The sequence below is a fragment of the Chelativorans alearensis genome (assembly GCF_010993735.1).
In the GTDB taxonomy this organism is placed as follows: Bacteria; Pseudomonadota; Alphaproteobacteria; order Rhizobiales; family Rhizobiaceae; genus Chelativorans; species Chelativorans alearense.
Window position 1 is genome coordinate 1 of the sequence record NZ_WQNI01000024.1, and the last position, 47553, is coordinate 47553.

Annotated in this window: 43 protein-coding genes; 28 read left to right on the top strand and 15 right to left on the bottom strand. The window is 64.8% G+C overall.

Translation table 11 applies throughout. From position 1 onward, the window contains the following. The first annotated feature begins 63 nt into the window (after positions 1–63). Positions 64–786: a hypothetical protein gene (locus tag GPJ75_RS27495; protein ID WP_246249288.1), complete on the top strand. Its 723-nt coding sequence runs from the start codon at positions 64–66 to the stop codon at positions 784–786. Continuing rightward, positions 702–3842 (top strand): TonB-dependent receptor, encoded by a 3141-nt coding sequence (locus tag GPJ75_RS25910; protein ID WP_246249290.1) that lies wholly within the window; start codon positions 702–704, stop codon positions 3840–3842. Before GPJ75_RS27495 ends, GPJ75_RS25910 begins: the two co-directional genes overlap by 85 nt. Before the next feature lie 176 nt (positions 3843–4018). On the opposite strand, the gene GPJ75_RS25915 is transcribed toward GPJ75_RS25910, so the two are convergent. Both GPJ75_RS25915 and GPJ75_RS25920 read right to left on the bottom strand, forming a co-directional pair. Beyond that, positions 4019–5296 carry a GNAT family N-acetyltransferase gene (locus GPJ75_RS25915; RefSeq protein ID WP_163272867.1) on the bottom strand — a complete coding sequence of 426 codons (1278 nt, stop codon included), beginning with the start codon at positions 5294–5296 and terminating at the stop codon, positions 4019–4021. Then, positions 5296–6705: a lipopolysaccharide biosynthesis protein gene (locus tag GPJ75_RS25920; protein WP_163272868.1), complete on the bottom strand. Its 1410-nt coding sequence runs from the start codon at positions 6703–6705 to the stop codon at positions 5296–5298. The genes GPJ75_RS25915 and GPJ75_RS25920 overlap by 1 nt, the downstream gene beginning before the upstream one ends. 88 nt (positions 6706–6793) lie before the next feature. On the opposite strand from GPJ75_RS25920, the gene GPJ75_RS25925 reads away from it, so the two are divergent. Beyond that, positions 6794–7039: a hypothetical protein gene (locus GPJ75_RS25925; RefSeq protein ID WP_163272869.1), complete on the top strand. Its 246-nt coding sequence runs from the start codon at positions 6794–6796 to the stop codon at positions 7037–7039. A 153-nt stretch (positions 7040–7192) separates the two neighbouring features. Here GPJ75_RS25925 and GPJ75_RS25930 read toward each other — a convergent pair whose 3' ends face one another. Continuing rightward, on the bottom strand, positions 7193–7927 hold the full coding sequence (locus GPJ75_RS25930; RefSeq protein WP_163272870.1) for a hypothetical protein: 735 nt from the start codon (positions 7925–7927) through the stop codon (positions 7193–7195). A gap of 334 nt (positions 7928–8261) precedes the next feature. Here GPJ75_RS25930 and GPJ75_RS25935 point away from each other — a divergent pair, with 334 nt between their 5' ends. Continuing rightward, the gene (locus tag GPJ75_RS25935; RefSeq protein WP_163272871.1) at positions 8262–9092 is read left to right on the top strand and encodes a DUF6782 family putative metallopeptidase; all 831 of its coding nucleotides are present in this window, start codon (positions 8262–8264) and stop codon (positions 9090–9092) included. Between the two features lie 269 nt (positions 9093–9361). Here GPJ75_RS25935 and GPJ75_RS25940 read toward each other — a convergent pair whose 3' ends face one another. After that, positions 9362–9718, bottom strand: a complete 357-nt coding sequence (locus GPJ75_RS25940) for a winged helix-turn-helix transcriptional regulator (RefSeq protein WP_163272872.1) — start codon at positions 9716–9718, stop codon at positions 9362–9364. Positions 9719–9828: 110 nt separating this feature from the next. Here GPJ75_RS25940 and GPJ75_RS25945 point away from each other — a divergent pair, with 110 nt between their 5' ends. After that, the gene (locus GPJ75_RS25945; protein WP_163272874.1) at positions 9829–10533 is read left to right on the top strand and encodes a glutathione S-transferase family protein; all 705 of its coding nucleotides are present in this window, start codon (positions 9829–9831) and stop codon (positions 10531–10533) included. A 33-nt stretch (positions 10534–10566) separates the two neighbouring features. On the opposite strand, the gene secA is transcribed toward GPJ75_RS25945, so the two are convergent. Next, positions 10567–13293 (bottom strand): preprotein translocase subunit SecA, encoded by a 2727-nt coding sequence (gene secA / locus GPJ75_RS25950; protein WP_163272936.1) that lies wholly within the window; start codon positions 13291–13293, stop codon positions 10567–10569. A gap of 268 nt (positions 13294–13561) precedes the next feature. Here secA and GPJ75_RS25955 point away from each other — a divergent pair, with 268 nt between their 5' ends. Beyond that, on the top strand, positions 13562–14458 hold the full coding sequence (locus GPJ75_RS25955) for a peptidylprolyl isomerase (RefSeq protein ID WP_163272876.1): 897 nt from the start codon (positions 13562–13564) through the stop codon (positions 14456–14458). Positions 14459–14541: 83 nt separating this feature from the next. Here the strand turns inward: GPJ75_RS25955 and GPJ75_RS25960 are convergent, their stop codons facing one another. Next, positions 14542–15147: a TetR/AcrR family transcriptional regulator gene (locus GPJ75_RS25960; RefSeq protein WP_163272878.1), complete on the bottom strand. Its 606-nt coding sequence runs from the start codon at positions 15145–15147 to the stop codon at positions 14542–14544. 103 nt (positions 15148–15250) lie between these two features. Here GPJ75_RS25960 and GPJ75_RS25965 point away from each other — a divergent pair, with 103 nt between their 5' ends. The 6 genes from GPJ75_RS25965 (at position 15251) to GPJ75_RS25990 (ending at position 18869) form a co-directional block, all read left to right on the top strand. Beyond that, positions 15251–15511 carry a putative antibiotic biosynthesis monooxygenase gene (locus GPJ75_RS25965; protein WP_163272880.1) on the top strand — a complete coding sequence of 87 codons (261 nt, stop codon included), beginning with the start codon at positions 15251–15253 and terminating at the stop codon, positions 15509–15511. A gap of 167 nt (positions 15512–15678) precedes the next feature. Beyond that, complete coding sequence (gene argJ, locus GPJ75_RS25970; protein ID WP_163272882.1) at positions 15679–16920, top strand: bifunctional glutamate N-acetyltransferase/amino-acid acetyltransferase ArgJ; 1242 nt, start codon at positions 15679–15681, stop codon at positions 16918–16920. Positions 16921–16928: 8 nt separating this feature from the next. Further along, complete coding sequence (locus GPJ75_RS25975; RefSeq protein ID WP_163272884.1) at positions 16929–17702, top strand: GNAT family N-acetyltransferase; 774 nt, start codon at positions 16929–16931, stop codon at positions 17700–17702. A gap of 4 nt (positions 17703–17706) precedes the next feature. After that, the gene (locus tag GPJ75_RS25980; RefSeq protein WP_163272886.1) at positions 17707–18117 is read left to right on the top strand and encodes a (deoxy)nucleoside triphosphate pyrophosphohydrolase; all 411 of its coding nucleotides are present in this window, start codon (positions 17707–17709) and stop codon (positions 18115–18117) included. Between the two features lie 188 nt (positions 18118–18305). Next, complete coding sequence (locus tag GPJ75_RS25985; protein WP_163272888.1) at positions 18306–18608, top strand: hypothetical protein; 303 nt, start codon at positions 18306–18308, stop codon at positions 18606–18608. A gap of 93 nt (positions 18609–18701) precedes the next feature. Next, positions 18702–18869, top strand: a complete 168-nt coding sequence (locus GPJ75_RS25990) for a Flp family type IVb pilin (RefSeq protein ID WP_163272890.1) — start codon at positions 18702–18704, stop codon at positions 18867–18869. Between the two features lie 12 nt (positions 18870–18881). Here the strand turns inward: GPJ75_RS25990 and GPJ75_RS25995 are convergent, their stop codons facing one another. Beyond that, positions 18882–19766, bottom strand: a complete 885-nt coding sequence (locus GPJ75_RS25995) for a methyltransferase domain-containing protein (protein ID WP_163272892.1) — start codon at positions 19764–19766, stop codon at positions 18882–18884. Positions 19767–19850: 84 nt separating this feature from the next. On the opposite strand from GPJ75_RS25995, the gene GPJ75_RS26000 reads away from it, so the two are divergent. From GPJ75_RS26000 to GPJ75_RS26020, 5 genes are all read left to right on the top strand, one after another. After that, a complete protein-coding gene (locus tag GPJ75_RS26000; protein ID WP_246249292.1) occupies positions 19851–20639 on the top strand; it encodes a ComF family protein in 789 nt (262 codons plus the stop codon). Positions 20640–20650: 11 nt separating this feature from the next. After that, a complete protein-coding gene (grxC, locus tag GPJ75_RS26005; RefSeq protein ID WP_163272938.1) occupies positions 20651–20932 on the top strand; it encodes a glutaredoxin 3 in 282 nt (93 codons plus the stop codon). After that, entirely contained in the window at positions 20929–21786 is an 858-nt protein-coding gene (locus GPJ75_RS26010; RefSeq protein WP_163272896.1) for a carbon-nitrogen hydrolase family protein, read from the top strand. The genes grxC and GPJ75_RS26010 overlap by 4 nt, the downstream gene beginning before the upstream one ends. Continuing rightward, the gene (locus GPJ75_RS26015) at positions 21783–22208 is read left to right on the top strand and encodes a DUF1178 family protein (RefSeq protein WP_163272898.1); all 426 of its coding nucleotides are present in this window, start codon (positions 21783–21785) and stop codon (positions 22206–22208) included. Before GPJ75_RS26010 ends, GPJ75_RS26015 begins: the two co-directional genes overlap by 4 nt. An 80-nt stretch (positions 22209–22288) precedes the next feature. Next, positions 22289–22750, top strand: a complete 462-nt coding sequence (locus tag GPJ75_RS26020) for a GNAT family N-acetyltransferase (protein WP_163272900.1) — start codon at positions 22289–22291, stop codon at positions 22748–22750. A 23-nt stretch (positions 22751–22773) separates the two neighbouring features. Here GPJ75_RS26020 and GPJ75_RS26025 read toward each other — a convergent pair whose 3' ends face one another. After that, on the bottom strand, positions 22774–23106 hold the full coding sequence (locus GPJ75_RS26025; protein WP_163272902.1) for an MmcQ/YjbR family DNA-binding protein: 333 nt from the start codon (positions 23104–23106) through the stop codon (positions 22774–22776). 51 nt (positions 23107–23157) lie between these two features. After that, positions 23158–23919, bottom strand: a complete 762-nt coding sequence (gene ubiG, locus GPJ75_RS26030; protein ID WP_163272904.1) for a bifunctional 2-polyprenyl-6-hydroxyphenol methylase/3-demethylubiquinol 3-O-methyltransferase UbiG — start codon at positions 23917–23919, stop codon at positions 23158–23160. Positions 23920–24177: 258 nt separating this feature from the next. Between ubiG and GPJ75_RS26035 the strand changes: the two genes are divergently transcribed. The 8 genes from GPJ75_RS26035 (at position 24178) to GPJ75_RS26070 (ending at position 35315) form a co-directional block, all read left to right on the top strand. Next, complete coding sequence (locus GPJ75_RS26035) at positions 24178–25452, top strand: aspartate kinase (protein ID WP_163272906.1); 1275 nt, start codon at positions 24178–24180, stop codon at positions 25450–25452. Between the two features lie 74 nt (positions 25453–25526). Continuing rightward, a complete protein-coding gene (gene ptsP, locus GPJ75_RS26040; protein ID WP_163272908.1) occupies positions 25527–27797 on the top strand; it encodes a phosphoenolpyruvate--protein phosphotransferase in 2271 nt (756 codons plus the stop codon). 16 nt (positions 27798–27813) lie between these two features. Next, the gene (gene prfA / locus GPJ75_RS26045; protein WP_163272910.1) at positions 27814–28893 is read left to right on the top strand and encodes a peptide chain release factor 1; all 1080 of its coding nucleotides are present in this window, start codon (positions 27814–27816) and stop codon (positions 28891–28893) included. Next, positions 28886–29776, top strand: coding sequence for a peptide chain release factor N(5)-glutamine methyltransferase (gene prmC / locus GPJ75_RS26050; protein WP_163272912.1), 891 nt, complete (start codon positions 28886–28888; stop codon positions 29774–29776). Before prfA ends, prmC begins: the two co-directional genes overlap by 8 nt. Before the next feature lie 307 nt (positions 29777–30083). After that, the gene (locus GPJ75_RS26055; RefSeq protein ID WP_163272914.1) at positions 30084–30746 is read left to right on the top strand and encodes a DUF4167 domain-containing protein; all 663 of its coding nucleotides are present in this window, start codon (positions 30084–30086) and stop codon (positions 30744–30746) included. Positions 30747–31062: 316 nt separating this feature from the next. Next, on the top strand, positions 31063–33678 hold the full coding sequence (gene clpB / locus GPJ75_RS26060) for an ATP-dependent chaperone ClpB (protein WP_163272916.1): 2616 nt from the start codon (positions 31063–31065) through the stop codon (positions 33676–33678). A gap of 195 nt (positions 33679–33873) precedes the next feature. Then, positions 33874–34239, top strand: a complete 366-nt coding sequence (locus GPJ75_RS26065) for an MmcQ/YjbR family DNA-binding protein (protein ID WP_163272918.1) — start codon at positions 33874–33876, stop codon at positions 34237–34239. Between the two features lie 233 nt (positions 34240–34472). Next, a complete protein-coding gene (locus tag GPJ75_RS26070) occupies positions 34473–35315 on the top strand; it encodes a hypothetical protein (RefSeq protein ID WP_163272920.1) in 843 nt (280 codons plus the stop codon). Positions 35316–35366: 51 nt separating this feature from the next. Here the strand turns inward: GPJ75_RS26070 and GPJ75_RS26075 are convergent, their stop codons facing one another. From GPJ75_RS26075 to GPJ75_RS26095, 5 genes are all read right to left on the bottom strand, one after another. After that, positions 35367–36446 carry a glycosyltransferase gene (locus GPJ75_RS26075; protein ID WP_163272922.1) on the bottom strand — a complete coding sequence of 360 codons (1080 nt, stop codon included), beginning with the start codon at positions 36444–36446 and terminating at the stop codon, positions 35367–35369. Positions 36447–36466: 20 nt separating this feature from the next. Further along, on the bottom strand, positions 36467–37477 hold the full coding sequence (locus GPJ75_RS26080) for a glycosyltransferase family 2 protein (protein ID WP_163272924.1): 1011 nt from the start codon (positions 37475–37477) through the stop codon (positions 36467–36469). Next, the gene (locus GPJ75_RS26085) at positions 37474–38382 is read right to left on the bottom strand and encodes a polysaccharide pyruvyl transferase family protein (protein ID WP_163272926.1); all 909 of its coding nucleotides are present in this window, start codon (positions 38380–38382) and stop codon (positions 37474–37476) included. Before GPJ75_RS26085 ends, GPJ75_RS26080 begins: the two co-directional genes overlap by 4 nt. Then, positions 38379–39914, bottom strand: a complete 1536-nt coding sequence (locus GPJ75_RS26090; protein ID WP_163272928.1) for a lipopolysaccharide biosynthesis protein — start codon at positions 39912–39914, stop codon at positions 38379–38381. The genes GPJ75_RS26085 and GPJ75_RS26090 overlap by 4 nt, the downstream gene beginning before the upstream one ends. Positions 39915–40510: 596 nt before the next feature. Next, complete coding sequence (locus GPJ75_RS26095; RefSeq protein ID WP_343036412.1) at positions 40511–41335, bottom strand: AraC family transcriptional regulator; 825 nt, start codon at positions 41333–41335, stop codon at positions 40511–40513. Between the two features lie 484 nt (positions 41336–41819). Here GPJ75_RS26095 and GPJ75_RS26100 point away from each other — a divergent pair, with 484 nt between their 5' ends. The 3 genes from GPJ75_RS26100 to GPJ75_RS26110 all read left to right on the top strand — a co-directional run bounded on the left by GPJ75_RS26100 (position 41820) and on the right by GPJ75_RS26110 (position 45215). After that, positions 41820–42188 carry a VOC family protein gene (locus GPJ75_RS26100; protein ID WP_163272940.1) on the top strand — a complete coding sequence of 123 codons (369 nt, stop codon included), beginning with the start codon at positions 41820–41822 and terminating at the stop codon, positions 42186–42188. Next, on the top strand, positions 42185–42553 hold the full coding sequence (locus GPJ75_RS26105; protein WP_163272932.1) for a DoxX family membrane protein: 369 nt from the start codon (positions 42185–42187) through the stop codon (positions 42551–42553). Before GPJ75_RS26100 ends, GPJ75_RS26105 begins: the two co-directional genes overlap by 4 nt. A gap of 1198 nt (positions 42554–43751) precedes the next feature. Continuing rightward, positions 43752–45215 carry a L,D-transpeptidase gene (locus GPJ75_RS26110; protein WP_343036414.1) on the top strand — a complete coding sequence of 488 codons (1464 nt, stop codon included), beginning with the start codon at positions 43752–43754 and terminating at the stop codon, positions 45213–45215. Between the two features lie 14 nt (positions 45216–45229). Here the strand turns inward: GPJ75_RS26110 and GPJ75_RS26115 are convergent, their stop codons facing one another. Next, positions 45230–47233, bottom strand: coding sequence for a peptidoglycan DD-metalloendopeptidase family protein (locus tag GPJ75_RS26115; RefSeq protein ID WP_163272935.1), 2004 nt, complete (start codon positions 47231–47233; stop codon positions 45230–45232). Between the last annotated feature and the right edge of the window lie 320 nt (positions 47234–47553).

The following is a 47553-nucleotide window of genomic DNA, read 5'->3' on the forward strand; positions in this document are numbered from 1 at the left end:
GCGCTGGGGCGAACGGCGCCGCGCCTATCCCTTGAACATCGAGACACGTGTGGAGGCGGGGCAATGAGAACCTTTGCGACAGCCATGATCCTCGCCAGAGCAATTCCAGGAACAGTGGAAACCGGTTTTCCGTCCGCAAGTGCGACAACGATGAACTGGTCGAGGACGGCCCGAACGGACGGGCGGCGGTTGCGGCTTGCCGCCGGCACGGCGCTGGCCGGTATCCTTTTGGCGGCCGGGCCGGCGATCGCCCAGGACGCGGCCCAAGACAACGGGGCGGCCGGCAAGGTGCTTGCCGACAGCTCGGCCCCCACACTGCCGGTGGGTGAGAACACGGAAGCGGCGACGGCCGCCGACCGGCCGTCCATCCCCTTCATGATCAGCGTCGACGGCGAGACCGTCGACAAGAGCAGCGAGGCGCTGGCGCCGGGCGATCCTGAGCTTGCCGAAGGGGCCGAAGGGGCGGCCCGGCCGGTGGACCGGCAGCGGCAGACGGATCTTGCGCTGTCGGCGGTCGACATCCAGGTGAAGTTCGACGGGCTGGAGGCGGAGCCGCTGCTCAACGTGTCGACCGTGCCGACACCGCCAACTACCCGGCCTTCATCGAGCGGGCCGAGATCCGCATCTTCGAGGACGGGGCGCGCGATCCCCGGCCCCTGGCGGTCATCCCCGTCGCCGTCAACGGCACGGCCGACTGGGTCATGCCGCCGGCCGAAGAGGCCGACTTCGCCTATGTGCTGCGCGTCTACGACGCGGCGGGCCGCTATGACGAGACCGTGCCGCTGACGCTGGCCCGCACGGACCGCGACCTGCCGCGCCACACGGCTCAAGAAGCCGTGGCGCCGGGCTGGGGCGAGGACCGCACGGCCCTGCGCAACATCCCGGTCCATGGCGGCGCGGTGACGGTCCATGGCCGCCACGTGCCGCCCGGCTATGCCGTCGAGGTTTTGGGCGAGACGGTTCCCGTCGATCCGGACCAGGCCTTCCTCGTGCAACGCATCCTGCCGGCCGGCGACCACGCGGTCGATGTCGCCGTCAAGGGAGCGTCGAAGACCGGCGGCCTTGCCTTCACCCGCGACATCACCATCCCCGACAACGACTGGTTCTACGTGGCGCTGGCCGACCTCACCGTCGGCAAGCGCATGGGCGACGACAACATCGAGGTGGCGCGCCCGGGCGAATACGACGAGGTCTACACCCGGGGCCGGCTGGCCTTCTATCTGAAGGGCAAGATCAAGGGCAAATATCTCCTGACGGCGGCCGCCGACACCGGCGAGGACGACCTCGAGGACCTGTGGCGCGACCTCGACAGCCAGGACCCGCGGCGCCTCCTGCGCCGCCTCGACCCGGACGACTACTATCCCGTCTACGGCGACGATTCGACGTTTGTCGAGGACGCCCCCACCAACGGCAAGTTCTACGTGCGGCTGGAGCGCGGCGACAGCCACGTCATGTGGGGCAACTACAAGACGGCCATCACCGGCACCGAGTTCCTGCGCTCCGAGCGGGCGCTTTACGGCGCCAACGCCGTCTACCGCTCGGAGGCCGCGACGTCCTTCGGCGAACGCCGCACCGAGGCGACGGTCTATGCCGCCCAGCCCGACACGCTGCCGGCGCGCGAGGCCTTCCTGGGCACCGGCGGCTCGGCCTATTTCCTCAAGCGCCAGGACATCGTCGAAGGCTCCGAGACGGTGACCGTGGAGACCCGCGACGCGGTGACCGGCCGCATCCTTGCCCGCCAGACCCTTGCCTATGGCGAGGACTACTCCTTCGACTACATGCAAGGGGTGATCATCCTGCGCCGGCCGCTGACCTCGATGACCGGCACCGCCGGCCCGGTGCGCGACGGGGCGCTGGGCGGCAACAAGCTCTATCTGACCGTGCAGTACGAGTTCGAGCCGCTGGCCAGCGACGTCGACGGCTATGTCTATGGCGGGCGCGCCCAGCACTGGCTGAACGACAAAATCCGCGTCGGCGTCACCGGCATGGACGAAAGCACCGGCCTGGCCGACCAGAGGGCCTTCGGCGCCGACATCGCGCTGCGCCATTCCGAGCGCACCTATCTGTCGGCCGAGTTCGCCCGCTCCGAGGGCCCCGGCTTCAGCCTGTCGGAATCGAGCGACGGCGGGCTGACCTGGGACGGCCGCGCCCTGGAGGATGCGCCCGACAGCAAGGCCTCGGCCTGGCGCGTCGAGGGCCAGGCCGCGCTCGACGAGCTCGGCGCTAGCGTCAAGGGCACGGTGGGCGGCTATTACGAGAAGAAGGAGGCCGGCTTTTCCAGCCTCTTCGACCGCGCCACCGTCGACCGCCGCATCTGGGGCGCCCATGCCGACGTCGACCTCACCGAGGCCCTCGCCCTCACCCTTGCCTATGATGACCTGGAGGACGGCGACGGCCAGGTCAAGCGCGACGGCACCGGCAGCGTCAGCTGGCAGTTCGACCAGCACTGGAAGCTGTCCTTCGGCGTCACCTATTCCGAGATCATGTCGCCGCGCGCCATTGCCGCCGGCAAGTCCGGCTATGACGGCTCGCGCCTCGACGCCGGCGTGCGCGTCGATTACCGGCTCGACGACGACCGGCTGGTCTACGCCTTCGCCCAAGGGACAGTCGACCGCAGCGGCGACATCGACCGCAACGACCGCGGCGGCGTCGGCGCCCAGTGGCAGCTCACCGACCGGGTCGGCATGACCGGCGAGGTCTCCTACGGCACCCACGGGCTGGGGGCGCTGGCCGGCCTCACCTACGACCCGACCGCCGACGAGCACTATTACATCGGCTACAAGCTCGACCCGGACCGCGCCTTCGACCTCGACAACAACCGCGACCTCTTCGGCACCGACCGCGGCGCCATCGTCATCGGCATGCGCCGGCGCATGGCGGACCTGGCGTCCGCCTATTCGGAAAGCTCCTACGACATGTACGGCAAGCGCCGCTCGCTCACCCAGACCTACGGCGTCGTCTACACCCCCGACGCCCAGTGGACCGTCGACGGCGGCCTGGAGATCGGCCGCGTGCGCGACGACACGGTCGACGAGGCCGGCACCGAGCGCGAGGACTTCGACCGCTACGCCCCCTCGCTCAGCCTCGCCTACAAGGACGAGGAGCGCGGCATCAACGCGCGCCTGCGCGGCGAGGTGCGCATCGAGCGCTCCGACGCGGACACGCGCGACCAGAACACCTATCTCTTCGCCGCCGGCTTAAGCTGGAAGACCAGCCCCGACTGGCGCCTCATCGCCAACATCGACGCCGTCCTGTCGGATTCGAAATCCACGGAGACCTCCTTCGCCGACACCGACTATGTCGAGGCCTCCCTCGGTTATGCCTTCCGCCCGGTCGACAACGACCGCCTCAACGCGCTGTTCAAATACACCTGGCTCTACGACCTGCCGGGCAACAACCAGGTCATCTCGGGCGCCACCGGCGATGCCTACGCCCCGGCCCAGCGCAGCCACATCCTCTCCGTCGACGCCATCTACGACCTCACCCCGTGGCTGTCGATCGGCGGCAAATACGGCTTCCGCACCGGCCAGGTGAAGTACCGCACCAGCGACGGCGCCGGCACCGCCTTCGTCGACGAATGGCAAAAGTCCTCCGCCCATCTCGGCATCCTGCGCGCCGACCTGCACCTCGTGAAGAAATGGGACCTCCTCCTCGAGGGCCGCGTCCTGCACATGCCCGAGGCCGACACCACCGACTACGGGGCGCTCGCCGCCCTCTACCGCCACGTCGGCAGCAACTTCAAGGTCGGCCTCGGCTACAACTTCGGCCGCTTCTCCGACGACCTCAGGGACCTCACCCTCGACGACCAGGGAATCTTCCTCAACCTCGTCGGAAAATTCTGACTGACCGCAAACTCAACCCCGCCGCTCCGAAAGGACGGCGGGGACCTTTTTGCAGGATCACAGAATGACAGCGCTGACCGCAACAGGGGCAGACCTAGGGGTTCGTCTATGTTCAGGCATGGATTACCGGGCCAAGCAGAACGGCCAAGGCCAACGGCCGTTGGTTCCGCCGGCAATCACCGCCGCACCAGCCGCCGCACCCGGTTGCGCAGGATGCGTATGGCGTTGCGTGTCTCGCGGTGGAAGTGGATCTGCCCCGCCGCCTGATGGGCGAGCTTTTCGCTGCCGGGCGTCAACCCCACGATGAAGGTGCCGATGGCGCGGCGCTCCGACCATAGGCGGCTCATCACCGGGTGGTCCGGCACCGCGCAGGAATCGGTGGCGGCGATGTTGGGGTCTTCGAGGTGGTTCCTGGTGACCTCGATCATCAGGAGCGTGCCCGGCGAAAACGCCGCATAATCTTCGTCGAAGGCGGTCTTCCAGGTGTAGGCGAGGCCGGATTCGACGAAGACGACGACACAGGCGATGGGTCGCCCGTCGAGCGTCAGCGTGTGTATTCGGCAGTGGTCGCGCTCGGCCAGCTTATCCACGGCCTCGCGCGCGAAGGCGGCGCGGTAGCGGTCGATGACCATGGCCGTGCGTGTGCGCCCCTTCCAGCCGGAAGCCTCCAGCGTTAGGAAGGTTTCGATGCCTTGGCGGATTTCCTCGGGTTGCCGGGCGACGTGGTGTTCAAGCTGTCCCTGTTCGGTCAGCCGCCGCTTCAGGCGGCGGAACTCGCGGTGGTGGTGCGCACTGAGGCTCTGCCGCAGGTAGGCTTCGCCGTCGAGACCGCTGTCGAGGAATGGGCGCTCGGCCTCGCCGGCCGTCACCAGCGGCAGGTTGCAGGCCTCGGCGACCGTGCGAAGCGTTGCCGCGAAGGGGCCGTCGAGGCGCGTTTCGGGCAGTACGAAGACCTTCGGCAGCTTGAGATGCGGCCGCGCTAGCATGGCGAAGAAGTCCTCGAGCACGCCCACCGGGTCGTCACAGTCGACCAGCGGTGTGCCGAGCGGGCCGAAAGGGTTCGACCAGGTGCGCATCACCGTTGCGCCGATGGGGATGGCCGGCCGCTCGATAGAGAAAGGCACCAGCAGGCGCAGGCGGCTTTTCTCCTCGTCGCCGTCGCGGATGATGGCGAGCCGCACCTCGCGGTCCTCCAGTCGCGGCATGGCCGGCGCCAGGAAACGCGGATTGAAGAAGACGTTCGGTTCTATGGCGCGGGCGGCGAGGTGGTCGAGCTCCTCGACCAGCTCGAAGCCCGCCGAGGCGGAGTAGACGGCGAGCTTGCGGGTGGGACGGGTGGAGGAGAAGAGCTCCATGTCGGCGCTCTCTGCCGCCTTCCCCAGCCCGGCGAACTCGCCGATCATGGCGCCCGAGGCGGAGCCGCCGACTTCCTCTATGAGCGGTGTAGCAGCCATTACAAGGCCTCCTTCTTCGGCATCGCAGGCAGGATCGCCATCACGATGCCGAGCTTGCGCCAGACTGTGAACGACAGAACCAAAGCCTCGAAGAGCATGGCGACGGCGGTGGCGATCGCCGCCCCCCAAAGGCCGAGGACAGGGATCAGCATGATATTGAGCCCGATATTGATCGCCAGTGTCACCGCGTAGACGGCGGCACAGGCGTTCTGATGGCCGCTCATCGTCAGCAGGCTTTCGGCCGGCCCCACCGCCGAGCGGGCGACGAGGGCGCCCACCAAAAGGAAGAGAAGCGGGTAGCCAGCATCGAAGCCGGGGCCGAACAGCATGAGGATCGGCTTGCCGAGGACGAGCACGACCAGCCCCATGGCGAGCGAGGGCCAGAAGGTCCAGGAAACGGTCTCGCGGGCGAAGCGGGCAAGCGCCGCCGTCTCGCCGCCGTGGATATAGGCGGCGTAGCGCTGGGCGACGCCCGCCTTGACGGCGAAGTAGACGAAATGGACGAGAGAGAGCGTCTTCATTGCCGCGTAGTAGACCGCGACATCGGTGGGCGGCATGAAGCGGCCGATCATCAGGACGTCGGCGTTGGTGAGCAGGAAGAAGAAGCCCTCCACCAGGAAGATGGGCAGAGACACGGCCGCCCACTGGCGCGGCAGGAAGCGTGGCTTTGCGGGCGGCACGCTCCGGTCGGCGCGCCTGGCGACGACGGTGAGCTGGACGATCGTGGTGATGTAGGTGGCAAGGATGGCGGCGATCACCGCGCTCGTGGCATCCGGCACGTATCCGGCCATGTGCGCGCCCCAGAGGAACAGGAGGATGAGCAGCGGGCGGATGAAATAGGCCGGCGCCATGGCCCAAAGTGCCCAGGAATGGGCCCTCGCCAATCCCTCGAGCTGATCGCCCAGCGCGATCATCGGCAGGCAGACAAGGCCCAGATAGAAGGGCACGACGTAGTAGCTCTCGATGGATGGCTCGAGGAGCCAGATGCCCAGCGAGCCCAGGGCCGCGCAGGCGCTGGAAAAGACGAGCACGAACAGGCGGCTGCCGAAAAGGATGCCGCGCAGCTCCGCCAGTTGCCCCTTGGTCCGGTATTCGGGGACGAAGCGGATGATGGAGGTGTGAAGGCCGAGACAGGAGACGCTGCCGAGGATGATCATCGTCACCCAGACGAGGACGAAGATGCCGTATTCGAAGCCCCCCATGTAGCGGGCGAGCAGTACCTGGCTAAGGAAGGCGATGGCGGCGTTGACGATGCGCGCGGCAAAGACGATCAGCGACATGCGTCCAGCTTGGCCGCGCGCGTCGGCCGAGTGCATCAGCGTATCGAAGCGCGCCGCCCACGGCAGGGCGCGCGCGGCCAGCCGCTCCGGCAGGAGACGTTCGGCCGTCGTTGCCGCTGAAAAGCGCACGCTCAACTCTCCGCTTCTCCGTTTTTCAGCCTGTTCCTTAGGGCAAAAGTCTTTAAGAGCAGGTTGCGAAAGGTTGCGGAGAAAAACCATGATCGAGGAGAGCGAACGCCGGCGCATGCTGCGTGCGCATTCCATAGGGTCGAAGATGATCGCCTATCTCGAGGAGATCGGCATCGAACGGCTGTCGGACCTGGTGGGCGCAGACGCCGAGACGATCGCCATGCGCATCGACATCGCGCTGGGCCGCAAGCACATGAACCACATGGGCGTGGAGGCGATCGGAAATTTGATCGCGCTGTCGGAGAGGGAGGAGGGAGAGGCCGGGTTGCGCTGAGCTTCCTGCGAAGAAGCCGGCTATGGGTGGTGGTGAATAGACATCCAGAAGGAAATTCCTAGGCGCGCTACCATGTTATTGAGCCGCGCGAGGGCAAACGCGCACCCTCGACCGTGGCACCCAGATCGACGACGATAGGGGGCACCGGCGGTCTCACGGGTCAGAGCTTTTGAAGAGCGGGCTCAAGGGACGCAAGGGATCAAGCAGGTTGGTGATGATCCCCGTCTGATAGACATGGTAAAGCTCGTAGCCGCTGACCCAAAATTCCCCGGGACCGCCGATGTATCTTTTGAGCAGAGACAGGAAGACCTTCGAAACTCCTGCATCGGCCAGCAAGGAAAGGAAATACTCGGTTTCCCGCGGCAGCGGCAGATCAGCGAAGGCACGGCACACACCGTGGAAGAGCCATGAACTTGATCCACCTGCTATTCTCGTTTCGCCTTGAACGAACGCCAAGACACAGGAAGAAAGGCACCTAGACCCGTGGCGGACGTAGGTTGTGAGATCGACCTCACCGCGAATGGATTGAAGAAAAGTCGCTACCCTTTCCGCATAGGAGAGCTCTCCACCCGGACTGTCCAAATCGAGGATGAGACGATCATAGCCGTCAAGGCCATCGCGAAGGCGATCGAGTTCCTCCATCATGGGCGGTGCGATTGGGCCAAGGACAAGGATGACCAAAGTTCCGGCGTCAAGCGATGGATTCTCGTTTGCGGTAATGACGCGAATCTCGGTCTGCCCACATTCGGCGGCCGCCCCGTATGCGCGTGCCCAGTCAATTCCAATCAACAGAAGAACGAAGGCAATTTTGGCAAAGGACGGATAGATTCGACGTATCACTGGTCCTGTTCCCGCTCGCCCCGAATCCAACTGCTCTTCGTCTGCCAAGGCCCTGCTCGGCAAGCAATATTGCTGCCGCGATACGGGTCGTCTTCATGATCACCTCCCCAAGAAGCAATCGACAACAGCAATTAACAACATTTTCATTACTTAGCTCCGATCGGAGGCATAGGTAATTGACGCATATCAATACTCGCCTTCTTCTATGCCCTCCTCAAAGGCAGTGGTCGGCAGGCCACCAAGCATGCCGGTTAGGCTTGACCCGCATCAAAGCAGAACCGTTTAGCGGCGGTACACTACCTGCAAATTTCCAGGCTAATCCACTCCGGCGTGGGGTTAAATGGTACTAATCGCGCAAATACTACTAATCATAATTGCAACAATGGCATATTCCGGTGTTGCCGCCGCCTGCTCCGATACGAACTTCGCGAACGCGGTGGAAAATGCAGGGTTGGAGTCACTGCCGCGCGAGCGTGAGCTGGAATGCCTTTCGGCAGCAGAGAACGACGCGGAGATGGCGCGCGGCGTGGCGGCGGCCGTGGCTGTTCTTACAAATTCAACCGAGTTCGGGGACTACTTCAAAGCCCTGATCTCATCGAGCGGTGTGTCCGTCTGCCAGGATCCTCTCTCTTTCGCGTGCCGCGGCTACTTCGAGCCGGAAGGAAATATCATCGCCGTGGCGCCCGGACTGACGGAGGGGCAAAAGGTCATAATCCTGGCACACGAGCTGAGACATCTTGATCAGCACGAGCGGGGATACCCCCTCTCTCTAAAATACGATCTTCGTGAATATGTGCGCCAGACCTTTGCTCTGGAAGCCGACGCTCAGGCCTTTGCCGTCCTGGTCGCCTGGTCACTTCGGGAATACGGAAACGACGAACCTTGGACGGCTGCCGTAGGTTTCGAGGAATTCAGCGACATCGCGAAGGTCTTCGAGGAGGCTGTTCGGGCAGAAAATTCGCCGGGCGAGGTGATGCGCCTTACGTTCAAGAGCTGGTACAGCAGTCCCTGGCGACTGGAGAAATACTGTCTCTCCGCGGCCGGCGATTACTTGGATCAGCTTGAAGTGCGGAAGGCCATAGGGCGATACGAGGAGCTTCCGCCGGACCGTTTCAATACGCTGTGCGAAATGCCAGATAGCAGCAATTACGGTTGCGATTCCACCGTCGAGATAGCGCGGAAGGTCACCTTCCCCTGCATCCCGCCGACTTGACGCTGGAAATCCACGGTCGGTGTCTCCGTCCTTCTCAACAGACTGGCCAACACGCCGCTAACACGATTTGCACAGGCAGCGGTTCGCCTCTTTTCATCGAGCGGCCAGGGGCGTTGATTGCATAGCCCGGAAACCTGTTTCGCGAGCTATGTCAACGTTAGAAGAGAATGAAGGGTCGTCATCGACATCTTCGAGCCAGATAGAGGCTCCCTGCGCCAGGGCGTTGCCACAGGCCGAGCCGTCATTCGCCGTTAAAACCGCGAAATGGTCTAGAAGCGGCTTACGAAAATTGCGCTGTGCGCCGGTTCGCCGCGAAGGCTGTCGGTCGCCTCCCACCAGTCGCCCAGGGCGTCGATCAGCGGCACGAGTCTGTGGCCGGCCGGGGTCAGATCGTATTCGACGCGCAGCGGGTAGCCCTCGAACTCGGTGCGCTGGAGGATGCCGGCATCCTCCAGTTTACGCAGCTCCAGGGCGAGCATCTTGTGCGAGATGGTGGGGTTGTCCCTGCGCAAGTCGCTGAAGCGTTTGGTGCCCTCTTTCAGATAGTAGATCAGAAGAGTAGGCCAGCGGCCGCTGAGCACCTGCATCACTTCTTCGATGGGACAGCGGGAGACGAGATCTTTCATCGCGGCGGCTCGTGGTTACGAAAAAGTGCGTAATTTACTTCCCCGAACGGGTGGCTAGGGTCCGGTTCCGCTGCGCAGCGTGATCATCGGAAATCACGGAGAACAAGATCATGGAACCTATCCTACTCTACGGCTTCCCGCTGGGAAGTTCCATGGGGCTCGTCGCTGCGCTCGAATGGCTGGGCAGGCCCTACCGGCTGTGCCGGGTCGATATGCTGGGCGAGATGCGCGATCCGTCCTATGCCCGGATAAATGCACGGCATGAGACGCCGGCATTCATCACCGACGAAGGGCAAATCCTGACGGAAACCATGGCGATTGCAGCCTGGCTCGAAGCAAGGGACACCGAGCGGCGCATAAGCTTCGATCCGCTGACGCGGGACGCCGAGCGGATGCACCAGTTGATGGCCTTCGTGAACACCGGTTTCACCGGCGCGTTCAGCCCTCTTTGGGTTGCGATGGAAATGGAGGCGCCGGACCCGGCAATGCAGTCGGCCTTGCGGAAGTGGGGCCGGGAAGCCGTCACCGAACGGCACGACAAGCTCGAAGAGATGATCGAGGCAAGCGCCTTCCTGCTCGGAGACCGGCCGACCTTGGCCGACGCCTTGCTCATCGGCGTGGCGCGCTGGCTCGACTTCCATAATGTCGCCGAAAAAGAACGGTGGCCGAAGCTTGCGGCCCTGCGCCAGCGGCTCGAAGCCGATCCCGCCGTCGTCTACGCCTCCGATCTGGAGGACGGCAAGGCGAACCCGGGAAGCGGGGCGTGCGTCGGCCATGTCGATCTGGCGGAGGTGATCCAACGCTTCGGCAAGTAGCGCCGAGGAGAGCGGGCCGCGGGAAGCGCCGCCCTACGCAAACGCCCCGTGGCAGTGCTTGTACTTCTTGCCCGAGCCGCAGGGGCAGGGTTCGTTGCGGCCGACCTTGCCCCAGCTGGCGGGGTCGTTCGGATCGCGTTCCTCGGCCGGGACAACGCGGGTTTCCAGGCGTGGCAGGGTCATCGTGTCGCCCTCGAACTCGTCCTCGCCGGTCGTGCCGTCGACGTGGTGGGCTTCCATGGCGGGCGTCTGCGGCGGCGGGGCGTCGGCGGCCTCGCGCACCAGCTCCACGCGCATGAGCTGCGCCGTCACCGCCTGGCGCAGATTGCCGAGCATGGCCTGGAAGAGCTCGAAGGCTTCGGTCTTGTACTCGTTGAGCGGGTCGCGCTGGGCATAGCCGCGGAAGCCGACCACCGAACGCAGGTGGTCGAGGTTGACCAGATGCTCGCGCCACAAATGGTCGAGCGTCTGCAAGAGGATCGACTTCTCGACATAGGTCATGATGTCGGGGCCGAAGCGCTCGGCGCGGTCGGCGGCCGCCTTGTCGGCGGCTTCGGTGATGCGGGCGCGGATGTCGTCCTCGGCGATCCCCTCCTCCTGCACCCACTCCTCGATGGGCAGGTCGAGGTTGAGGCTCGTCGCCACGCCTTCCTTCAGGCCCTTGGCGTCCCACTGCTCGGCATAGGCCTTTTCCGGGATGTGGCGGACGACCAGGTCGTCGATGACGTCCTCGCGCATCTCGGCGACGGTCTCGCCGAGGTTCTCGCCGTCCATCAGCTCGATGCGTTGCTCGAAGACCACCTTGCGCTGGTCGTTCATCACGTCGTCGAACTTGAGCAAGTTCTTGCGGATGTCGAAGTTGCGCGCCTCGACCTTCTTCTGCGCTTTCTCCAGAGCCTTGTTGATCCAGGGGTGGACGATCGCCTCGTCTTCCTTCAGGCCGAGCTTCTGCAGCATGCCGTCCATGCGGTCGGAGCCGAAGATGCGCATCAGGTCGTCCTGGAGCGACAGGTAGAACTTGGAGCGGCCGGGGTCCCCCTGGCGGCCGGAGCGGCCGCGCAGCTGGTTGTCGATGCGGCGGCTCTCGTGGCGCTCGGTGGCAAGCACGTAGAGCCCGCCGGCGGCGATCGCCTTGTCCTTGAGCTTCTGCACGTCCTCGCGGATGGCCTTTTCCTTGGCCTCGCGCGCCGCGCCGGGCTCCATGTCGCCCAGTTCCTCGGCAATGCGCATGTCCGGGTTGCCGCCGAGCTGGATGTCGGTGCCGCGGCCGGCCATGTTGGTGGCGATGGTGATGGCGCCGGGTTTGCCTGCCTGGGCGACGATGAAGGCTTCGCGCTCGTGGTGGCGGGCGTTCAGGACCTCGATATCCTTGATGCCCTCCTTGCGCAGGCGCTCGGCCAGGAACTCGGACTTCTCGATGGAGGTGGTGCCGACGAGGATGGGCTGGCCCTTCTCCCGCGCGTCCTTGATCTCCTTGACGATGGCCCGGAACTTCTCCTCCACCGTGCGGTAGACCTCGTCGTCCTCGTCGAGACGCAGGATCGGCAGGTTGGTGGGGATTTCGGCGACGTCGAGGCCGTAGATGTTGCCGAACTCCTCCGCTTCCGTCGCCGCCGTGCCGGTCATGCCGGCGAGCTTGTCGTACATGCGGAAGTAGTTCTGGAAGGTGATGGAGGCGAGCGTCTGGTTCTCCGGCTGGATCTTGACGTGCTCCTTGGCCTCCAGCGCCTGGTGCAGGCCTTCCGAATAGCGCCGTCCCGGCATCATGCGGCCGGTGAACTCGTCGATGATGATGAGCTCGTCGTTGCGGACGATGTAGTCCTTGTCGCGCTGGAAGAGCTTGTGCGCCTTCAAGGCGTTGTTGAGGTGGTGGACGATGGCGACGTTCTCCACGTCGTAGAGGGATTCCCCCTTGAAGAGGTCCGCTTCGCGCAGCATCGTCTCCACATTCTCGGTGCCTTCCTCGGTGAAGGTGGCGGTGCGCTGCTTCTCGTCGACCTCGTAATCGCCTTCGTCCAGCTTCAGGATAAAGGCGTCGATGGTGTTGTAGAGCTCGGAGCGGTCGTCCAGCGGGCCGGAGATGATGAGCGGGGTGCGCGCCTCGTCAACGAGGATGGAGTCCACCTCGTCGACGATGGCGAAGTTGTGGCCGCGCTGCACCATCTGCGCGCGCTCGTATTTCATGTTGTCGCGCAGATAGTCGAAGCCGAGCTCGTTGTTGGTGGCGTAGGTGACGTCGCTGGCGTAGGCGGCGCGGCGCTCGTCGTCCGACATGCCGTGCACGATGACGCCCGTGGTCAATCCCAGGAAGTTGTAAAGCTTGCCCATCCACTCCGCGTCGCGGCGGGCGAGATAGTCGTTGACGGTGACGACGTGGACGCCCTTGCCGGTCAGCGCGTTGAGATAGACGGGCAGGGTGGCGACCAGCGTCTTGCCTTCGCCGGTCTTCATCTCGGCGATCGAGCCCTCGTGAAGCACCATGCCGCCGACGAGCTGAACGTCGAAGGGACGCAGGCCCAGCGCCCGGTGCGCAGCCTCGCGCACGACGGCGAAGGCGGGCACCAGAAGGTCCTCCAGTTCAGCGCCGTCCGCCAGTTGCTTGCGGAATTCCTCGGTCTTGCCGCGCAGCGCCTCGTCGGACAGCGCCCGCATCTCCTCTTCCAAAGCGCCGATCGCTTCGACGCGGGGCTGCATGCCCTTGATGCGGCGCTCATTCGCTGAGCCGAAAATCTTGCGGGCAATGCCGCCGAGACTGACCATCATTGGTCCTTTCAATTCTCGATATGCCGACAATCGATGTCGGCCCACTCCGCCAGTTTCAAGCCAGAGCCGAAGGCAGCAGGAAACGCGTCCGGTATTGGGTTCTGGACGCAAGGTCGAAGGAGAGATAAGAGGGGCCACCTGCGATGTCAACTTTGCGCGAAACCTGCGTCAGACCGCAAAATTCCGCCATATTTCTGGATGGTTTGGGTGCACTGCCCCATCTGTCCGGTAAACACCCCTAAGCCTACGACTGGAGAGTTTCTCAATGCATCATTCCTTCCGCCGTTTTCTCCTAGCGCGCGCCGGTGCGGTGGCTTTGATCGCCGTCATAGGCAGCGCCCCCTCCATGGCGCAGGAAGGCGAGGTGGTTGCCACGCTCAACGGCGAGCCCATCACCGAAACCGATCTGGCACTGGCGGAACAGGAGCTCGATTCGCAATTCAGCCAATTGCCCGAAGATCAGCGCCGTGCCGCCGCTCTTTCGGCCGTCATCGACGTGCGGCTGTTCGCCTCGGAGGCGGAGAAGCAGGAGATCGACCAGGGCGAGGATTTCCAGCGCCGTATCGCTTTCCTGCGCGAGCGGGCGCTCCACAGCGCCTTCATCGACCGGAACGTCGTCGAGCCCATCACCGACGACGAGGTGCGTGCCCGCTACGACGAGGAGGTGGCGAAGCTGACGCCGCCGGAGGAGGTGAACGCCCGCCACATCCTGGTCGAGAGCGAGGAAGAGGCGAAGGCCGTGATCAAGCAGCTCGACGAGGGCGGCGACTTCGCGGCGATCGCCGAAGAGAAGTCCAAGGACGGCTCGGCCAACAACGGAGGCGACCTCGGCTATTTCTCGAAGGGCCGCATGGTGCCGGAATTCGAGGAGGCGGCCTTCGCGATGGAGCCGGGCAGCTACACGAAAGAGCCGGTCAAGACCCAATTCGGCTGGCACGTCATCAAGGTGGAAGACAAGCGCACCCAGGAGCCGCCGGCGCTTGAGCAGGTGCAGAGCCAGATCCGCTCGCTCGTCATCCGGGACAAGTACATCGACGCGGTTTCCTCCCTGCGCAATGCGGCCGAGGTTGACATCCCGAACGAGGAGTTGAAGACCTCCGTCGACAAGCTCTTCCGCCAGCAGACGGGTCAGCAGGAGGAAGGCGGCGAGGCGGCCGAATAGGCCGGGCCTTTCCCGCACATCCCTCTCGATACATCGCCAGCGGCCCCGGTTTTTCCGGGGCCGTTTGCTTCCAAGGCGTGTATCTATCCGCCTGCAGGCTTCAAGACCCCGCGCACCAGCGAGCGCACGACCGCGCGAAGCTCGTCGCTGTTGATCTGCAGCCGGTTCTGAATGAGCCGCATCCAGGCGAAGGAAAGCACCAGCTCCGCGGCGACGAGCGGCTCGGCGTCGGGAACGAGGTCGCCCCGCCGGCGTGCCCGTTCGAATACCTCGGCGATCTGGGCGCATCTCTCCCTCGCATAGTCCGCCACTGCGTCCGATGTCGCCTCGTCTGCCTGCGCCTCGGCCAATATCGAACGGAAGAACTTGGCGTATGGGGTGTGGTGCCAGTATCTGAACAGACTGGAGAGGAAGAGAAGAAGATCCTTCTCCAGGTCTCCGGTATCGTGGTGCGTGAACTCGCGCTTGTGCAGGTGGTAGACAGCGAGCAGGAGGACCCCCTTGCTCGGCCACCAGCGGTAGATGGTGGGTTTTCCCGCCCGTGCCCTGCGCGCCACCGCCTCGATGGAAAACCCGGCATAGCCGGCCTCCTGCAGCACCTCATGGGCGGCCTGAAGGATCGCCTTCTCCGTTTCCGGGTTGCGGCGGGCGCCGATAGAGCGACGCTGAGGTTCCTCGACCTTTTCCATCCGGTTCTCGCGTTTTTCTTTGAGGGTAGCATAGCATCTTGACGAAACGAAACGGCTCGTTTTATATATAACGGAACGTTCCGTTTCTATTGGAGTCATACCCATGAGCCCCCAAGCTTCCGCTGCCGCCGCGCAGCCCACCGCCACCCGCTTTTCGCGCCGCCGCTTCGCCGTACTTCTCGTTTTCGGGGTCTATCCCCTGATCACGGGCCTTCTCTACCTGATCTTCCCGCTTACGGAGGGGTGGGTTCTATGGCAGCGCACGATGGTGATCGTGCCCATCATGGTGGTCTCGATGATCTGGGGACTGATCCCCTTCGTTCAGCGCACCTTCCGCGGCTTCCTCAACCCGCCGGTGGGGTAGCACATGGAGATGCTAGCGCCCTTTCGCGCCCCCCTTCGACAAGCTCAGGACAGAGGGGCGCGCGACAGGGCGCCGGCGTCTCCAGAAGCGGTTTCAGCTTGCGTCGGCCGGCTCTATAGGGCAGACGAAGGCGCGAATAGGTCCGTGTCTGCCTCCGGAAAATGCTCATGTCCGAAGCCGTCTCGCCGCTGGCGCCGAAACGTTATCCCGAGATGCCGGTCGTCGAGGGCGTGCGCGTCGCCACCGCCGAGGCCGGCATCAAGTACAAGGGCCGGAAGGACCTGATGGTCATGGTGTTCGACGAGGGCACCGAGGTCGCCGGCGTCTTCACACGCTCCAGATGCCCGTCCGCGCCGGTCGAATTCTGCCGCCGCAACCTGCCTGGCGGCCGGGCACGCATTCTGGTGGTCAATTCGGGCAACGCCAATGCCTTCACCGGCCGCAAGGGCCACGACGCCACGGCGATGACGGCCGAAGCGGCGGCAAAGGCAGTCGGGGCGGACGAGGGTGAAGTGTTCCTTGCCTCCACCGGCGTGATCGGCGAGCCGCTCGCAGCGGGCGGCTTCGCGCATCTGCTGGGCGATCTCGTGGGGCGCGCGGCGCCCGACGGCTGGGCGGCGGCGGCGGGCGCCATCATGACCACGGATACCTATCCGAAGTTCGTGACGGCGACGGTGCGGCTGGGCGAGGCCGACGTGGTCATCAACGGGATCGCCAAGGGAGCAGGCATGATCGCGCCGGACATGGCGACCATGCTCTCCTTCCTCGCCACCGACGCGCCGATCGCCGCGCCCGTGCTGCAGGAGTTGCTGTCCAGGGGGACGGAGAAGACGTTCAACGCGGTGACGGTCGACAGCGATACCTCGACCAGCGACACGCTGATGCTGTTCGCCACGGCGAAGGCGGCGGCGCGCGGGGCGCCGTGGATCACGGATGCGAAGGATCCGGCTCTCGCGCCCTTCCGCCGGGCGCTGGGACAGGTCCTGAAGCAGCTTGCGCTTCAGGTTGTGCGCGACGGGGAGGGCGCGCGCAAGCAGGTGGAGGTGACGGTGACGGGGGCGAAATCGGCGCGCTCGGCCAAACGCATCGCCCTTTCGATCGCCAATTCGCCGCTGGTCAAGACGGCGATCGCCGGCGAGGACGCCAATTGGGGCCGCGTGGTGATGGCCGTCGGCAAGGCCGGTGAGCCGGCGGAGCGGGATTTGCTGGCCATCTGGTTCGGCGACATCCGCGTGGCGCACGAGGGCGAGCGCGACCCGGATTATTCCGAGGAACAGGCATCGGCCTACATGAAACGCGACGAGATCGCCATCCGCGTCGATCTGGGCCTTGGACGCGGCAAGGCGACGGTGTGGACGTGTGACCTCACCAAGGAGTATGTCGCTATCAACGGCGACTACAGGAGTTGACGAGCGCGGTGGGGCAGCGGGCGACCGAAGAACTGGCAACCATCCGCCGTTTCGAGGGCGCGGGTTTCCGCGCCTGGCCGGCAACGTCGGTTCACTACGACCGGACGTGGGCCGTGCGGCTGACGGCCAGCCACCCGGCGCGGCGGCTCAACTCGATCAATCCGCTCGATCCGGGGGACGACCGCGATCTCGATGAGCGCATCGAGCAGGCGGCGCGCCGCTTCGAGGCCTACGGCCGGCCGCTCACTTTCCGCATCTCGCCGCTTTCCGCGCCGGCTATCTCAAGGCATCTGGACGCGCGAGGGTGGATCGCCGCCGGGCAATCGCTGGTCATGCGCCTGCCGCTAGACGAGGGCACCGTCGGCGAGGCGATGCACCAGATCCCCCTCAAGGACCTGAACCGCTTCGTCTCCGCCGCCTTCCAGGTGCACGGCTACGAGGCGGAGCTTAGACCGGGCTTCACCGAGGTGGTCAGTTCCATCAAGCCTGAAGCCGGCCTGTTCATCCTCGAGCAGGATGAAGCGCCGGTGGCAACCTTAATCTGCGTGCATGACGGGGTGCTTGCCGGGCTCTTCGAGGTGGCCACGGTGGAGGCCCAGCGCGGCAAGGGGTTCGGCCGGCGCATGCTTCTTTCAGCCCTCAAGTGGGCGCATCTGCGCGGCGCGGCGGAAGCCTGGCTGCAGGTGGAGGCGGACAACCCGGCGGCACTCGGGCTCTACCGTTCGCTCGGCTTCACCGAAGTCTACCGCTATCACTACCGGCAGCCGGCCAGCGGGGCGTGAGACGATGGCGGCGGTGAAACCGATCCTTCTCGTAGCGGCCTGCGCGCTTGTCGACGCCGACGGTCGCGTGCTCATTGCCCAACGACCGGAAGGCAAGGCGATGGCCGGCCTTTGGGAGTTTCCCGGCGGCAAGGTGGAAGCGGGCGAGACGCCGGAGGAGACGGTGGTGCGCGAGCTCAACGAGGAGCTCGGCGTCGAGACCAACATCGCCTGCCTGGCACCGCTCACCTTCGCCAGCCATGCTTATGCGGATTTCCACCTGCTCATGCCGCTTTACGTGTGCCGGCGCTTCTGGGGGATACCGGAGCCGCGCGAAGTGCAGGCCCTCAAGTGGGTGCGCCCGCAGCGCCTGCGCGATTTTCCCATGCCGCCCGCCGACGAGCCGCTCATCCCCTTCCTGATCGACCTCTTATAGGGGAGGGGTGGTGACGGCATGCCCGTCATTTCCATTCGCTGATTTCGCTATTCGCTCCTCCTTTGCGAAAAAGCAAAAGAGCCGCACGGAGCGTTAATCGTTCCTTTAGCGAAAAATGAGAACTTTCCTTATCGGCGGCAGTGCCCGCCGTTGCGAAGGCCGGCAATGCCGGGGGGATTATGGATTCCATGAGCGAAGGGCCACAGGGTGGCCGCGAGAACTGGGTGCGCGTGAGCAATGTCGGGATGGGCATGCTGCGGGTTGTGCTGCTTTTCGGCTCGGTTGCAATAGCGCTGGCGCTCATCCTCACCCCCCTTCTGGAGCGGCAGACGCGCGATTCCGCGCTCTTCAGCCCCACCGTCGACCGCATGACGACGGGAACCGTGGACAACAGGGGCGGCGCCTATACGGTGCGCCGCAGCGTGCTGCAGCACTCGCCGCAGGCCGTCTGCATCATCCGCGCCGACGGCACGAGACGCGGCGCGTGCTGAAAGCCTCTCTTTGGGGTTGAGGATTCTTTTGTGGGTTAAGGATTCTTAACGTCTCCATGCAAGTGTCGGCGCGAGTCAAGGGCGAGGCCGGCAATGCTCAAAAAATTCCTGGCAAGCAAAGACGGAACGATCGCGGTCGAATACGCGCTGATCGCGGGCATCCTGGTGCTGGCGATCGTTACCGGCGTCGCCGAGCTCGGCCGGTACATGGCCGCAACCTACGACCATGTTGCCGACGAGGTGACGGCCGCCACCAACTGAGCGGCACCGCCGTTATCCGGCCTTGCCGTCCTTCCCGCCCGACAGCACGCTTTTCAGCGACACCTTGGCGCTGCCCGGCTTGAGCGGCTTTTGCTGCGAGGCGTGCGGGGCCCAGCCCGAAAGCCAGACGATGTTGAAGGTGGCGCGGATGCGCCCGTCGGGATCGGCAAAGCGCTCCTGGTAGATTTCCGCCGCGCGCAGGAAGAGCCGCCGCGTCGCCGATTTCCGGCTGCGCTCTACAAGTGCGTTGGCCGCACCCATGGCGCGCAGGTCGCGCATCAGGTCGAACATGGTGGCGTAGCGCACCGTCACCGTCTCGAGGTCGGCGACGGGCAGCGCGAAGCCGGCGCGCTGCAGAAGAGCGCCGGCGTCCCGCACGTCGGCGAAGGGGCTGACGCGCGGTGCGGCCCCGCCGCTCACCTCCGTCTCGGCCTGCAACAGGCTCTGCCGCAACTCGCCCAAGGTACCCGCCCCCGCCATGGCGGCGAGGAAGAGGCCGTCGGGCCTGAGCGCGCGGCGGATCTGCAGGAGCAGGCCGGGGATATCGTTCACCTCGTGCAGCGTCATCAGCGAGACGGCGAGATCGAGGCTTTCGGCTTCCAGCGGAACCGTCTCCGGCGCCGCGACAACGCCCCCCTCATCGCCCGAGAGCAGGCGCTCATCGGCCTCCACACGCAGGACATTGCCAGCCTTCCCGCTTGCCTTCATCGCCTCGGCGGCGTCCGGGGTAAGGCAGAAGATGGCGGCCGCGCGCGCGAAATGCCGCTCCACGGTCGCCAGCCGCTCCCCCAGATCCTCCGCCGCGCGCCGCATGAGGAACAGCGCACCCTCATCGCCGCCTTCCAGCGCGCGGCGCTTACGGGCAAGCAGGAGTTCCGTGTCGAAAACCGTGTCCATCTTCGTCCGTGTTCGTTCCAGCGTGCGCAATGGCACAAAACTGCTATGGTGGCAAAGGTGGGTGGGATTTGCTGGCAGGCAAGCATGGGGCTCTTTCGGCAGGCAGGCGAGATGGCGCGGGTGTGGCCGGCACGCCTCCTGTTTCCGCCGGTATGCCTGGGCTGCCGCAATCTGGTCGCCGCGCCCGGCACGCTGTGCGCGGAATGCTGGCCAGGGATGCGGTTTCTGGAAAGGCCCTGGTGCCAGGTGATGGGCACGCCCTTCGGCTACGACATGGGCGAAGGCTTTCTTTCCGCGGAGGCCATCGCCGATCCGCCGCCTTTCGCCCGCGCCCGGGCGGCGGTCGCCTATGACGGCGTGGCGCGGCGCCTGGTGCAGGGGCTGAAATTCTCGGACCGCCCGGACCTTGCGCCCTGGATGGCGCGGTGGATGCTGCGCGCCGCCAGCGAGCTGGTCGAGGCTGGGGCGGTGGTGGTGCCGGTGCCGCTCCACCGGCGGCGCTTCTTCATGCGCCGCTTCAACCAGTCGGCCGAGCTTGCCCGCGCCTTCGCCCGGCTTGCCGGGCTCGACTATCTCCCCTCCGCGCTTGTCCGCCGCCGTATCACGCGGCAGCAGGTGGGCCTCGGCGCGCGCGAGCGCGAGGCCAATGTGCGCGGGGCCTTCGCCGTGCCGCCGCAGGGCGCGTTGGCGCTCAAGGGGCGGCGGGTGATCCTTGTCGACGACGTCTATACCACCGGAGCCACCGTCTCGGCGGCGACACGGGCCTTGAAGCGTGCGGGCGTGCGCCATGTCGACGTGCTGACCTTCGCGCGGGTCCTCCCGGGAGACTTTGCGTCGGCCGAGGCGGGGTCATATATAGGCGTCGAAGGATGACGGACGACAACATGGCGAATGTGACCATCTATACCCGCATGGGCTGCGGCTACTGCGCCGCCGCGAAGCGGCTTCTGGACAGGAAAGGCGTCGGCTATACCGAGCGGGACGCCAGCTTCTCCCTGGAATTGCGCCAGGAGATGATGCGCCGCGCCCACGGGCGCTCCACCTTCCCGCAGATTTTCATCGGCGACATCCATGTCGGCGGGTCGGACGAACTTCACGCGCTCGAATATGGCGGGAAGCTCGATTTCCTGCTCGAGGCGCAGGGCGTGGCGAGGGCCGGCGCATGAGCACGGTGCGCGTCGCGGCATTGCAAATGCGCTCGGGCATGGAGGTCGAGGGCAACGTGGCGGCCTTCGAGGCGCTGGTGCGCGAGGCCGCCGGCAGGGGTGCCGTCTATGTGCAGAGCCCGGAGATGACCGGCATCCTCGTGCGCGACCGCCAGACGCTGTTCGAGCGCATCCGGCCGGTCGGGGAAAATCCGCTGGTGCAGCAAGCGCGTGCTCTTGCCCGCGAGTTGTCGCTCTTCCTCCATGTCGGCTCGACGGCTATCCCGCTCGACGGCGGCAAGGTGGCCAACCGTGCCTTCCTGTTCGGCCCGGACGGGGCGCTGATCACCACCTACGACAAGATCCACATGTTCGACGTCGATCTCGACAAGGGCGAGAGCTGGCGCGAATCGGCAACCTACGCGCCTGGCGGAGAGACGGTGGTGGCCACGCTCCCCTTCGCCCGGCTTGGCCTTTCCGTCTGCTACGATTTGCGCTTCCCGCAGCTCTTCCGCGCCCAGGCGCTCGCCGGCGCCGAGGTGCTGACGGTGCCCGCCGCCTTCACCCGCCAAACGGGCGAGGCGCACTGGCATGTGCTCACCCGCGCCCGCGCCATCGAGAACGGGGCCTGGCTGATTGCCGCCGCGCAAGGCGGGCGGCACGAGGATGGCCGCGAGACCTACGGCCATTCGCTGATCGTCGATCCGTGGGGCCGCGTCGTCGCCGAGGCCGGCCATGACGAGCCGGCCGTGATCGTCGCCGACATCGCGCCGGGCGCGGTGGCCGAGGCGCGGGCGAAGATCCCCAACCTGAAGAACGCGCGGGACTTCGCCGTGGCGGAGGCGGCCTACGGGCAGGAAAGGGCCGCGTCATGATCCGGTTCGAGCTCACATGCGAGAAGGAGCACGCGTTCGACGCGTGGTTCCGCAACGGCGAGGATTTCGAGGCGCAGAAGAGCCGCAAGCTCGTCTCCTGCCCCCATTGCGGCTCGCACGAGGTGGAAAAAGCGCTGATGGCGCCGGCGGTCTCGAAGGGAACGAAGAAGCCGCAGATGGCGCTCGGCATGACCGAAGAGCAGAAGAAGGCGCTGGCCCAACTCAAGGCACTCTCGGAGAAGGTCCGCGAGAACGCCGACTATGTGGGCGGCAAGTTCGCCGAGGAGGCGCGCAAGATCCACTTCGGCGAGGTAGAGGCGCGGGGGATTTACGGCGAGGCGACACCGGAGGAGGCGAAGGGGCTCGCCGAAGACGGCGTGGAGTTCATGCCGCTGCCGGTGTTTCCGGAGGACCGGAATTGAGAAGAATATAACGATTTCAAATGCATATAGATAACAGCATTTCTGTTGCCCGCGCGCAGCCTCACGAATTTCCACTGGTGATGAAGCTTCTCAAGGATGCGGCGGACTGGCTTCATTCAAGGAAGATTAACCAGTGGCAATTTCTCCGGGAAGGGGGTGAGGACGAGGAAATCCGTGCGGGAGTCCTTTCCGGAAAAACATATCTGGCGCGGCAAGGCCGCGAGATCGTGGGTACATTCACTCTCTACAGCCTGCAGAGCGAGTGGGACGCCTACATCTGGGGCGAGCGTTCCGACGACGCGGTCTATCTGCACAGACTCGCCGTGGTCCGGGATGGAAGAGGCCAGGGCATCGGCGGGAAGCTCATCTCTTGGGTCCAGGACGAGTGCCGAAATAGGGGCAATGCCTTCCTCCGATTGGACTGCATAGCAAGGAACGAGCGACTGAACAGGTACTACCTGCACCAGGGGTTCGTGTCGCTCGGCATCAGCCGTGATCACTCGATGTATCAGAAGAGCCTGGCTGTCGCGAAGGAAGGATGAGCGAGCGCCGGAGGACGGCGCGGTCACCTTTCCAGCCGCGTCTTGAGCCCCGCCGGTGCGGCGTTGCGCCAGGCCATCTGCAGCGCGCTTTCGAGCGTCGCCTGATCGGCCTGCGAGAGCCGCACCTGCGTCCACCCCTTCCGCCCACAGCCGCCCTTGACGGGCGCAAAGACGGCCGGCTCGCTCGCCACCACCATCTGCTGTTCCTCGGGCGTCAGCTTCACCACCGCTGTCTCCTCGGAAGGCAGGGTGGCGAAGATGCGGTCCTTCACGCGGAAGTCGGCCTTGCCGAAGTGAAATTTCTCCTCCGCCTCGGGAAGGCCGAGCGCCAGGTTGCGCAGGTCCGCGGCGTTCATGGCTTCCCCTCCGTTGCGACGTCGAGGAGGATAGCATGAATGGCGGTGAATTCAGCTCAGGTCTTCGGCTTTCGGCTTCTCGGCAAGCACCATGTAGTTCACATCCATGTCGCGCGAGCGCTGCCAGCGGTCGGCGAGGGGGTTGTAGATGACGCCCGTGCGGTCCCTCATGACGAGACCGGCGGCGGTCAGCGCGCGCTCCATCTCCTCCGGGCGCACCAGCCTGCCGTATTGATGCGTGCCGCGCGGCAGCCAGCGCAGCACGTATTCCGCACCGATGATGGCAAGACCCAGCGCCTTCAGGGTGCGGTTGATGGTGGCGACGAACATAATGCCGCCGGGCTTGAGCATCTCGGCGCATTTGCCGATGAAGAACTCGACGTCGGCCACATGCTCGACCACTTCCATATTGAGGATGACGTCGAATTTTTCGCCCTGATCGGCCAGCGCTTCGGCGGTCTCGGCGCGATAGTCCACGCTCACGCCGCTTGTCCCGGCATGCAGCCTGGCGATCTCGATATTGGTATGGGAAGCGTCGGCGCCGATGACTTCGGCGCCAAGGCGCGCCATGGGCTCGCACAGAAGGCCGCCACCGCAGCCGATGTCAAGAAAGCGCAGCTTTTCAAAGGGATGGGCGGCACGCGGGTCGCGGCCGAAATGGGCGGCCACGTGATCGCGGATATAGGCGAGCCGCACCGGGTTGAACTTGTGCAGCGGGCGGAACTTGCCATTCGGATTCCACCACTCCGCGGCAAGCGCTGAAAAGCGCTCGACTTCGCCGGCGTCGATGGTCGTGCGTCGGGCTTCTGGCATAGGCGCGTCTCCTCTCGCGAAGCCATCAAGTCGGGCGGTGGGGGCGCGATGTCAACCCTGTGCGCCCGTGTCCGGTGAAATTGATCCTCATCGAGGCCGCCAACGCCCGCTTGCGACCCCTGCGCCATCATCGCGGCTCGCTTGCGGAAGTCATCGCCATTGGATATTGAGGGCGCGCCGTTTTGGCGGCAAGAAGCATGTCATTTTCCCGGGGGGCGTTGCCCGCCCACTCCGCAGCGACGAAGGCACCTTTCGCACATGGCGCGCATCGTGATGAAATTCGGCGGGACGTCCGTCGCCGACATCGCCCGCATCCACAATGTGGCGCGCCATGTCAAACGCGAGGTGGACGCGGGTCACGAGGTGGCGGTCGTCGTCTCGGCCATGGCCGGCAAGACGAACGAGCTGGTAAGCTGGGCGCGGGAGATGCCAAGGGCGGCCGGAGACAACTCGCCCTTTTTCGACGCGCGTGAATACGACACCATCCTCGCCTCCGGCGAGCAGGTGACGAGCGGGCTGCTCGCCATCGCGCTGCAGTCGATCGGCGTGGATGCGCGCTCCTGGCAGGGCTGGCAGATCCCCATCCGCACGTCGAATGCGCACGGCGCGGCGCGCATTCTGGAGATCGACGGCAGCGAGATCGTGCGCCGCATGGGGCTGGGGCAGGTGGCGGTGGTCACGGGCTTCCAGGGCCTTGCGCCGGATAACCGCGTCGCCACCCTGGGGCGCGGCGGGTCCGACACCAGCGCCGTGGCGGTGGCGGCGGCGCTCAAGGCCGACCGTTGCGATATCTATACCGACGTCGACGGCGTCTATACGACAGACCCGCGCATCGAGCCCAAGGCACGGCGGCTTTCCAGGATATCGTTCGAGGAGATGCTCGAACTGGCCTCGCAGGGCGCCAAGGTGCTGCAGGTACGCTCGGTGGAATTGGCTATGGTGCACGGGGTCAGAACCTTCGTAAGATCGTCATTCGAGGATCCCGATGCACCGGGCATGGGCGATTTCGACAACCCGCCCGGCACGCTCATTTGCGACGAGGATGAAATCGTGGAACAGCAGGTCGTTACCGGCATCGCCTACGCCAAGGACGAGGCGCAGATCTCGCTGCGCCGGGTGGCCGACCGGCCGGGGGTCTCCGCCGGCATCTTCGGGCCGTTGGCCGAGGCCAACATCAATGTCGACATGATCGTGCAGAACGTGTCCGAGGACGGCTCTAAGACGGATATGACCTTTACCGTGCCCACCGGCGACCTTGAGAAGGCGGTGAGCGTCCTGGAAAACGTGAAGGACAGCATCGGTTTCGACGCCATCCAGTCGGAAGCCGGTCTCGTCAAGGTGTCGGTGATCGGCATCGGCATGCGCAGCCATGCGGGCGTCGCGGCCACCGCCTTCAAGGCCTTGGCGGAGAAGGGCATCAATATCCGCGCGATCACCACATCGGAGATAAAAATCTCCATCCTGATCGACGGCGCCTATGCCGAATTGGCGGTGCGGACTTTGCATTCCGTCTACGGTCTCGATAAGCAATAAAGACATATGTCTTGAACCATGTCCCGGGTGCTGCCAAACCGGCAGTGCCGGGTGGGGTTTTGGAGCGAGGTGTGATGCGAGAGACTGCCGCAGGCCCGCGCGTATTGCTGAGACGCCTCCGCGAGATGATGGCGGAGGCGATGGAGCCGCAGGAGCGGCTCGACCGGATCGTGCGCGAAATCGCCCAGAACATGGTGGCGGAGGTCTGTTCGCTCTATATCCTGCGCGCCGATTCCATCCTCGAACTCTACGCCACGGAAGGCCTGAACCCGACGGCGGTTCACTTGGCGCAGTTGCGCCTCGGCCAGGGTCTTGTCGGCTCCATCGCCGCCAGCGCGCGGCCGCTCAACCTTTCCGACGCGCAGAAGCACCCCGCCTTCGCCTATCTGCCGGAGACGGGGGAGGAGGCCTACCATTCCTTCCTCGGCGTGCCGGTGCTGCGTGCCGGCCGCACGCTCGGCGTGCTCGTCGTTCAGAATCGCACCCAGCGCCACTACCGCGAGGACGAGGAGGAGGCGTTGGAGACGGTGGCCATGGTCATCGCCGAGATGATCGCCACCGGGGATCTGGCGCGGCTGACGCGGCCGGGCATCGAGCTTGACCTCAGCCGCTCGGTGAGCATGAAGGGCCTGCCCTTCAACGAAGGCGTGGGGCTCGGCCATGTGGTGCTGCACGAGCCGCGCATCGTCGTCACCAATCTCTTCAACGAAGACAGCGACCAGGAGATGGAGCGGCTGGATGCCGCGCTCTCCTCGCTCAGGCTCTCCATCGACGACATGCTGTCGCGGCGCGACGTCGCCTTCGAGGGCGAGCACCGGGCCGTTCTCGAGGCCTACCGTATGTTCGCCAATGACCGCGGCTGGGTGCGCAGGCTGGAAGAGGCCGTGCGCAACGGCCTGACCGCGGAAGCGGCGGTGGAGAAGGTGCAGAGCGACATGCGCGCGCGGATGCTGCACATGACCGACCCTTACCTGCGCGAACGCATGAGCGATTTCGACGATCTCGCCAACCGGCTCCTGCGCCAGCTCATGGGGCGTGGTCCGGACGCGCTGGCCGAGGCCGTGCCGAAGGACGCGATCCTCGTCGCCCGCTCGATGGGCGCGGCGGAACTGCTCGACTATCCGCGCGAACGCCTGCGCGGGCTGGTGCTGGAGGACGGGGCGCCGACCAGCCATATCGTCATCGTCGCGCGTGCCATCGGCGTGCCGACGGTGGGGCAGGTCAAGGGCGCGGTCTCCATGTCGGAGAATGGCGATGCCGTCATCGTCGACGGCGAGGACGGGCAGGTGCACCTGCGCCCGCAGGCCGATATCGAGACAGCCTATGCGGAAAAGGTGCGCTTCCGGGCGCGGCGGCAGAAGCTCTACCGCGAGCTGCGCGACAAACCCTCGCAGACCAAGGACGGAGTGCCGGTCGAGCTTTTGATGAATGCCGGGCTTGCCGTCGACCTGCCGCAGCTCGCCCAGTCGGGCGCGGCCGGCATCGGGCTCTTCCGTACAGAGCTGCAGTTCATGGTGGCGTCCACTTTCCCGCGCGTGGAGGCGCAGGAGGGGCTTTATCGAGAGGTGCTGGACGCCGCGGCCGGCAAGCCCGTCACCTTCCGCACCATCGACATCGGCGGCGACAAGGTGCTGCCGTATTTCAAAGGGGCGCAGCACGAGGAGAACCCGGCGCTCGGCTGGCGCGCCATCCGGCTCACGCTCGACCGGCCGGCGCTTCTGCGCACACAGGTTCGCGCGCTCCTGAAGGCGGCGGGCGGGCGCGAGCTGAAGCTGATGCTGCCCATGGTGACGGAGGTGGACGAAATCCGCCAGGCCCGCGCCATCATCGACCGCGAGGTGCGGCACCTCTCGCGCTTCGCCCACCACCTGCCGACAAGCCTCAAGCTCGGCGCGATGATCGAGGTGCCCTCCCTCCTGTGGCAGCTGGAGGAGCTGATGCAGGCGGTGGATTTCGTCTCGGTTGGCTCGAACGACCTGTTCCAGTTCGTCACCGCCACCGACCGCGGCAACACGCGCATCGCCGAGCGCTTCGATCCGCTTGGCGTGCCTTTCCTGCGGCTGTTGCGGCAGATCGCCCAGGCGGGACAGGCCGCGCACACGCCGGTGACGCTGTGCGGGGAACTGGCGGGGCGGCCCATATCGGCCATGGCGCTCCTGGGGATCGGCTACCGCTCGATCTCCATGGCGCCGGCGTCCATCGGTCCGGTCAAGGCGATGGTGTGCGAGTTGCCGCTCGAGGCGCTGATGGAGCGGATGGAAGAGGCTCTTGCCAATCACGGTGCGAAGACCGATATCCGGGCCGAATTGACCGCGTTCGCCCGCGAACACGATATTCCTCTTTGAGTGCAAGACCCAACCGATGACCGAACTGCCGCGCGACCGTATGGACCAGGTGCTGAAGCGTTTCGAGCTTCTCGAAACGCAGATGGCGGCCGGGCCGTCGCCGGAAGCCTATGTGAAGCTCGCCTCCGAATATGCCGAGCTGCAGGAGGTCGCGGCCGCCATCCGCGCCCTGAGGAGCGCCGAAGCCGAACTCGACGATCTCGAAGCGATGATCGCCGACAAGGCGACCGAACCGGAGATGCGCGAACTGGCCGAGGCCGACCGCGAGGAGGTGGCGGAGAAGGTGGAGGAACTGCGGCAGAAGCTGCAGGTTCTCCTGATGCCCAAGGACGAGGCGGACGAGAAGAACGCCATCCTGGAAATCCGCGCCGGCACGGGCGGCGACGAAGCGGCGCTTTTTGCCGGCGATCTCTTCCGCATGTACGAGCGCTACGCCGCCGAACGCGGCTGGCGCGTGGAGGTGGTCTCGGCCAGCGAGGGCGAGGCCGGCGGCTATAAGGAGATCATCGCCACGGTCTCCGGGCGCGGGGTGTTTTCGCGATTGAAGTTCGAATCGGGCGTGCACCGGGTACAGCGCGTGCCGGCGACGGAGGCGCAGGGCCGCATCCATACGTCGGCCGCCACGGTAGCCGTGCTGCCGGAGGCGGAGGAGGTGGACGTGGAGGTGCGGCCGGAGGACATCCGCATCGACACGATGCGTGCCTCGGGCGCCGGCGGCCAGCACGTCAATACGACCGATTCGGCCGTGCGTATCACCCACATCCCCACCGGCATCGTGGTTGTGCAGGCGGAGAAGTCGCAGCATCAGAACCGTGCCCGCGCCATGCAGATCCTGCGTGCCCGGCTGTTCGACGCCGAGCGCACGAAGGCAGCCGACGAACGCTCGGAAGCGCGGCGGCTGCAGGTGGGCACCGGAGACCGATCCGAGCGCATCCGCACCTACAACTTCCCGCAAGGGCGGCTCACCGACCACCGCATCAACCTGACGCTCTACAAGCTCGACAGGGTGATGGAGGGTGAACTGGACGAGGTGGTCGACGCGCTGATCGCCGACCATCATTCAAAGCTGCTTGCCGAAGCCGGAGCGGATGGCTGAGAGCAAGGAAATCGCGCTCGAAGCGACGCTCGGCACCTTGTTGAAGGCTGTCCGGCGGCGGCTTGCCGAATGCGGGATCGAGGCCGCCGATCTCGAAGCCCGCCTTCTGGTGGAGCATTTCACCGGCACGAGGCGCAGCGATGCGATCAGCGACCCCGACCGGCCGGTCACGCGGCAGGCGGCAGGCGGGATCGAGGCGGCGCTGGTGCGCCGCTGTGCGGGCGAACCGGTGTACCGCATTTTAGGGTTTCGCGAATTCTACGGGCTGACGCTCAAGCTTTCGCGAGAGACGCTGGAGCCGCGCCCGGATACGGAGACGCTGGTGGAACTGGCGCTTCCGGAAGCGCGGCGGATCGCGGCGGCGCGCGGGCGCTGCCGCATCCTAGACCTCGGCACGGGAACCGGGGCGATCGCGCTGGCGCTTTTGAGCATGGTGCCCGAGGCGGAGGCGGTGGGCGTCGATATTTCCGAGGAAGCCCTTGCAACGGCGCAGGCCAATGCCGATATAAACGGGCAAGGGGCGCGCTTCGCCGCGCTAAGGTCCAACTGGTTGACGGATGTCGACGGCATGTTCGACCTGATCGTCTCCAATCCGCCCTATATACCGACGGCCGATCTGGAGACGCTTTCGCGCGAGGTGCGCGAACACGATCCGCGAGCCGCGCTGGACGGCGGGGCGGACGGACTTGATTTCTACAGATCGATTGCCGCCGGTGCGCATCGCCACCTCAACAGCGAAGGCGCCGTCGCGGTGGAGACGGGATACAACCAGAAATCCGCCGTGGAGGCTATTTTCGCCGAGAATGGGTATCGCACCGTCAGGACGGCGCGCGATCTGGGCGGGCGCGACAGGGCCATGTTGTTCATGCCCGCGCGCTCTTGATGAGGGTTAGAAAAAAGACTTGGCAAGGTGTGGGAATGTCGTTAGGTTCCGCCGTGCCGGATGAGACGAAGCAGGCAGTGCCGTTTTCGATTCGGTTCCCGCGGACAGACTGCCTTTTTGCGTTATCGACGCATGTGCTTCGTGCGGGGATCATCGGGCAAGTGAACACGAAGCGGACCAGGATGGCCCTCGCGCCTATCGAGGTGCGGCACATCGCCAGGGGAAATTGTGAGGCGGACGGCCTTGGTGCCCGTTTTCTCCGCAATCAATACACGAATCGATAGTTGGCTCAAACGAAGAGAATGGAATGAGGCCACAACAGCAGAACAGGCGTATGCGCGGACGCGGCAACAACAACAACCGCAAGGGGCCGAACCCGCTCACCCGCAGCTACGAAAGCAATGGTCCGGATGTGAAGATCCGCGGCACGGCGCAGCAGGTTGCCGATAAATACACGACCCTGGCGCGCGATGCGCAGAGCTCCGGCGATCGGGTGATGGCCGAGAACTACCTGCAGCATGCCGAGCACTACAACCGGCTCATCGCCGCTGCCCAGGCGCAGCTACAGCCGCAGCAGAACACGCGTGACTATCGTGACGATGACGACGACCGTGAGGATCGCGACGAGCAGGAGCATAGCCGCTCCGAGGCGCAGCCGCGTCAGCGCCAGCGTGTCGAGGACGGCTACGGCCCGCAGCCGGTGATAGACGGTATCCCCGCCGAGGTGGCGCTGGACCGGCAGAATGCCGGCACCAGCAATACTGGCACAAACGGTGCGAAATCCAACGGCCATGCCGATGCCAGCGGAGAGGATGCCGCGCCGAAGCAGACCGAAGCGGCCGGCGATGAGGCCGCGGAAGCGCCGAAGCCGGCAAAGCGTCCGCGCCGGCCCCGCAAGAAGGCATCGGACACTCCGACAGCCGAAGCAGGCGAGAGCCAGCCTGCCGATGAGGCCACCGCGGAGGGCTGAGCAATTCCAGGAAAAGTGGAAACCGATTTCCGTCCGGAATTGCGACAAAACAAGGAGTTAGACCAAATCATCGATTCCACGAAACGATGAAGTGGTCTAAGCGCGGGGTTGCTAATTTACGACGTTTGAAGCGGCGGGCATTGCCCGCCGCTTTGCGTTCGTGCATTCATCTTGTGCGGCCGGTCGATTGCTCCCATATCTCGAACAGTTGGGCCTGCCGTGAACACGGCGTTGATTTCGATCATCGCCGGAGGGGGTCCGTCACATTAGCCTGCCTGACGCCGCAAAGCGGGTCGGCGGGGAGATGGAGACGCGAATGGACATTGAGAAATATTCCGAGCGGGTGCGTGGCTTCATACAGTCGGCCCAGACGCTCGCTCTTTCGAAGAATCACCAGCAGTTCACGCCCGAGCACATCCTGAAGGTGCTGGTCGACGACGAGGAAGGCCTTGCCGCCTCGCTCATCGAGCGCGCCGGCGGGCGCGTGCGCGACGTCAAGCTTGCCGTGGAGGCGGCGCTCGAGGCGATGCCGAAGGTCGAGGGTGGCAGCGGCCAGCTTTACCTGGCGCAACCGCTCGCCAAGGTGCTCGCCACGGCGGAGGAAGTGGCCAAGAAAGCGGGCGACAGCTTCGTCACGGTCGAGCGGCTTCTGACGGCGCTCGCCATCGAGAAATCCGCCAAGACCGCCGATATCCTCACCAAGGCAGGCGTCACGCCGACGGCGCTCAATAAGGTCATCAACGAGATCCGCAAGGGGCGCACCGCCGATTCGGCGAGCGCCGAGCAGGGCTATGACGCGCTGAAGAAATACGCGCGCGACCTTACGGCCGAGGCGCGGGCCGGCAAGCTGGACCCGGTGATCGGCCGCGACGACGAAATCCGCCGCACCATCCAGGTGCTCTCCCGGCGCACCAAGAACAATCCGGTGCTGATCGGCGAGCCGGGTGTCGGCAAGACGGCCATCGCCGAGGGCCTGGCGCTCAGGATCGTCGATGGCGATGTACCCGAATCGCTGAAGGACAAGCACCTCATGGCGCTCGACATGGGCGCCTTGATCGCCGGTGCGAAATATCGCGGCGAGTTCGAGGAGCGGCTGAAGGCCGTTCTTTCGGAGATCCAGGCGGCCTCCGGCGGCATCATCCTGTTCATCGACGAGATGCACACGCTGGTCGGCGCCGGCAAGGCCGACGGCGCCATGGACGCCTCGAACCTGCTCAAGCCGGCGCTGGCGCGCGGCGAACTGCACTGCGTGGGCGCCACCACGCTTGATGAGTACCGCAAGCATGTGGAGAAGGATGCCGCCCTTGCCCGCCGGTTCCAGCCCGTCTTCGTGGACGAGCCGACGGTGGAGGATACCGTCTCCATCCTGCGCGGGCTGAAGGAGAAGTACGAGCAGCACCACAAGGTGCGGATCTCCGACTCGGCGCTTGTTGCCGCGGCCAATCTTTCCAACCGCTACATCACCGATCGCTTCCTGCCCGACAAGGCCATCGACCTTGTGGACGAGGCGGCCTCTCGATTGAGGATGCAGGTCGATTCGAAGCCCGAGGAGCTGGACGAGGTCGACCGGCGCATCATGCAGCTCAAGATCGAGCGCGAGGCGCTCAGGGTGGAGAAGGACGAGGCCTCCAAGGACCGGCTGCAGAAGCTGGAGAAGGAGCTTGCCGGGCTCGAGGAAGAGTCGGCCCGGCTGACGAACACATGGGCATCGGAGAAGGACAAGCTCGGCCTTGCCGCCGACCTCAAGCGGCAACTCGACGAGGCCCGCAACGAGCTCGCCATCGCCCAGCGAAAGGGCGAGTTCCAGCGCGCGGGCGAACTGGCCTATGGCCGTATCCCGGAGCTCGAGAAGAAGCTCATCGAGGCGGAGGCGCAGGACGGTTCCGGCTCCATGGTCGAGGAAACGGTGACACCGGACCACGTGGCGCACATCGTTTCACGCTGGACCGGCATTCCTGTCGACAAGATGCTCCAGGGCGAGCGCGAGAAGCTCTTGCGCATGGAGGACGAGCTTGCCAAGCGGGTCGTCGGCCAGGGCGAGGCGGTGCAGGCCGTCTCCAAGGCGGTGCGTCGCGCGCGTGCCGGCCTGCAGGATCCGAACAGGCCGATGGGCTCCTTCATGTTCCTCGGCCCCACGGGCGTCGGCAAGACGGAGCTCACCAAGGCGCTGGCCAACTTCCTGTTCGACGACGAGCAGGCGATGGTGCGCGTCGACATGTCGGAGTTCATGGAGAAGCATTCCGTGGCGCGGCTCATCGGCGCGCCTCCCGGCTATGTCGGATACGAGGAAGGCGGCGTGCTGACCGAGGCGGTGCGGCGCCGGCCGTATCAGGTGATCCTGTTCGACGAGATCGAGAAGGCGCATCCGGACGTCTTCAACGTGCTCTTGCAGGTGCTTGATGACGGGCGGCTGACCGACGGCCAAGGCCGTACGGTCGACTTCCGCAATACGCTCATCATCATGACGTCGAATCTGGGCGCCGAGTTCCTCGTCAACCTCGCCGAGGGTGAGGATGTCGACAAGGTGCGCGACGAGGTGATGGCCTTGGTCCAATCCCGCTTCCGGCCGGAATTCTACAACCGCATCGACGAGGTGATCCTGTTCCACCGTCTGCGCCGGCAGGATATGGGCGAGATCGTGCAAATCCAGCTCAAGCGGCTGGAGCGGCTTCTGGTCGACCGCAAGATCACGCTGGACCTGGATCAGGAGGCCGTCGACTGGCTGGCGGGCAAGGGCTACGATCCGGCCTATGGCGCGCGGCCCCTGAAGAGGGTCATGCAGAAGGAGCTGCAGGACCCGCTTGCCGAGAAGATCCTGATGGGGGAGATCTTCGACGGCTCGACCGTCAAGGTCACCGCGGGGTCCGACCGGCTGATCTTCCGGTCGAAGAAGGGCGCTGCCACGGAGGGAGAGACGGAAGCGGCGGCATAACTGCGTGCCCTCACCCTCGTGGTTCGACAAGCTCACCATGAGGATGAGGGCAAGGCGGCGCCGGTGCAAGCCGCTGGCGTTGACGGGGGAGCGCAAACACGAGCCCTCATCCTGAGCCTGTCGAAGGGCGAGGGCGGGTTGCAAGGCGCGAATCGAAAGCGTGTTTGATAAGCCGCGGTAGGGGAAGGGGACGCAATGACGCTCGACGACTACAACGCCTTCTGCGCCTCCCTTCCCCATACCACGCATGTGGTGCAATGGGGCGGCGCACATGTCTGGAAGGTGGGCGGCAAGGTCTTCGCCATCGGCGGGTGGAGCAACGGCGAGATGCTGGCCGTCACCTTCAAGTGCTCAGACCTTGCCTACGACATCCTCAGGGAGCAGCCGGGCCTGCGCCCCGCACCCTATCTCGCTTCCCGCGGCATGAAATGGATCCAGCGCCTGACGGCGGAGATCATGGATGACGCCGCGCTGAAGGAGTATCTCGGCGAGAGCCACCGGCTGGTGGCGGCTGGGCTGCCGAAGAAGATGCAAAGGGAACTTGGGTTGGCCAAACCCTGACAATCCGCCAAAGGGCCGACCCCCGACAGGGCGGGTGCAATTCCCGCCACCGCGGTTATAATAATCACTCCGGGCGTCCAGCGTGGGCGGCGCTCAATGGCCGATCCCGTCAGGCGCCCGGACGAGCCAGTGCAGGCCGGGGAAGGGGACGCTGCCGCCTGTGCGGCGTGGGAAGGGGCTGCCGAGCTGCGACGAGCTCGTCGTTTCCATGCCGAACGCAGGAAGGCGCGCCCATGTCGGAACTTCTCCAACCCTCCATCAGCCATCACACACGCCGATACGCCAAGGCCGTATTGAACCCGCTGCTTGGCATGTTTCGTCCGGGAAACGTCGCCATGTTTCATGTCGGGCGCGTTGGTAGCACCGTGCTTGTCGGTATGCTGCAGCAGCACCGACGCATCTATTGGGCTGGCGAGGTGTTTCAGAAGGAACACAACCGCTACATGAAAGCCGTCGGGGCCGGCGGCTATTCTCTTCCAGAGGATCCGTTGAAGGACCTGCGGGCGGAAATGCGCGAGGCGCGCAATCGGATGTTCGGCTTCGAGATGAAGTTTCTCGACGAGCATCATCTCAAGGTGATCGGCGTTGATCTGGAGCGCTACGTGGACACGCTGTCCGAGCTCGGATTCGACCGCTATGTCGTACTCAAGAGGAAGAACATCCTGCGCCGGCTGATTTCCGGCGTCGTCCTGCGCGATACCGGCCAGTTTCACATTCGTGCGGACCAGAAGCGGCAGAAGAGACGCTTCCATCTCGACCTGCACAGGATTCCGCTCGGCGCCAGATATCTCGACCTGGTCGATGCGATCCGCATGATCGAAGAGGGGCACGAGCATCTCGACCGGCTCCTGGCAGGCAAGCAGGTCTGCCAACTCAATTACGAGGATCACATCAGCGATGACCCGTTCGTCGCCTACCGCAAGGTGGTGGCGTTCATGGGGCTGGAGCCCGGAAAGCCGGAGATCCTTCTCCGCAAGACCAACCCCGATCCGCTTGAAGACATGATCGAGAACTATGACGAACTGCAGGCAATGATCGGGAAGACGCCTTACCGATGGATGCTCGAGAGCGCATGAGGGGGGATCGCTGTTTGCGACGAAGCGATCCGTCGACGGTGCAGGCCACCCTCACGCGGCCTTTCCTGTTCGGCTATCGACAGCTGCGGCCAATATCTCTTCCATCTGGGTGATCTGGCGCGCGCGATCGAGTTGAGGGCGTTCGGCGTAACGCGCTGCGGCCCGGGAGAGGGTTTCATAGAGGGTCGAATCCTCCCAAAGGGAACGCAGCGCCGCGGCCCATTCCGGCAGTTCCGCCTGCGGCGGCAGGAGGATGCCGCCCGGCCCGACGGCCTCACCTAGCCCGCCAACCTCCGTGGCGAGAACGGGGATGCCGCTGTAATGGGCTTCGGAGGCAATGCGTCCCCAGGTCTCCTCCCATCGGCTGGGAACCAGAACGACGCGGGCCCGCCCGTAGTGTTCGCGCATGTCGCCCGTCCGCGAATGCAGCGTGACGTTGCCAAGTTCCGCGATGCTTTGCACGAGCGCCGAGCGCTGGTCCTCCGACAGCGTCCAGCTTTCGACGAAGTCGAAGGGGATATCGGGGCATGCCCGCGCCAGCGCGAGGGCGAGATCGACCCCCTTCGCGGGATGGGGGTTCACGAACAGGACCCGTTCGCGGCGCGAATCGACTTTGTAGCGTTCGGGCTGGAAAAGCGGATTTATGACCGTCGAGGAAATTCCATAGGCGTCCCGGTAGCGGTCAGCGGTGAACTGCGAGTTGGCAAGGAAGACGGCGTCGCCGAAATCCTCGATCGGCTCCCCATGATCCTCGAACTCGACATTGTGAAGATAGATGACGGTCGGCAGACCCACTTCCCGGAAGGCCCGGGCAACGCGCAGGACCTTGCCGGATTGCGCCACGACGACATCGGGCGCCGCCGAACGCGCCACGTCCGCCGCCCCTTCCCAGGCGAACCAGGAACGGTAGACGGGATAGCCCTGGCTGTGGTCGCAGACGGCCTTGCGCCGCGACAGCTTCATCATCACCCGTCCGCGCGCGCCGATCCAGCCGTCGCGCGTCAGCCCGGCCAGGACGCTGGTTTCGTGGCCGCGCGCAAGAAGCTCCCGCGCCATTTCGTGGGTGTTCGACTGGCTGCCGCCGGCGATCTGCGGGAGATAAGGGTGCGCGCTCGCGAATACGATTTTCAAAACGGTGCTCGCTTAGCGGGTTAGGGTTGCGGAACGGGTGCCTGGGTCTTGAACGTGCGATAGTGGGCCGGAACGCGACGGCAGGTCTTTGGAAAGTGCAGCCAGAACGAGGGCAGTTCCCGTGAGATCCTTAGAGCGGCGTCAAGGGTGACAAGCGGCCTGTAGCGCAGGTTTCTGAGGCACAGAAACACCAGGTGGTCGCGCGTTTCCTGCGCTTCCTGCTCGCTCAGCCCCCTTTGCGTCGAATCGAGATCGAATATGGTCAGGAGCTTGTCCCTGAAGACAAGCCCGTCGATCAGGCGGTTGGGCGCGTGGACCGAGTCCCACGCAAGCGCCTCCCGGTAAACCGACACGCCCCGCCCGCGCGATCCCATGACAGCCGTGGAATAGCTGACCCTCTTGGACTGCTTTGCGAGCGTGATCCAGAAAAGCTGATCCTCACCAGTACGGCGCAGCCTCACATCGAAGCGCACATCGCGGTGGGGCGGAAACCTGTAGACGACATTGGACGTGTGCGGGATGCAGTGAACCAGAAACTCGTTGAACGCTTGGTGCCCCGATATGGATCGCGACTCCGGTTCCGCGCCGACACGCACATCGTGGTTCCTCGTCATGTACTCGAAATAGGAGAACGACGTGACGCCGTCATGCATGCTATTGGCGAAATAAAAGTCCGCTCCGTCGGCAAGCGCAGCGACCGCGTGACGGAGATGGCCGGGAAACCACTCGTCGTCGGAATCGAGAAAGGCCACGTAGTCCGTCTCCGCCGGATCCAGATGGTCGAGCGCCGTATTCCGCGCCGCCCCCGGTCCGCCGTTTCCCCGGTTCAGCACGACGATGCTGTACGGGGCGGGCGGATCGAGATCGTCAAGCTCCCCTTGCGGGGGAAGCGGCGACTCGTCGTCGACGATGACGATATTCACATCGATGCCGTCCGGCAGGTCCTGCGCGATCACCGAATCGACCGAACGCCGCAAAATGCCCGGTTCCCTTTGGAAATAGGGGATGACGACGGCAATCCTGATGCTCATGGCCTGTGCTCCATGACGGAAGCGCGTGATCGGAGAAATTCCTCAACGGCCTGGTTTGCACGCTCGCATGCCTCGTTGATGCGATCGTCGCGGCTCAGTTGTGGCTCGCGTCGGCTCAGCTTTCTCAAGTGCCGTGCGGCAAGGAGGATCAAAGCCTTGTTCGCCGGCTTGGCGAGCGCGCTCTGGCCGATTTGCCTCGCGCGGCCTCCATAGTACCGCTGGCCCTTCGTCGCGCTGACATAGGCTTCAAGCAGGCTCGATGGCTGGAGGGGATGTGGGCTCAGGTCCAGTTCGAGGGAGTCCGCCCAATCCGACCATTTGGCCGCATTCGCGGCATGTATCGGGCGGACCGCAAGCCAGGGCGTCCTCAAGGCATCGGCGACGATGGCGCCATGCATGGCCTCGGTGATCAGCATGCGCGCACCGCGGATCTTGCCGATGATCTCTTCCACATCGTCGCGGGGATCGATCAGGCGAATGCCCGCCTCCGCGCAGGCTTCCGGCCAATGGCCTCGCGCAAAGCTGTGAAAGTGCGGCATGAAGGCGACGCCGAGGTCTTCCCCTGCCGGCGGCAAGTCGAGTTTGCGGAGAAGGATGGCGCTGTCGCAGATGCCCTTGGAAGGCGGCAGGTCAAGCCGCGCCGCCGTTCGCGGGCCGCGCACGAATATCACATCCCACGTGCCGTCGTGGACGTCGGGTGCCGGTGCGTAGCCCCCATATCCCGACCCGAGAACGTATTTGCGCGCTTCCTTCGGATAATCCTCCCAGAGGATCGAGCCGATGCCGAGAAACAATTCGCTGGCGTCCTCGTCGAGGAAGCCCTGTGGCAAAAGCCGCGGCCACATATAGGTGTTCAGTTCGTCGCCGAAATTGGGCACGTTGCCCTTGAAGTAGGTGAGCTTCATGCCGATACCGCCCTTCGCTTCAGCACGACATCGCGCATCTGAAATATCCGGCGGCTGTCGAGAGCGGCGAGCACCGCGCAATAGATTACCGCGCCGGACAAGACCTCGCCGGCAAGACGCAGATATGCCGTATCCTCATTCATGTATTGCCGCAGGGCAAGCACGCCGACCAGCATCGCCAGGCACGCGAGCGCGGGGGAGAGGAAGGGTCGCAGGTAGGTCCAGGGGCCGATCTTCAGTATTTTCAGAACCATCCACACGGCGGCCGGCCACATGAGGAAGTTCTGCACGGCAAGGGCGAAGACCAGGGCGGAAACGCCGAACCGGTAGAAGGCCACGATCACCAGCGCCGTCACGGCCTGCTTCGCCGCCATATAGTAGAACCACCAGTTCGGATTCCCCTGGCTGTTGATGAGCGATGCCTGGAGGACACCGATACAGCTCAGCAACCCGATGACGCAGAAGCTGCGGACGGCGGGCACCGCTTCGATCCAGTGCGCGCCGAAGAGCACCGCGATGAGGTCATTGGCGACGACGGCCAGCCCGACGAACACGGGAAACGAAAGCGCGGCCGAAGCGAAGGTCGCGAATAGGTATGCCTCCTTCAGCTTCTCGTGCTCGCTCTGCAGGGAGGCGAGCAGCGAATAGGAAACGGCGTTCAGCGCCCCGGCGACAAAATCGTTCAAGAGCTGGAATATCCGCCGCGCGAAGCTGAATATGCCGAGCGCCGTCGTGCCCAGAAGCATGCCGATCAGGATCTGGTCCAGCCTCATCATGCGCAGGATCCTGTGGCCCGATGCGAACATGCCGTAGTGGGCGAGTTCGCGCAGCGCACGCCATTCGAAGCGCAGGCCGGGCCGCCAGTTGACCGACAGGAGCGTGCCCACGCATATGGCGGCCGACGAGGCGACTTGCGACAGGGCCAGCGCCCAAAGCCCGTATCCCAAGGCCAGCAGGCCAAGACAGACGGCCCCTGAAATCAGCGAGGCGATCATCGTGCGCATGGCCATCTTGCTGAACGCCATGGCACGCGAAAGAAGCGCATTCGGCACGACGACGGCAAGGTCGAAGACGACGCGCAAGCCTATGACCGGCAGAAGCGCCTTGAGGCCGGCCTCGCCCATGAAGCCGGCGAGCGCCGGGGCGGCCAGCACGAGCACCGCATAGATGGCCAGCGCGACGAGCACACAGAGCCAGAATACCGAATCGAGATGCCGCCGCCCCAGATCCTCGCGCTGAACGAGGGCCTGGCCGAAGCCCGCCGGGGCGACGGCACTCGCCAGCATGGCGATGCTTGTCGCCAGCGCGACCAGACCGAACTCCCCGGGTGTGAGGAAGCGCGAGGTGACGGTGAACACACCCGCGGCGACCGCCGCCGGCGCAAAGCCACTCAGGGCCGACCAGAAGACGCCGTGAAGGGCAGCGCGTGCACGACCGCTGCGCAGACGGCCGTAGACGATCTCCTCTTCCTGCTCAAGACTCTTTTCGCTACGATCCAGCAAGCTCAGTTCCTTCAGCGGCTCGCTGCCCATCGGCAGCCGATTGTTCCTAGAACCAGATGAGATTAGGTCGGGTCATCGACCGCGCGTCATCCCGGAAAGCCGAGGGCTTGTCCGGGATCCATTCCGTGACATCGACGTTCCGGCCCGCTTCGCCGGAGCATCCGTGAGGCGAGAATGGGTTCCGGACAGCCTCCGCTTCGCTGCGGCTTTCCGGGATGACGCGCGGTGGATGACCTGGGTTGAATTCATCCCGCTCCAGGCTCGCCAAGTTCGGTGAAAGCCACGCGGTTGACCTCCAGTGTAGCCCTTTGTCCGGGATTTTCTAAGGCGCCGATGCGCCAAACATTTGCCAACTTCCGTTCCGGCCAACCACCGCCCGCTCTCAAACGGACGCAGGTCTCGACGCCATAATGCTGCAGCGCAACATACGATGCCACCGAACGGACGGTCAAGCAACTGCAAAATTTAATCCTGGATCAATCGTGAAGCTGATTAGAATTTACTGAGAATTGTGTCACATCGACTTCATAATTTGAGCAACTTTTGTGTAACACATGTATAAACCGTGAGGAATATCCTCAATTCACTGGGAAGCCGTTCACGATTCGTGAACGATAGAGCCGCTCTCACTCGCCTTGCAGCAGGCGATGAAGCCGATGCGGGGTGCGTCCCGTCAGGCGCCGGCTCTCGCGGACGAGGTGCGCCTGGTCGGCGTAGCCCGCCTCGGCCGCCAGGATGGCCGTGGAACTGTTCGCCTGGCGCGAAAGTCGCAAAAAGCGCTGATAGCGAAGGATGCGGTCAAGCGTCTTCGGGCCATAGCCGAAGCACTCTTCGAAGCGCCGGCGCAACGTCCTCTCGCTCATCTCGAGCGCGCGCATCAACCACGGGACGAGAGGCGCGCCGGGCGGCGGACCGCGCTCGACCAGGCGATAGGCCGCCTGCATGGGAACGTCCGTCTCGCGAGAAGCCATCTCCTCCGCCACCACCTCTTCGAGCGAAGAGGCCAGATCTTCGAGATTGTCGCCAACGCGCACGCGGCTGGCGAGGCGCCGGGCCCGCGCTCCCCACAAGTCGTCGAGCGACAGCCTCTGGCCGACAAGCTCGACAAGCGGCACGCCGAGCCATGCCGCCGCCGTGGCGGGATGGAAGCGGAAGCCGATCACAACCTCGTCCGCGGCCAGGACCTCGGTTTGCGGTTCCTTGTCGGGGCCGGCAACTCGGAAGCACCCCCCGATCCACTGCAGATCGATTGTCGCATCCGGCATGACGACGATCGGCGGTGCGCCCTCAGGGTCCATTCGGTGCACCCACGTCGCGGCAAAGCTCCCGCGAAGCCGCGCCGCAGCTGCACGTTCGCAAAATGAACCCGTTGCCTGCGCTGGGACGGGATCGCTCATCTCGCTCCTCTTGGCACTGCCGGCGCGGCGGGTTAGCGGTGATGCCCCGGCCATCGCTCGTCCGGACAGTATAGAGGACCGGAGCCGGCAAGTCTGCACAATCGACAACGTCTACCGATCGGGAACGGTTGCAAGAACAGCCGCTTTCTTCAAGCCGGAAGGAAGGGAGCAGGGTAAAGAATTCGGGTTAACAGTGGTTGCGTCGACCCCCACTCCGACCGCTTCGCGGCCACCTCTCCCCCCGCTCGACGGGGGGGAGAGGAAACGCCGGCCGCAACGCTGGCACCCTTCCTCTCCCCAGGCAGGAGGAGAGGTGGCTTACGAAGCAAGACGGAGTGGGGGTGATTGGCGCGGCGTTAACCTGAGTTCGCAGCCTGGAAGGGGCAGGTGAATGATCCTATGAGGTGCTTGCTATCGGCAGCCGTCGCGCGGCTGTCCGAGGTCGGTGCAGCCGGCGCTTCGATGGCCGTTTTGTTCAATCCAGCAAGCGACTCGCGTGCTCTCATCTCGGCGTCCAACTTCACACCGAGAGGTATGCATCATGAGCAACGACAACGACCAGCGGATCGACTATGTCGAATTCACCGTGAAGGACATTCGGCGCTCACGCGATTTCTACGGAAACGCTTTCGGCTGGACCTTCACAGACTATGGCCCGGAATATTGCGAGTTCAACGACGGGCGACTGTCGGGTGGCTTCACCACGCTAGGCTCCGTGCGGTCGGGAGGCGGCCCGCTCGTCATTCTCTATGCGGATGATCTGCCGGCAACGGTCAAGCGTGTCGAAGAAGCGGGCGGCAAGATCGTTAGGCCGATCTATGGTTTCCCGGGCGGCCAGCGCTTCCATTTCGCGGATCCGGACGGTTACGAACTCGCGGTCTACACCGAACAAGGCGGCGCGGAATGACCGCGTTCCTCCACCACCTTGGATTGGTTTTGCTCGGCGGCGTCTTTTTCTGGGTCGGCGTCGAGCATTTCCTCAGGTTCCGGGTGATAGCGGCGTCCCTGGCCGAGCGGGGTTTCCCCGCTCCCAGGCCTCTGCTGGCGGCCGGGTCGGTGCTGGAGATCGTAGCCGGCTTTTGCCTCGCAACGGGCATCGGTGCGGCCTATGCCGCCGCGGCGTTGGCCGTATTCACGATTGCCGCCACCGCCATGGCGCTCAACTTCTGGCGCTACACCGGCGACGAGCGAGCAGCCCTTCGTTCCGGTTTCACGATCAACGTCGCTGTCCTCGGCGGCTTGATCGTCGCCGCGACAGCTGGTTTGCAATGACCGCGCCGGTTCGCGATCGCTCCCTCAAGCGCGGCCAACCCAAGATGAGCTTGCCGAAGGATGGGGAGGAATTGAGGGTGGGGTCTCAACGACACATGCCCCCATCTCACTGGACCGACGTAGCACCCAACATGCCGGTCGGTGAGGGGGTAACCGGCGCCAGCCTTGCCGCGGGGATAAAATCGGCAGTCGGACTCCGCCAACCCATCCATCCCCGCTCCCACGCCCCTCAGGCTTCGAAGGGTCGCGGTGCCCCTCAGGGCGTCATCGCCACCCCACCAGCGTGCGTCATCCCGGAAAGCCGAAGGCTTGTCCGGGACCCATTCCGTGACCAGTCCACCTTCCGGAATGGGTCCCGGACAGTCTCCGCTCCGCTCCGACTTCCGGGATGACGCGCGTTGGAAGGGCGGCGGGCACCCTTCACCTCAGCCGGCAATGCCTCGCCTGCGCGGGGATAAATTTCCGCTCCCTCATAAAAAACATTCGTTCCAAAACAATCGCTTATCATTTTTTTGCTCCGCCCAACCGTGCATTTTATCCCCGCTGCCCAAGCCGCCCCTATCATGCTCCCCGTCCCTCCCGCGGGAACGTGGATCGCGACGGCGGTCTCGCGGGGAGGGGCCGGCGCCTCCGGCGGGCCGCTAACGTGGCGGCCGGCCCGGGGAGGCTCCGCCCAAGGGTTCCCCTGCCGCCACTACGGGCGGCGCGTGCCGGACGGTGCACTTTAAAAGGGAGCCGGGGAGACGGGGGCGCGGAGCGCCCTGTCGTGGAAGGCTCAAAGCCTTCCGGATCCGGCTTCGTGGAAGCGGAACGGGCGGAGACTTAAGAACGCCGGACGGGCGGCCGAGAGGTCGCTGAAAAAATTTAGACTGGCGACATTTTGGCCGCCCGTCTTCCCACCACCTCGAGGGAGCCTTCCCGAAGGGTGGGTTCTTTGAAATGGCCAGACGGTGAAAACCGGGCGTGGCAACGATGAAACGCGCCTGCCTTCACCCTGAGCTTGTCGAAGGGTGAGCCTGTCGAAAAGGAGCATCGATGATGGTATCACAGTTCATGACCGAGATAGTGCAGGGTTGGCCATTTTCATGTCTCGTTCATGTATTAGGCGGCACCCTAAGCTAGCGATGAGTGCGATTCGTATAAGCGCCGGCAGTCATAAGGTGCCGGTGGGGAGCGGGACGTGTTGAAGAGATATTCCTTGGCCTTGCTGCCCGGTCTTCTGACGGCCGCGCCTGCCCTGCAGGCGGAAGAGGCGCCGCGTTTGCCGGAGGGCGTACAGCTTGCCCAAGCCTACGATTTCGATGTCTATATCGACCAGTATGGGCGTGAGGTCGTGGTCGACCCGATCACGGGCCGCGTGGTCGAAATCCGCGCGCCTCTTCTCGGGCGGGCACCGCCCCCACCACCGCCGCCGCAGTATCAGCGCCGCGAGATGCGCTCCCGCGAACTCGGCCGGCGCGAATATGATTTCACCGATCCAAGGGATGTCGAGCGGTTCCATCGCGACCGCGAGGCGGCGATCAGCGAAGGGGTCGATCCTTACGACCCCTATGGCGAGCGCGGCTATCGCAGGCCGCGCTATGACGAGCCTTATATCGATCCGCGCTACGGCGAATACGAGGAAGCGCCCTCGGTAGAGGAGGGCTACGGCTCCGGTGCGCTGGTGGAGCGTGAAGCCCCGAGTGTGTGGCGCGCGCCTCTCGATTCGCCCTCCGGCCGCAGCGGGGCGCTGGCGGCGGTGCCGCCAGGCGACGGGCGCGAGCAGCTGCGTCCCGGCCGGGGCGAGGGGCTCGAGATCACCGTGCCGGGCGCGCGCGGCGCCAGCGAGGAGGTGGCGAAGTACCAGGTGCTCCTCGACCGCGCCGGTGCTTCGCCGGGGGTTATCGACGGGCGCATGGGCGATAACGTCAATAAGGCCATCAGCGCCTATCACGAGATCACCGGCCAGCGGTTGAGGACGTATGACAAGGAGTGGATCGCGGCCGAGCTGGAGAAGACCGGCGGGCCGGCTTTCGCCGAATACACGATCACCGCGGAGGATGCGGCCGGGCCCTACATCGCCTCCGTGCCGGAGGACTACGGCGAGAAGGCTACCCTCGAACGGTTGAGCTATACACGTGTTGCCGAGATGCTGGCCGAGCGCTTCCACATGGACGAGAAGTATCTCATCGAGCTCAATCCGGGCGCCAACTTCAATCGTCCCGGCACGGTCATCAAGGTGGTCAATCCCGGCAAGCCGGCGACGTACGACGTTGCGCGGATCGTCGCCGACAAGGACCGCAAGCAGGTTCGGGCCTACGATGCGCGAGGCCAGCTCGTCGCTGCCTATCCCGCCACCATCGGCTCGACCGATACGCCGTCTCCCACGGGTTCCCACGAAGTGGAGCGCGTCGCTTTCGATCCCGATTACACCTACAATCCGAAGAAAAACTTCAAGCAGGGTAACAACGAGCGCGTGCTGACCATCCCGCCGGGGCCGAACGGTCCGGTGGGCTCAATCTGGATCGCGCTGTCGAAACCGACCTACGGCATCCACGGCACGCCCGAGCCCTCGAAGATCGGCAAGACCTACAGCCACGGCTGTGTGCGTCTGACCAACTGGGATGCTCAGGAGCTCGCCAAGCGGGTGAAGCCGGGCGTGAGGGTGGAATTCGCGGAGTAGGACGCCGCGAGCCTTCAGTCGGCCACTCTGGCAAGGACCGGCAGCGGCTTGGTGAAGGAGTCCTGCAGGAGATCGTCGATGCGCTCGCGCTCGCGCTCGAAAGCGGCGAGTGTTTCGCCTTCGAGGGTGTGGCTGTCGGGCAGGCGCACGCGCATCGGGTCGACCTTGCGGTCGTTGACAATCAGCTCGTAGTGCAGGTGGTTGCCCTTCGCCAGGCCGGTAGCGCCGACATAACCGATGATCTGCCCCTGGCGAACCGTGGCGCCGGGGACGACGCCCTTGGCGATGCCGCTCTGGTGGTTGTACGAGGTGCGGTAGCCGTTGGCGTGGCGGATGATCGTCTGGCGTCCGTAGCCTGCCGACCATCCGGCCTTCTCGACCACACCGTCACCGGAAGCGATGATGGGCGTGCCGCTCGGAGCAGCCCAGTCGACGCCCGTGTGCATGCGCGAATAGCCGAGGATGGGGTGCCGGCGCATGCCGAAGGCGGAGGTGAAGCGGCCATTGGGCACGGGGTTGCGCAGCAGGAACGGCCGCGCGCTGCGGCCTTCGCGATCGAAATAATCCGTGCCGCCGCCGGGGAGCTCGAACAGGTAATAGGTCCGCGTCTTGCCTCCAAAGGTGGCCGAGACGTAGAGAAGCTCGGAATTTTCCGAAGCGCTTCCGTCTTCGTTGGGTTGTGAGAAGAAAACCTCGACCTGGTCAGAGAGGGAAAGGCGCGACTGATAGTCGACGTCGGCCGCCAGAAGACGGATGAGTCGCCGCGCCAACGGCTTGGTGAGACCGTAGGAATAAGCAGCGTTGTATATCCCGTCATACACGCGCGGCAGATCGGCACGGGATACCGGCAGCTGGGGGCCGTCGTCGAGCGCGGCCAGAAGTTCCCTTCCCGATTTCGGTTCTTCCGCCGGGACGAACTGGCCCCTGTCGTCCAGGGCGATGGTCACGAGATGCTGCCTGCCGTTATAGACGCTCGTGCGCACCACTTCGCTGGTCTCATCCCCAGCTTCGATACCGACGCGCAGTAGCGTACCGGCCTTGAGCGCATTCGTGTTGAGCAGCTTGGCGATCGCCTCGGCCATGCCCGAAACATCCTCGCCCTCGTAGCCGGCATCGCGGAAGGCATCGATGATCGGTTTATCTTCCGCGAAGGAGATGATGTCTTCGGCAAATCCGATCGAAGGTCCGTCGGGGGTGTTGCGCGGCGCAACCGAGACGTTTTCCTGGACGATACGGGCGCCGAAGTTGGAAAGCGCCTGAGTGGCGAGCGATTCACCGAACCGCTGCGGGTCTATATAATGCAGAGCCGCCACCTGGACGTCGCCTTCCGTGAGAATGGCGCTGGTCGTGCGCACCACCTGCTCGACCTCCTCGGCCGTCAGGTCGCTGTTCTCGTCGAAGGAGGCTGTCTGCAACGGAAAGGGAAGCGTGCGCAGGCTCACCTCGCTTTCCACTTTCGCCCCATAGATAAGGCCGGTGCGGGCGGCGCTGGCCGCGCCATCCTCGGCAAAGACGGAAAGCGGATCGAAGGGCGGGTAGTCCTTGCTGGTGGTGTGGCCGGCGGCAAGCGCCATCCTGACATGGACGAAAGGCAAAGTGCGCACGACGTCGCGGTCGCCTTCCTTCAGCACCGTCGACACCTCCATCAAGCGGCGGTCGCTCGGTTTGGCCAGCGCGCGCGAGGGAATGAGCCGGGCGGTCTTGGCCGCTTCGCCCGACCCCTCGGCCATATCCTCGAGGAGCACAATCTCCGGCGGCGTGGCAAGCTGCTCGCGTCCGTCAAGAGCCGCGGAGAGCGCAACGCCCATGAGCACAGTCGATGTCAGGCCGGTCAGGAAGGTGCCGACGAGCCAGCGCGCCGATATTTCACGGCGGTCGGGGGGGCCGCTGCGTCCATCCGCTATCAGCGGCGGCTGGTCATCGAGGGAAGGTCTCGCGCTTGCCTCTTCCAACGTCGTTTCCCGCTCCCATTGATCCGGCCGCACTCGCCGGCGGCTCCGATCCGTGCAAGAAGTCATGCCCGGCAGAGTCGGCCAAGTCAATGCACAGGCACCGCACCGGCGCGCCTGGCAAATGTCCGTGGTCGCAAAACGTCCCCCAATCAGTCGTACTGGAAATGAGCTTACGACACACTCATATAACACGACGTAGGCAGGGAATTGGGCCCCAATGTGTCCTTCCACAAGCCGGATGTCGGTGCCTGTCTCCGCAGGGCGGTGACGGGCAAACTGAGCGTCGCAAAAAATTCAAAAAACTTCACATTTGGCGTTGACAGTTTGGAATAGCGGCGGGTATATACGCGGCACAACGAGGGCGGCGGCGCCGCTGGCGACAGAGA

Excerpts from the sequence above, each read along its gene's own strand:
- GPJ75_RS27495 (WP_246249288.1), top strand. The coding sequence starts at position 64 with ATGAGAACCTTTGCGACAGCCATGATCCTCGCCAGAGCAATTCCAGGA.
- GPJ75_RS25910 (WP_246249290.1), top strand. The coding sequence starts at position 702 with ATGCCGCCGGCCGAAGAGGCCGACTTCGCCTATGTGCTGCGCGTCTAC.
- GPJ75_RS25915 (WP_163272867.1), bottom strand. The coding sequence starts at position 5,296 with ATGGCTGCTACACCGCTCATAGAGGAAGTCGGCGGCTCCGCCTCGGGC.
- GPJ75_RS25925 (WP_163272869.1), top strand. The coding sequence starts at position 6,794 with ATGATCGAGGAGAGCGAACGCCGGCGCATGCTGCGTGCGCATTCCATA.
- GPJ75_RS25935 (WP_163272871.1), top strand. The coding sequence starts at position 8,262 with ATGGCATATTCCGGTGTTGCCGCCGCCTGCTCCGATACGAACTTCGCG.
- GPJ75_RS25940 (WP_163272872.1), bottom strand. The coding sequence starts at position 9,718 with ATGAAAGATCTCGTCTCCCGCTGTCCCATCGAAGAAGTGATGCAGGTG.
- GPJ75_RS25945 (WP_163272874.1), top strand. The coding sequence starts at position 9,829 with ATGGAACCTATCCTACTCTACGGCTTCCCGCTGGGAAGTTCCATGGGG.
- secA (WP_163272936.1), bottom strand. The coding sequence starts at position 13,293 with ATGGTCAGTCTCGGCGGCATTGCCCGCAAGATTTTCGGCTCAGCGAAT.
- GPJ75_RS25955 (WP_163272876.1), top strand. The coding sequence starts at position 13,562 with ATGCATCATTCCTTCCGCCGTTTTCTCCTAGCGCGCGCCGGTGCGGTG.
- GPJ75_RS25960 (WP_163272878.1), bottom strand. The coding sequence starts at position 15,147 with ATGGAAAAGGTCGAGGAACCTCAGCGTCGCTCTATCGGCGCCCGCCGC.
- GPJ75_RS25965 (WP_163272880.1), top strand. The coding sequence starts at position 15,251 with ATGAGCCCCCAAGCTTCCGCTGCCGCCGCGCAGCCCACCGCCACCCGC.
- argJ (WP_163272882.1), top strand. The coding sequence starts at position 15,679 with ATGTCCGAAGCCGTCTCGCCGCTGGCGCCGAAACGTTATCCCGAGATG.
- GPJ75_RS25980 (WP_163272886.1), top strand. The coding sequence starts at position 17,707 with ATGGCGGCGGTGAAACCGATCCTTCTCGTAGCGGCCTGCGCGCTTGTC.
- GPJ75_RS25985 (WP_163272888.1), top strand. The coding sequence starts at position 18,306 with ATGAGCGAAGGGCCACAGGGTGGCCGCGAGAACTGGGTGCGCGTGAGC.
- GPJ75_RS25990 (WP_163272890.1), top strand. The coding sequence starts at position 18,702 with ATGCTCAAAAAATTCCTGGCAAGCAAAGACGGAACGATCGCGGTCGAA.
- GPJ75_RS25995 (WP_163272892.1), bottom strand. The coding sequence starts at position 19,766 with ATGGACACGGTTTTCGACACGGAACTCCTGCTTGCCCGTAAGCGCCGC.
- GPJ75_RS26000 (WP_246249292.1), top strand. The coding sequence starts at position 19,851 with ATGGGGCTCTTTCGGCAGGCAGGCGAGATGGCGCGGGTGTGGCCGGCA.
- grxC (WP_163272938.1), top strand. The coding sequence starts at position 20,651 with ATGGCGAATGTGACCATCTATACCCGCATGGGCTGCGGCTACTGCGCC.
- GPJ75_RS26010 (WP_163272896.1), top strand. The coding sequence starts at position 20,929 with ATGAGCACGGTGCGCGTCGCGGCATTGCAAATGCGCTCGGGCATGGAG.
- GPJ75_RS26015 (WP_163272898.1), top strand. The coding sequence starts at position 21,783 with ATGATCCGGTTCGAGCTCACATGCGAGAAGGAGCACGCGTTCGACGCG.
- GPJ75_RS26020 (WP_163272900.1), top strand. The coding sequence starts at position 22,289 with ATGAAGCTTCTCAAGGATGCGGCGGACTGGCTTCATTCAAGGAAGATT.
- GPJ75_RS26025 (WP_163272902.1), bottom strand. The coding sequence starts at position 23,106 with ATGAACGCCGCGGACCTGCGCAACCTGGCGCTCGGCCTTCCCGAGGCG.
- ubiG (WP_163272904.1), bottom strand. The coding sequence starts at position 23,919 with ATGCCAGAAGCCCGACGCACGACCATCGACGCCGGCGAAGTCGAGCGC.
- GPJ75_RS26035 (WP_163272906.1), top strand. The coding sequence starts at position 24,178 with ATGGCGCGCATCGTGATGAAATTCGGCGGGACGTCCGTCGCCGACATC.
- ptsP (WP_163272908.1), top strand. The coding sequence starts at position 25,527 with ATGCGAGAGACTGCCGCAGGCCCGCGCGTATTGCTGAGACGCCTCCGC.
- prfA (WP_163272910.1), top strand. The coding sequence starts at position 27,814 with ATGACCGAACTGCCGCGCGACCGTATGGACCAGGTGCTGAAGCGTTTC.
- prmC (WP_163272912.1), top strand. The coding sequence starts at position 28,886 with ATGGCTGAGAGCAAGGAAATCGCGCTCGAAGCGACGCTCGGCACCTTG.
- GPJ75_RS26055 (WP_163272914.1), top strand. The coding sequence starts at position 30,084 with ATGAGGCCACAACAGCAGAACAGGCGTATGCGCGGACGCGGCAACAAC.
- clpB (WP_163272916.1), top strand. The coding sequence starts at position 31,063 with ATGGACATTGAGAAATATTCCGAGCGGGTGCGTGGCTTCATACAGTCG.
- GPJ75_RS26065 (WP_163272918.1), top strand. The coding sequence starts at position 33,874 with ATGACGCTCGACGACTACAACGCCTTCTGCGCCTCCCTTCCCCATACC.
- GPJ75_RS26070 (WP_163272920.1), top strand. The coding sequence starts at position 34,473 with ATGTCGGAACTTCTCCAACCCTCCATCAGCCATCACACACGCCGATAC.
- GPJ75_RS26080 (WP_163272924.1), bottom strand. The coding sequence starts at position 37,477 with ATGAGCATCAGGATTGCCGTCGTCATCCCCTATTTCCAAAGGGAACCG.
- GPJ75_RS26085 (WP_163272926.1), bottom strand. The coding sequence starts at position 38,382 with ATGAAGCTCACCTACTTCAAGGGCAACGTGCCCAATTTCGGCGACGAA.
- GPJ75_RS26090 (WP_163272928.1), bottom strand. The coding sequence starts at position 39,914 with ATGGGCAGCGAGCCGCTGAAGGAACTGAGCTTGCTGGATCGTAGCGAA.
- GPJ75_RS26095 (WP_343036412.1), bottom strand. The coding sequence starts at position 41,335 with ATGGCCGGGGCATCACCGCTAACCCGCCGCGCCGGCAGTGCCAAGAGG.
- GPJ75_RS26105 (WP_163272932.1), top strand. The coding sequence starts at position 42,185 with ATGACCGCGTTCCTCCACCACCTTGGATTGGTTTTGCTCGGCGGCGTC.
- GPJ75_RS26115 (WP_163272935.1), bottom strand. The coding sequence starts at position 47,233 with ATGACTTCTTGCACGGATCGGAGCCGCCGGCGAGTGCGGCCGGATCAA.